Here is a 57,671-nt window from a genome sequence, read left to right as displayed (position 1 = left end):
CTTTCTAAAACACTAGAAGTTTCTACATTCAATATCGAATGGTTTGGAGATGAAGGAAATAGTCCTGCTGGAGCGCAAGCAGATGATGTTCAGAAAGATAGTGTTAAGGTAATTATCAAACAAAACAATGCTGATATATATACTTTGGTAGAAATTGTAGATATACCTTTAATACAGCAATTAGCTACTGAACTAACAGCAGAAACTTCTGATACTTGGGATGTATTATTCTCTGATTTTGTATCTAACCCACCTGCCAACTCAACTTCACAAAGGGTAGGTTTCTTGTATAAAACTAACGTAATTCAGCCTATATTTAGCTATGCAATGCTTCAAAGTATCCATCCTAGCTATAATGGTGGAGATGCTTCTGCCATTAGTGGATTCCCTGATGCTGATAAAAGTCGTCTTTGGGCAAGTGGACGTTTGCCATTTTGGATGCGTGCCAACGTTACCTTGAACGGTTCTAGTGAAGAAGTTGATTTCATTGTTATACACGGACGTGCAAACAACTCTAGCGATGCACAAGGAAGATACGATATGCGTCGTTATGATGTAACAGTACTTGAAGATTCTATTCGCAACAATAGCATGCTTGCTGGAAGAAAAATAGTATTGGCTGGAGACTATAATGATGATGTAGATGTAACAGTAGCTGATATTCCTTCTACTCTTACTTCTTTTGACGCCTATACTACTCGCCCTAGTGAATATACAATTCTTTCAGAGGCATTGAGTTTGGCTGGTCGTCGTTCTTATGCTTTCCGTGAAAATATGATTGACCACATTACAGTATCTAATGAATTGGCTGCTGGCTATATTCCTAACTCTGTAAACGTAGGTTATGAGTTTTATGATGGAGATTATACAAGTACAGTTTCAGACCACTTCTTAGTTTCTACTCGTTTGGAAATTGTACCTTTAGCATCTTGTACATTTACAGCGACTGCAAACAGTTCTACTCAAATTACACTTGACTGGGCAGATAATTCAAATATTGAAACTAGCTATGTGGTAGAAATGTCATTAGATGGAACAACAGGTTGGACTGCCATTACAGGTTCACCTTTTGCAGCAGGTAGTATCAATTCAGTAGTTACAGGGTTAAATCCAAGTACACAATATTTCTTCCGTGTTCGTGCAGAAGAGTCTGCTACTAATTTCTCTGAATGGGTTTATACAGATGCAACTACTTTACCACCACCTCCAACACCACCAACAGTAGTTACACTCTCTCCTGCTGATGATGCGACTAACGTAGCAACAACAACAAATCTTGTAGCTACTTTTGATAGAAATATACAAGCTGGAACAGGAAATATTACTGTTACTGATGGAACAACTCCAATCACTTTCCCTATTGCTGGAAATGCTGATGCAACAGTAACAATTACAAATGACGAATTGACGATAGACTTGACTGCTAACCTGTCTAATGCAACGGCTTACGATGTTCTTATCGATAATGGTGCAGTAGAAGAAGCTGGTACAGGTGCTGACTTTGCTGGTTTTGTGGCTGGTGAATGGAACTTTTCTACGGCTGCTGCTACTGGAGGAGGTGGAGGTTCTACTCCAATAGTTTCTACGCCAACTAACTTTAGAGCAGTTGCAGTTTCTACTTCTCAAATCAACCTAACTTGGACAGCCGTAAATGGTGCAACAGGTTATATTCTTTACAGAGGAAATACAGTTGTTGCAACTTTAGGAGCAGTTACTTCTTATGAAGATACTGGACTTAATGCAGATACATTCTATTCGTACAGATTGGTAGCTACAAACGGAGCTCGTCAGTCTGACCCTGCACAAACAAATGCAAGAACACTTCCTGCAGCTCCTTCTTTGGTTTCTGTAACAAATGCTTGTAGTGGTGCTAGTGGTACAATCAAAGTTGCTTCAACAGGAGTAATATACCGTCTGTATGCAGATTCTACTTCTACAACACCTTTATTAGAAACAGATAATGCAACCATTACAACGCCAACCATTACACAAGCAACAACATTCTATGTAAGTTTAGTAAGCAACGGAAATGAAAGTGAGCGTACAGCAATTACAGTAAATGTAAATCCAATACCGACAGCTAATATTTTAGAAGATAGTATTTTCTCTTGTGCTACTACAGGAATACTAACTGCTGAAGAAGTAACAGGAGCATCTTATACTTGGCTTATCAATGGTTTTGCTATTGCAACAACTGATGTTCCAACGTATGAAACTACAAACTCTGGAAAATATAGCGTACAAGTTACACTTAATGGCTGTTCTGCAACATCAGATATTACTTCTGTGAAGTTAAATTATAGCCCACTTGCAAGTATCAATGAAGGTGCTATTGTTCGTTCTTGTGAAACAGAAATTACAATTAGTGCTGCTGATGCAGGTACAGATGCTACTTATGAGTGGACAAGAGAAAATGTAGTACTTGGAAATGAAACTTCTCTTGCTGTTTCTCAGTCTGGAGTTTATACACTTACTGTAACTCAATTAGGTTGTACTTCAACAGATGAAATTACAGTTGAAATGAATGCCATCAATTCAGATGTATCTTTTACAGCTTCTCAAACAGTATTCTGTCCAGGAGAAGAAGTTACACTTACCGTAGAGAATCCAGAGCAAGGTATTACATATACTTGGATGAGAAATGGTAGAGTTCTTAGAAATAGAGTAGGAACTGAATATGTTACATCTACTGCTGGAGAATACAGAGTACAAGCATCACAAAATAACTGTGTTGTTCTTTCAGAACCAATCACAATCACTCGTACTCGTGTAGAGCCTGTATATTTACGTAATGTAGATGATGTCTTGAGTGTAGAATCGGTTACACCAATCAGTGATGTAGTTTGGGTTTTCAATGGTGAAGAAAATACTGCACTTGCAGGACAAACAAGTTTTACTCCTACTGAATCAGGAAGTTATTCTGCTCGTGTAACCTTTGACACAGGTTGTGAAGGAACTACTCGTACTATTTATTATTCAGTTCCTGTTGACCCTGTTACTGGAGAGGATGATATAATTGATGTAGAGACTATTGTTTATCCAAACCCAAGTGAAACAGGTATTTTTAGAATCCAACTTTCTAGTTCAATTACTTCTGATGTTACTTTTACTGTTACTGATAACATTGGTCGTATCTTGGAAAATAAAACCATTACAGCTAGTGAAGTTTCTACACTTCAAACGCTTGATTTGAGTGAGTATGCAGCAGGAATGTATGCACTTACTATCGAAACAGAACAAGGAACTGTAATTAAGAAAATTGTTATTGAATAATTTAGTTAGTCAACTAAATAATAATATGAAAAACCTTTACTTGTTGAGTAAAGGTTTTTTTGTGTATAAAATATTCTATATTTGTAGGATAAAAAATGAAATTTTAAAATAGTATCATTTCTCAATTCTTGATGAAAAACTTTTCTTTTGCTCGTCTTTTACCTCATTTGTTTGCCATCTTGGCTTTTTATTTTATCACGCTTACTTATTTCTACCCTGAATTTGTAGATGGCGAATCGCTTAGACAAAGCGATATGATGCAATATCAAGGAATGGTACAAGAAAATTCCAAATATTTGAGAGAAAATGGAGAGCCTTCTATGTGGAATGGACGTATGTTTTCTGGTATGCCAGCTTATATGACCTATCCTATTTTTCCGTATGGTGCGCTGCCTGTTTTTGAGGCTATTTTACGAGGAGGAATACCAGAGCAAATGGCTGCTCATCTTCTGTTTCTGACAATGTTTTGTACTTATATTATGTTGTTGTGTTTCAGAACCAAACCTCTTTGGAGTGCTGTTGGAGGAGTTGTTTTTGCTCTTACAACCTACAACCTTATCTTAATAGAGGTAGGACATATTACCAAACTTTGGGCGATTGCGTATGCTGCGCTTATTTTAGGAGGAATGAAGCTAACTTTTGATAGAAAATATTGGCTAGGATTTGCGCTCACAGCACTAGGGATGGCATTAGAAGTAAAGGCAAGTCATTATCAGATAACGTATTATTTAGGATTTATTTGTTTGATTTTTGGAATCAATGAACTGATTTTTTCCTCTAAAAACGGTAAAATACTAGAGTTTGTAAAGCAAGCAGGGTTTCTAATTGTTGCTTTTGGGTTAGGAGTCGCTGTAAATGCAGGAAAGATAATGACAACTATGGAATACAGCCCTTATTCTACTCGTGGAGGAACAGAATTAACAGTTGATAAAACTAACAAAGACCCAAATAGTCAATCGCAAAGTAACGAAGGACTAAGTAAAGATTATGCTTTTAGTTGGAGTCAAGGGATTGGAGAGACTTTTACACTGCTTGTTCCTTATTTGTATGGAGGCTCATCTTCTGAAATTTTGGATAAAGATTCTAAAACCTATAATGCTTTGCGAGGACAATATTCTGAAAAACAGTTGGAAGAATTGCCTTTGCCACTTTATCATGGAGACCAACCTTTTACGGCTGCGCCAATTTATGCAGGTGCTGTATTGTGCTTTTTGTTTGTATGGGGAATGGTAGTTTTAGATGGTCGTGAAAAATGGTGGATTTTAGGAGCTGCGCTTTTTATGGCAATGCTTGCTTGGGGAGACAATTTTGCTACACTGAATTATTTTCTATTTGACTATATTCCTGGGTTTAATAAATTTCGTTCTGTTTCGATGGCACTTGCACTGACTATTTTACTCATGACGACTTTAGCTTTTAGAGCAATAAGTGAACGATTGAGTAACTATTTCTTAGCAGGTAAAGAAGACAAAACTGTACTATCAAAAAATAATGATACTAAGGAAAATGTATTTTTAAAAAATCTTTTTATTGCTACTGGAATTACTGCAGGTTTGTGTGTCTTGATTTTGCTCTACTCTGGAAGTATGAATGTGAGTGCTGCAACTGATGCTCAACTCGGACAATTAGCCGATTTAGTTCGCCAAGACCGTATTTCAATGATTCGTTCTAGTGCTTTCCGTTCGCTGTTTTTGATAGTTTTGGTAGCAGGAGCAATTTATTTGTACATCAAAAAGACAATACCTGCTATGGCAGCTTTTGCTCTTATTACTCTTTTAGCAATTGGAGATGTATTTTTGATAGGAAAAGATTACTTGCCATCTTCTAAGTTTTCAGAAGGTAATGCACAAGCAAGTATGCAAGCTGCACCAGTTGATACAGAAATTTTTAAAGATAAAGATTTGGGATATAGAGTTGTATTTATTCAAAATATTCAACAGGAATCACGTACATCTTATTTCCACCGTTCTTTGGGAGGTTATTTTGCTGCTAAAATGCAACGTTATCAAGATTTGATGGAACGCCCTTTAGGGCAAGAACAGACATACGTTATGTCTTCTTTGCAAGCCCAAAGACGACCAGATTTTTCTAAAACTCCTGTGTTGAATATGCTCAACGCTCGTTATGTTACCTATGGAATGCAGAAAGAGCAAATGCTCTATAATACTAATGCTTTCGGAACAGCTTGGTTTGTCTCAAAAATAAAGCAAGTAAATAATCCAGATGAAGAAATGACTGCTCTTGTCAGTGCAACAACTAAACAAGAAATAGATTTGAGTGAAGTTGCTATTTTAGATAAATCTAAATTTGAAGTTTCTACCACCAATTTTGAAAAAGATAGTACAGCTACTATCAAAATGACAAAATATGATTCTAAAGTATTGGAATATGAGAGCAACAATCAGAACGATGGTTTTGCAGTATTTTCAGAAATTTATTATCCAAAAGGCTGGATAGCAACCATTGATGGAAAAGAAGCAAATATTGTATCTGTAAATTATGTATTGCGTGGATTAGAAATTCCAAAAGGAAAGCATAAAATTGTCTTTACATTTGAATCCGATTCTTATAGAATAGGTGCAACAATTACTCAAATTTCTTCTTGGCTTGTTTTGCTTGTTGTATTGGTAAGTTTTGGATTGGGAATAAAAAATAGCTTAACACCAAACAAGGAATAATTTTTAAGTGTTGTAACTCTAATTTTATTCTCAACGACGGTTTCCAATCTTGCTTATAATTGGCACAAAACAAGTTTGTACATGTTCAGAAAGTTTCGCAATTTAAAATCTTATATTTCTTATAAATCCTATTCATCGATAACTATGCGTAAAAAAATTGTAGTCTTGACAGGTGCTGGTGTGAGCGCAGAAAGTGGAATTGCTACCTTTAGAGCTTCTGATGGGCTTTGGGAAGGACACCGAGTAGAAGAAGTAGCTTCTCCAGAAGGGTGGAAAGCAAATCCAGAAAAAGTATTACAATTTTACAACGAACGCAGAAAAGGATTATTAGACGCACAGCCCAACGAAGCACATAAGATATTGGCACAACTTGAACGAAACTTTGATGTAACCATCATTACTCAAAATGTAGATGATTTGCACGAACGAGCAGGTTCTTCTCATGTCTTACACTTGCACGGAGAACTTATGAAAGCAAGAAGCTCCGTAGATGAATCTTATGTTGTTAAGATGAACGGATGGGAACAAAAAATGGGAGAAAAATGTCCGAAAGGACATCAAATGCGTCCTTATATTGTTTGGTTTGGAGAGCCAGTACCGATGATGGAAGAGGCTGTTATGGAAGCTATGGGAGCAGATATTTTTGTTGTGGTAGGAACTTCGCTCTTAGTCTATCCTGCTGCTGGCTTGATTGAGTATGCTCCTCGCCAAGCTCCAAAATACATCATAGACCCCAAAATTCCTGCTGTCAATCCTTTGCCTAATCTTCATTTTATCGAAGAAGTTGCCACTAAAGGAATGAAAAAATTAGAAGCTATGTTGATGAGAGATTATACATATTAGGAAGTTGTTTAAGAATGAAAAAATAACCGTCGTTGATGCTCAAAATGCAGCCGTCAATGAGGATAAACTTCTCAAAACGACAGCAAATATCTATGGATGTCCAGTACTTTAGGCAAAGATTATTTTCAATTAGTAAGTAACAAAAGTCAATCTTATTCTTACCTCCTATTTATACTCTTCAATCAAGTCCAATAAAGATTATTTTGATTTAGAATACTTTACCCCTGCTCTGTGACACACAGAGCAGTATTTTTACAATAAAGAACAGTATAAACTAAATATGTCCGAGTACTTATTTTAGGTATAATATAGCTGATGTTTCTTTATGAAAACACAAGTTACAGAGCAACGAAATATTGAATGTTTTGCAAGCAGGGAAATTTGTCGTACACCCCATTTCTTTTGTCTAGATATTTAAAAAATCTCTGATAGAGTAAACAAGAGACTTACTTACACGTCCAATCTTCTAGTGAATTACCTTCTTTTAAAGTTTATATAATACCAAAGTAAAAGCTGTTTTACCCTAATATTTTTGCTCTGTTCTACAAGGCTGACCTTATTTTCTACTTAGGGCAGTACCGACATAGTTTAATTTTGATATAATCAAGTAGCAAAATAAATCCTTTGTAAAGTTTTAACCCTGCATTACAATTCAAAATCTGCTACTGCTCTCTGTTTCTTTTTGCATCTACCAAAAGTCCTGCTAAATCAACTCTAAAAAGTTGTTGTATTATTTATTCTGCATGTATAGCCACATCACTCTAGGCAAAAATTTGATAAAAAAAATATACATCAAATAGCTTATACTCAACATTTTCACTTTAATCTAAAAAAAGAAGCTGTCAAATTAATATAGTTTTGTTTTGCGTGAATAAAATTATTTGCTAGTTTTGTGTTGTTATTTTTAATCAGTCTAAATAAAAACAAAACCATGAAAATTATTTTTACCTTTTTGTTCACAATTTTGCTAAACACATTACTGTTTGCACAAAGTTCTATAAACGGCGCTATCCAACTAAATGATGGAACACCTGCCGTAGCAGTCAATGTTTACTTAGAAGGCACAAGTATTGGAACAACTACTAATGCTGTCGGATTCTATGAAATTAAAAACGTAGAAGTTGGCAATCACACTTTAAAAATTGCAGGGATTACTATCAAACCTATTTCAAAAGCGATTTCAGTTGAAGCTAACCAAACAATCACTTTAAACTTTACTGTTGAAGAATCTACAGGCAATCTTGATGAAGTTTCAGTAACAGCATCTTCTGAAAAATCAAAGTCAAAAGTTTCTACTTCATTAAGATTACAAACAGAAATTGAAAAACTACCTCAAAATATTCAAGTCATACAAAGAAAAGATTTAGACAATCAAATTGTATTAAGTCTGAGTGATGGTTTGTTGCGTAATGTAAGTGGAACTATGCGTTTGGAGCATTGGGGCGATGTTTACGCTCGTGTCAATATGAGAGGGAGTCGTGCTTCTGCCTTTTTCAATGGTGTAAATATTACCTCAAGTTGGGGACCTTTGACAGAAGATATGAGCTATGTAGAACGAATAGAGTTTGTAAAAGGACCTGCTGGTTTTATGATGTCAAGTGGCGAACCAAGTGGTATTTATAATATTGTTACCAAAAAACCAACAGGAGATGATTTTAATGGTTCGGTGCGTTTTACAACAGGTAGTTATAATCTATTTCGTGCTGAAGCAGATGTAGATACAAAAATTACTAACAAATTATCTGCAAGGCTCAATGTAATGGGGCAAAATAAAAACTCATTTAGAGATTATGAATACAATGACAGATACATTGTTGCTCCTTCACTGCGTTATGATTTCAATTCAAAAACGAAACTTACTGCCGAATATATTTATCAGAAAGCAAAAATGTCTAACATTGGAGCATCTTATATTTTCAGTACAGAAGGCTACGCAACATATCCTGCCAAAACCACTTTAGGAGATTCTGGATTAGAGCCAAGTCTTGTTGATGACCAAACTTTCAATGTAAATTTTCAACACGAATTTAGAAAAGATTGGAAAATCACAGCACAAACTACCTATATAAATAGCTATCAAGTCGGACAAAGCATGTGGGCTGGAGCTGTACAAAAAGATTTAGTTCAGCGTAATGTGAGTTTATTTGAATCTAGCAATATCATGAAATTTGCACAAGTTTATGTTAATGGTAAAGTTATGACAGGTAGCGTAAGTCATAAATTAGTTGGTGCTTTAGATGTAGGAACAAAAGAGTATATGGCAGATTGGAATCAGTCGCATCAATTAGAAACAGGTGATAATTATTTCTCAATGACAGCAGAAGGCTACCAACCTGTAACAAATGGTTATCCTGATTTTGATTTATCACAACCATTAGAAATACGTTCGAATCCTTATGGAAGAATCAATTTACAATACTCAGGAATATATCTTCAAGATGAATTAGGATTTTTAGACGACAAAATCCGTCTTACTTTGGCTACTCGTTTTACAGATATTTCGCAGTCAAGTTATGGTGGTGCAGAACAAAAAGCTAGTCAGTGGACTCCAAGAATTGGTATTAGTGGTTCGGTTGATGAGCATACTTCAGTGTATGCTTTGTACGACCAAAGTTTTGTTCCTCAGTCTGGCATTTTGAGAAATGGAGATAAAATTAAGCCTATTACAGGAAATAATTTAGAGTTAGGAATAAAAAGAGATTGGTTTGATAAAAAATGGACAACTACATTATCACTCTATCAAATCACTAAGAAAAATGAGTTGATAAGCGACCCTAACAATGCTCCAACTGAACAGTATTCTATTATAAAAGGAGAATCAGAATCAAGAGGAATTGAGTTTGATTTGAGAGGAGAAATAATTAAAGGCTTGAATCTTACTTTAAATTATGCCCTAACTGAAAATCTAATTACAAAATCAAATGTAGAATCACTGAAAGAAGGAGACCTTGTTCCAGGATATGCAAAGCATACAGCAAATACATGGATTGCTTACACACAGCAAACAGGACTGTTGAAAGGCGCAGGATTGTCTTTAGGTGCAACGATACTTGCTGATAGAACTACATGGGGATGGGCTTCTGCTCCAAATCAACAATCTCTTGGTGATTATAAAAAAGTAGATGCAGGTATTTTTTGGGGAAATGATGATTTACAAGTTACACTCAATATATACAATGTACTTGATGAATATTTATATAGTGGTGCTCCTTATGGAACTTTCTATTATTATCAAGCTGAAGCTCCAAGAAATTGGCGTTTAGCTGTTGCCTACAAATTTTAATCTTATTATTCTATTCTTTCTAAACTATCTAAAGCAATGCCTTTAGATAGTTTAGTTGTTTTAATTTAACTCTAATTATGGCGTTACCAAATAGAAAGAAAATATTCAAAAAGTGGGTAAGGAAATTTCATCTATGGGCTGGCTTGGCTATTGGAAGTATCATTTTTATCATCTCTGTTACAGGTTGTTTGTATGTATTCAAAGATGAAATTCAAGACATTTTGCGAAAAGATGCTATGTTTCATAATGAAGCCAACATAGATAAAAAACAAGTATTACCTATTCATATACTAGAAAAAAAAGTAAATGAATATACACAAGAAAAATATCCTGTACACTGGGTAAATATTCCAATTGATAGAAATGAAAGCTATAGATTTTACTATTATGAAAAAAATCCTGAAACTACTTGGAATTATTTTGATGAATTTATTATCTATAAATCAGTGTATGTTAATCCTTATACAGGAGAAGTTTTAGGTATTTATGATGAAAAAAATGGCTTTTTTGGAATTGTGTTAGCTATCCATTTTTCATTATTACTAGCACGTCCTATTGGAAGTTGGGTGGTCGGAATTGCTACTTTACTATTCATTGGAATGCTGATTACAGGAATTATAATTTGGTGGCCCAAAAATAAAAAAGCGAGAAAACAGCGTTTTTGGTTTCCTAAAAAAAATCTAAAGAATTGGAAAAAGTTTAATTATGATTTGCATAATATTTTAGGGTTTTATGCTTCTTTTATCGGAATCATAATTGCGATTACAGGCTCATTTTATGCCTTTTTCTTTGTTAGAGCTTTGATATATCTTGTCTTTTCGGGTGGACTTACACAATATCCTGATTTTTCAGAATACAAAACAACATCTCCAAAAACAGAACGAACAGCAACCACTCCAGATAAAATAGCAACACAAGTCGAAAAATTGTATCCTAAAGCCTATGGATATAGTATTGATTTAGGACATGAGCATTTAGACGAGCATTCGCATCCAGCTTTTTCCATCTATATTCAACAAAAAAAAGGAGTTTATTATATCAACAATGAAGTTTTCTTTGATGAAAATTCAGGAGAAATGCTTTATAACCGTCCTCACAAGGAGAAGAATTTTGGAGAAAAAGTAATTGCAGCCAATTATGATATTCATGTCGGTGCAATTTTGGGATTAGGAGGAAAAATATTAGCTTTTTTCGTTTCTCTTATCTGTGCATCCTTGCCCGTTACAGGTTTTATGATTTGGTGGCAAAGACATAAGAAGAGAAAGGTCATGTTTGTGAAAAAAATGGAATAGTTTATTCTGATGTATTCACTGGAGTTACATAGAGTTGGGTTTGTAAATCCAACTTTATGGAGAAATGAACCTTACAAAACTGACTGATAAGGTGTACTACTTTTTGAAATAGTATCAACAAAAGGACAAAGTTGGCTTTGTCCTTTTGTTTTTATCTAACGTATTTGGTTTTGGATAGCTTCTACAAAATCCTGTTTTTTATCTACAAACAATGCCAAAGTTTTAGCTTCTTTATTCATTCCATAAACTCCTTTTATTTTGGCTTTTTTATTTAAACGAATAACCACATTATGAGCCTCAAGCTCACTCAAAGGAGATAATTTTTGATAGAGTTTCCTTTTTTCTTTATCGCCTGCTACTTCTGTTTCAATGAGTTCTTCTAGTGGTTTTTCAGAAGTTTCTATTGAAACAATATTTTCTATCTTAATTTCTGTTTCGCTCATTATTCCGTAACGCAAATATAAGGTGTCATTTTCTATCAAAATAGGTCTTTTTGAAAAAGATTTGGCAAATGCCATTATCTGAAAGCCTGTATAAATACTCAAAATAGTAAGTACCCACGCAACAACTAGATTCCATTCTGCTAAAAGCAAATGAAGAGCAATCGTTTCAACAGCAATAATAAAAACCAATGCTCCCAAAAGCCCAACTGTTCCACTATTTTTGTGGTAGGTAAACTCTTTAGCAGGATGTATTTCAGTTTTTTTCCAATTGATTATTGAATAATAAATGACAGCTACTTCGGTAGCCAATAAAGAAGCAGGTAGTTTGGGTAGAATTTCCTCACAGCTATTTTTCAAAACAGTAAAGAAATCGAATGAAGTTGTTTTTGAGCTTTCAGCAGCTATACTCTTATATTTTTTGATGGCAGTTCTTACCTTCCATATTACGATACTCAAAATTCCTAATTCTACAAAAGGAAAGAAATACTCTTTAAATCCTTGTAAATAAATTTGATTGTCTTGAGGTAAAACATAAAGCCCTAAAAATAGACCTATAATCATTAGGGTAATGGCTGTAAAGTTTGGGATTTTTGTCTTTCGTATCACTAAAAAATAGATGATAGGAATAGTAATTACAAAATCTACACTTATAGCCATAATGAAACTCTCAGATTGAGATAGGAAATAAGGAGAATGTATCAGATAAACAAGTCCTGCTAAGAGAAACAGAGGAATAGAAAGGAGTAAAAATTGCTTGTTTATTTTTAAACTTTGAAGAAAAGTAGTGTTCATAATTTTTAAATTCTGATGTTTCAAAAAAGAGAAGTATCTCTATTTTCTCTAACGTAAACTAAGAGCTTAGAGCTAAAAAAAACTCATTTGTATAAAAAAAGCGATTACCAACATCAAATTAGTAATCGCTTTATAGAAAAACTTACAAAATTATTTTCTTTAGTTTATTTATCTTCCCAGTTACCGACAGTAGAAACTTCGTTGAGAGAACCAAAACGTAAGAATTTTGTACGACGATTTGTATTTTCGTCTGAACGCTCAGGGTTTACTGGATAAGGGTCAATTACTTCAATATAATCTGCCAAAATATCTGTTTTTCCTGTTGGTTTTTTCTCTACAAACATTTTAAACTGTTTATCTCCTTTACCTGGAATATATTCCATGCTGTCTAGGTTGAAAGTAGGAACTCCATTTTCAAAAACGCTATTGATAGCTGGTGTAGTACCGAGCGTATCATAAACAACACGAATACTATCTCCTAAATAGTATGTTTCAAGAGTACGGATTTTGTCTTTAGGAATTACGATTTCTCTTTTGCTGACGTTGTAGATAACGCCTTCTTTCATAAATTGCTCTAAAGAATCCCATTCAGTAGCATATCTGCCATAGCGAAGTTGATAGGTTTTTTGTGCCTCACGAATAAGTTTGAGGCGTTCGATAACTCTTGCTTCAGATTCTACAATTTCTTGTTGTTGTTCTATCGTTGTCTTGATATTATCTACAAGAGCATAGCCAAGTGCAACAGCACAAATCCAAAATAAAAGAGTAAAAATGGTTCGTTTTTTCATGTTGAAAAGAAATAAATAAATTTTGAATACAGTATAATGCTGTAAATTTCGTTATTTTATTGATAAATCAAAATATTTTTTGGCTTCAGAAAGACTAGCTAACATAAGTTACATCTTTAATCGCCTCCACAGTACGTTTTACATTTGGTAGTACAGCCTCAATAAGCGTTGGAGCATAACTCAAAGGAACGTCCATAGAGTTTACTCTGCGAATTGGAGCATCCAAATAGTCAAAGGCGTGGCGTTGAACATTATAGGTAATGTCAGTAGCAATAGAACCTAGTGGCCAAGCCTCCTCTACAATTACCAAACGGTTGGTTTTCTTCACAGACTCAATGACTGTTTTGTAATCTATCGGACGAACAGACATTAAATCTACAATTTCTACCGAAATGCCTTCTTTTTCTAATTCTTCGGCAGCTTGCTGAGCTACTTTCAAGATTTTTCCAAAAGAAACCACTGTTACGTCTGTTCCTTCACGCTTAATATCAGCTTTTCCTAGTGGAATGAGATATTCTTCTTCTGGAACTTCGCCTTTATCGCCATACATCATCTCAGACTCCATAAAAATCACAGGGTCATTATCACGAATAGACGATTTGAGTAAGCCTTTTGCATCATACGGATTTGCTGGAACAACTACCTTCAAGCCTGGTGTGTTGGCATACCAATTCTCAAAGTTTTGGGAATGCTGTGCGCCTAACTGCCCTGCATTTCCTGTTGGACCACGAAAAACAATCGGTGCGCCATATTGCCCACCCGACATCGCTAATGTTTTGGCTGCTGAATTAATTACTTGGTCTATGGCAACTAATGAAAAGTTGAAGGTCATAAACTCTATAATCGGACGCAATCCGTTCATGGCTGCCCCAACTCCAATACCTGCAAAACCAAGTTCTGCGATAGGGGTATCAATAACACGTTTTGCTCCAAACTCGTCCAACATTCCTTGGCTGACTTTGTAAGCTCCATTGTATTCTGCTACTTCTTCTCCCATCAAAAAAACGCTTTTGTCTCTTCGCATTTCTTCGCTCATGGCTTCACGTAGGGCTTCTCTAAACTGAATTACTCGCATAAGTTCTGTAAATTTTTAGTATGAGCTATGTATTTTAAATATAGCTAGTGTGTTTGGGTCAATTTTATTTGTGATGGTAAATTTACAGAATATAGACCAATAAGAAAATAAATTTGTCTCTTTATTTAAAAATTGATTCTGTATGTTCTGTAATCCAACTTTTTAGGAAAAGTAACAAAATTCAGTAAATTTTTGAAATTGAAGTAATTATTAATAAGGTCAGTCTCATAGAGCAAACCGATAAATCGTTTTTTTAGCTAAAACTAGGGGGGATGACGAAAATCCCTTTTTGTTTTATATCAAAAAAATATCCTTTACATTTCGTTGCGCTGCAACTTTTTCTATGTTTTTTTATAAAAAATACGTTTTTATTAGCTTTTATGTAAAACACAAGTTGCAGCGCAACGAAATATTGAATGTTTTACGAGAAGGGAAATTTATCGTACACCCTAAAACAATTACTGTTTGCTAGATTTTGTAACTTTGTAAAATACGTTTTTAAATGGATACAGGGTAAAATAACAGAGGCATTTTTAAAAATATGAACTTAGAAAAAGATTTCACTTCTCAAATCATAGATTTGGCAGACGACTACGAAGGAAAAGTAGTGGCAACGCTTGTTTCTTGTAACCATAATACAGGCAATCGAAAAAGCGTGATTTATATTCATGGCTATATCGATTATTTTTTTCATCCTCATGTGGCTGAGAAATTTATAGAGAACGGATTTGATTTTTATGCTCTAGACCTCCGAAAATATGGACGCTCATGGCTTTCACATCAGAGAGAAAACTACTGCAAATCCATAACAGAATATTTTGAAGAAATATCTTTGGCAGTCAATCAAGTTTATGAAACAAATTCATCTGATATTTATCTTTTCGGACACTCAACAGGAGGGCTTGTTGCTGCCAACTACGCCAATTTTGGAGAAGAAAAAGCTAAAATAACTGGACTAATTCTTAATTCGCCTTTCTTAGATTTTTATGAAGGTGAGTTTATGAAAAATATTATTTTGGCAGCTTCCAATACGCTAAATTTATTTTCAGATTATGCTTATATAAGAAATACGCTGTCGCCTGTTTATGTACAAAGTATTCACAAAAAATACAAAGGAGAATGGAATTTTAATTTAGATTGGAAATATACACAAGGGTTTCCCACGTATTTCAAATGGCTATTAGCTATCTATGAAGGACACGAAAGACTACGCAAATATTCTAATCTTCAAATTCCTGTATTGGTAATGCACTCGTCTTCTTCTAAAAAAATGTCTCGTTTTTCAGAAAAAGCGTATCAAAACGATATTGTATTAGATGTAGAAGATATAAAAAGTAGAGGAAGTAATTTGGGAAGCAAAGTGAGGTTGTTGGAGGTAAAAGATGCGATGCACGATATTTTTTTATCTCCTACACCTGTGAGAGAAAAAGCCTTTGAAGGAATGTTTGAGTGGTTGAAAGAAATTGCGTAGGGAAAAATACAGCTTCATTCAGTATTATTTTCCTGTTCCAACCTTTAAGACACCTCTAAAATGCTCCAAATTAATGTATCACGGGTTTTCTAGCCCATCTTGTGCTTACTTTTTCGTCAGTATATGCTGACAAAAAAATGCATCCAAGCATAATGCTTGAACGAGAAACAATAAGATAAACCCATTCTATGCCTAATTAAAGGTACTTTTTTCTTAAATAACTTCTTAATATGATGCTTTGTAAACATCAATAGTAGCAATTTGAACTAATTTTTATCTATTCAAAAGTAGAAAAAGAATTTTGACAAGTTTTTGGATAGCTTGAAAAAAATAATCTCGTTCTTCCGACACTTACAAATCAAAGGATAATATTTTTGTAATTAACGTGAACTCGGGATTACATTTATTGATTATCAATATAATCTTCGGTACTGCCCTTTTGGCTGACCTTGATTAAAAGTAGGTCAGTCTCGTTAGAGCAGACCGAAAATAGTTTCTGTAGTGTATAGAGAAGCACTTAAGATTGGTTTTTAATCCCGAGTTCACGTTAGACTACCAATGCAATCATCTCTAACGAGGTCAAAAATAGCTCTATAAGGGCGTTCTATTGGTAGCCATAGAAATGCAACAAAGGATGGTAATCTCCATAGGAACGAACCATTATAAACCAAAAGAATAAGGAATATCTCACTAGAGCAGACCGAGTTTCTGTTAATAAAGATGGTCTATATCGTTGTCGTCAATAATTTGATAAGACTCTTTATAAAAATTCTCTTGACTAATATCTATCAAATTATAAGCAATTTTTTTGGTAATCAAAGAACCATTACGAACATTCAAATAGTCTCTGAAAGAACTAAATTCCCATTCCTCCATTTTCAAACACAGATTTGCTTGTATTGGATTTTGATGAATATAGTGAAAACAAGTAAACGGATAATTTCCTTTTTTACTTAGTTCTAAGTCCTTACCTTTTGTCTTCTGGCGAAATAAAGACCCTGTTCGTTTGTATTTGTTGTTGAAATATATAGTGTATTGATTGGTAAGTAATCTAAAACCGTTACTCAGTTTTGTAAGGCGAAGGTTTCCTAACTTTACTTCCTCAACAGAATTCTGATTTGTATTCACTAAAAAATGAAAATGATTTGGCATCAAGCAGTAGTTTACAATCTCACAAAAAGGTAAAACTCTTTCCCTTACTTTACGAAGAAAGAAAATATAATCTTCTCTCTCCAAAAATGTTGATTCTCTGTTATTCCCTTGATTATAAATGTGATAAAGTGTATCTGACTCTATGTGCATAGTATTTTTATTTTGAGTTAGTTTTTTTGTTAGGTCAGTCTCGCAGAGCAGACCGTTACAAACTATCGGTGCTGCCCTTTCGGGCTGACCTTATTTTATCTGTAAGGTCAGTCTCGTAGAAGACCGTTACAGAAAACTATCGGTGCTGCCCTTTCGGGCTGACCTTATTTTATCTGTAAGGTCAGTCTCACAGAGTAGACCGTTACAGAAAACTATCGATACTGCCCTTTTGTGCTGACCTTATTGTATCTGTAAGGTCAGTCTCACAGAGCAGACCGTTACAAACTATCGGTACTGCCCTTTCGGGCTGAACTTATTTTGAGTTATACTCCTGCTCACTCCATCCAAAATCAGTATCAATCAGCAACACTTCTTCATAGCTCAAATCATACAGCTTGTACACCAAAATATCAATTTCATTTTCTAACTCGCTCGTGTCGGTTGATGGATTGGATTGTTTAAGCGATAATATTTGAGTTACTTTTTCTTCTATTTGGGTTTGGGTTTCTTTGTTTGGAGTTTTTGGAATAGGTAAAGATTGAATTTCTGTTGTACTGACATTATTATTACTAGATGTGGCTTTAAATCGCCATTGAAATACTTTTGAGTTTAATAATCCTAATACAAATTCTAATTTGAAAAAAGATTGCTTTTCTATGTGTATGGAGTTAGTAGAATCAGCTAGGTAAGATTTAAGAGGAGCTATTGTAGCCACTAATCTTAACTTTTCATCTGTACCAGTAATTCTTTGGGTACTTATGCGTCTTACATTGATTAAAGGATTATTTTTGCCATCTTTGAAAAATTGCTCCTCATTTAAATACTCTTTCTTTCCTTGACTTAGTTTTAAATTGATTTTATACTGAGAGATTTCCACTCCCTTGATTAAATTAGCATTAGACTCACTTTTTTTATCTGTAATATATTCTCTGTAAACTGTTTGATTTATTTCACCTCTTCTGACTATGATACTTTCATTTTCCCTTATTGGTGGATGTTGATGTAGTTTTGTAAGCAAATTCCATTGTGTCTGATTTAATAGAGGAATGCAAACTTTAAAGCTGTCAAATTCAATTATTTTTTCAACAGAAGTTAAGTAGCTTTTTGGTTTATCTGAAAAAGAATTATGAGGATAGGTATTTACTAAGATACTAGAATCATTTACCCTCTTTTTTATTTTCTTGCTAAGAAGAATTAAAGTTGAAACCTTTGCATCTTCAAAAACTCGTAAAGAAGCATTATCTTTTTGAGGAAAACAATCTAAGTTCAAATACTCACAACTATCAAAGATAAATCTTCTTGTTGATTCCAAACTATTATCTCCAACTAAACTAAGAGGTATAATCATGCTTAAATAAGAGTTTGTTTTTGAAATATCATGTGATAGTTTGATAAATAGACGATATAAATTTAATTTTCCCCCTAAGACTTCTTCATATCTGTTAGTAAGTTTAGAGTATTCTAATATATTTTTATAGGGTTCTAATGTTGTGTTACGAGTTCTCTCTACAACAGTATAAGGAGGATTCCCAATCACAACGTCAAAGCCTACAAACTTTCCATTTTTATCTAATACTTCTGGAAACTCAAAACGCCATTCGAAAGCATTTTGATAGATGATGTTGTTGAGAATAGATTCTTTTTCGTCTTGTACTTTTTGTAGCGTGAGTTTGGCTTTTTTGAGTTCGGTTTTTAGTTTTTTGCTTGGTTTTTCTCCAAAGGCTTCTAGGTTCTGTACTTCGGTTTGTTTTTGCTCTAGCTTTCCCCTTGCTGTGGCTATTTTTTTCTTAAACTTACTATCTAGCGTTCCTGTAAAGGCAGATTTGATAGTATCAATTATCTTTACAATTTCTCTTTTTCGGTCTTTGTTTTTGGTGTTTTTGTATTCCTCTACGGCATTTTTGTAATCTTCTAGGCTATACGGATTTTCTTTGCTCTTGAAGGCATTTTTCAAATCTTCGTCTAGCTCAAAACGGCTTATCAAAGAGTTTCCAGTCTTGATATTGATGTCAATATTGGGCAGCGTTTGAAGCTGATTTTCTTCGGTGTAATAGGCATTTTTTAAAAGTTCTATCCAAAGCCTAAGCCTACATATTTTGACAGAATTGGGGTTGATGTCCACACCAAACAAGCAGTTTTCTATCAGCGTTTGTTTCTCGTGAAAGAGTGTTTCTTGTAGCCTTTGGCTATTTTTATTTTTGGGTTGGTAAGCAAAAATGGTTTCGTTTTCGTCTTCCACCACTAGCTCGTCGTTATCAATCTCAATATAAGCGTTTAGGCGTTTGCCGTCTTTATCAATCAAAACACCAAGCTCACTTTTTATGGCGATAAGCTCATTCAAAACACTGACTAAAAAGTGCCCAGAACCCACAGCAGGGTCGCATATTTTGAGTGAATTAATGATTTGATTGGCTTCTTTTCGTATGGCTTCTCTGTCTCCATTTCGAATATAGTCTTTCAAATCTTCTTGCAGAGCTTCAAAATCGTTGCATTTCCAAGCGTAATGTGTATTAAATTTTTCCACGACGGCTCTACGAAGCGTTTGTTTTGCCATATACATCGTAATATAGGCAGGTGTATAGAAAGAGCCATCTTTATACCCATTTATTTTTTCAAAAATAAGCCCCAAAACCGAAGCCGAAATAAGCGTTTTATTTTGGTTGCTCTCATCTACTTTTTCGCCTGTTTCTCCACTAAAATCGTAGGCTTCCAAAAACTTGAAAATATATTCCAAGACAGGCAAAGTTCCTGTAAGGCGTTTTAAATTGTCTTTTAGAACGGTTTTTTCGTAGAGTTCTAGCTCCAGTTCTTTCAAATTTGAAATCTGTAACGCCGAATCTTCTAACGTATTGGGTTCGAAAAGCGAACTATTCAGATAGGGAATATGATTGTATTTTTCTTTGATACGCTCGTTTCGGTCTTCTATTTTCTTTGCCAACGCCGAAAAAAAGAGTTCTTCCAAGTCATCAAAATCTTTGACAAAATCTGTATGCAGAAACTTATATTTCTCATCTTGGTTGTAGGTTACGAGCTGTGCTTCCAAGAGTTTGAGAAACAAAATTCGGTTTATCCACGTCAGAGAAAGCTCTAAAGCGACATTAAAAAGCTGTTCTTCTTTATCTTTTCCGTAGTTTTTAAGTTGGTTTACTTTCCTTAGATAATCTCTATCTTCTAAAATATAAATGGTCGTCTCTAGGAGTGAGCCATCGTTTCTATCTGCTTTTTGCTTGCGCTGAATTACTTTTTTGCCTTTTTCTTTGACTTCTTCCAAACCGATAAGGTGTAGAAGTTCGTAGTAAAACTGTTTGTTGAGTTGGTTACTGTCGTTTCCATAGGCTTGCGCTAGAAGATGAATCGGAGAAAAAACTTTGTAGAGCGAAACGAGCTTATCATCGTCTGTATTTTGAATATCTAAAAGCTCTTGAAAATCCTTTCGAATATCGATGTAAAGAAAAGGCAGTTCTTCTTTTACTTCTTCAATGTATTTTTTAGCAATTTCGTTGTAGAAAAGGTCGTTTTTGCTAGAATCTTTTTGTCCTGACAAGAACTGATTATATTCTTTGAGTAGTTTTTTATTTTTATAAAACGTATTGTAAAAATCTTCTCCTTTGAAAAAATACCATTCGTAGCCGTTGGTGGCAATAAGGTGTTTAATTTGGTTATTTTCTAAAGTTACTCGCTCTCTAAGGTAGTAGAGCAAAAGTTCTTGTAAGGCTTTTCTATTGAGGTTGTCTTTTTTCAAAAACTCGCTTTTGTTGCTTGGTCTTTTGGCTTCTATCAGCACACTAACATTACTCGTTGCATCTTTCCCTGCATAAATCGCCAAGTCAATTTTATCTTTTGTATTGATGAGATATTCCTCATAAAATACTTCTTTCAAAAAGGGTTTTATATACCCTTTGATATTTTCTTCACTTTCGTTCTTCTCATCACTTATTCGGATGTGTTCCAAACACGTATTGAGCGAGGTTTTAAATGAATTTATTTCATTTCTTGTAACACTTATTTTTCGGTAGGCAGGATGAAGGGCTTTGCTTGGCTTTTCGGTAATTTTCATTATAAACTATTTCAAGAACAAAAGTTTTGATTTCATTTTGAAATAAATCTATAAAAAAAGTAATTACTTTGCAATGAAGTAATTACTTTTTTTGTTGGCTATTATATAGTCGGTACTGACCTTAATTGATTTAGGTCAGTCTCGTTAGAGCAGACCAAAAATTATGACAAAGTTGGTTTAGAAATATTTATTCTCTGTTGTATGACTTCATAACTCCAATTCAACTGGTTCATATAGTATTTTGGATTATCCTTTATAATTTCCTGCCATTCTTTACTTGGACTCAAAATTATATTTTCTATGACATCAGAAAAAGATTTCAATACTCTTTTGGAGTTCATCCAAATGGTTACTTTTTCAACTAGCTCTTTCGATGAAAAAAGGTTATGAAACTCTTGGTAAACTATAATTTCAGAAAAATGAAATGCACTTGTTTCAGAAATATTTTTTAGCCAATTTTCTAATAAGACTGATACGTCAAGTTTTGCAGTATCAAACATTACTAAAATAGAATCTACCTTTTCAGCATCTTTTAAAGGATAAACCGACAAATAGTAGTCAAAAAAAGTAGTCATATAATTATTGAGTAGTTCCCATTCTTCCTTTGTCCAGTTTTCTTTTGAAAAACGTCCAACACGAGTTAGAGAAAGCTCTGCTGAATGGGTTGGGTATTTAAAGTTTGCTATCAGTTCTAAATAACGAGGGAGGAAATATTTGGTTTCTTCTAGCTTTCCACCTTCCAGTTCTCCTCTTCCTGCATCTTGATAGGATGTTAAAGCATCTATATTAATTTCTCTTACAGGTGTTTCTAATAAGTGTTTTTCTTCTTCTTCATACACACAACAAATCGTACAGGCATCAATAGGTTTTGAAACTGTATAGTTTTCAAAAACAGAATAAGCTCTTTCAATTATTTCTTTTAGTTCATTCATATTGCATTTGAATAATTGTTTTTGTACTAAAAAAGCCCATCCAATCATAAAAATTGAATAGGCTTATTCTTTATTTCTGCTGTTGTTGGTGTCTCCATCAACGACAAAATCATAATTTACTCATCTTCCAAAATGGCACTTACAGCTTTGTCTGCTTGAATAAAGTTACCAGCCTTGTCGCCAGCTTCTAATTCTTTTCCTGTACTGTTCAAGATTTCATAGGCTGCTTTTGTGTCAAGTTCTGGATTTAATGACTTCATTACGCCCAAAAGACCTGCTACATAAGGTGTTGCCATTGAAGTTCCGTTCAAGAATTTGTATGTTCCTTTAGGATAGGTAGAAAAAATCTTTACCCCCGGTGCTGCAATTCCCATTTTCATATCCTGTACGTGATTAGAAAACGGTGCAATACTCAAATCTGGAGCAATCGCTGAAACTGTAATCACACCTTCTGCATTGGCTGGAGAAAAATCTTTTGCATTTTTGTTAGAATTTCCTGCTGCTACTACTACGATAGCACCTGCTTTATTGGCATATTTTACAGCCTCTGAATACGCTTTCTGATGAGCGTCGTTTGAAGGACCTCCCAAAGAAAGTGAAATTACATCCGCTCCTTGGTCTGCTGCTTTGATGATTCCACCAATAACAGATTCTTGCGAACCAAAACCAGCATCATTCAATACTTTAATACTAGAAACACTTACAAACTCTGAATTAGGAGAGAAAGAAGCAATACCTTTTCCATTGTTAGTAACGGCTGCTGCAATTCCTGCACAGTGTGTTCCGTGTCCTAATTTGTCGTAATCACTTTTCTTTTCAATAGAAAGGTAATTATCTGTAATATCTTCGTGGTCTGCCTCTACGCCTGTGTCAAGAATAACAATTTTAGCTTTTTTCTTAGGTTTTTGTTCTTTTAAAGTAGCGTACATCTGTGCAACACCCATTTTTTCAAACCCCCAAAGGTCTTTTACGCTAGGGTCGTTGATTCCAAAAGAAGGCTTGTTTGGAGTTACATCAAAAGCAGTTGTTGGGTTATTTGGAAGCTCTAAAATTTCGTTGTTTTCTAAATAATCTACTGCGCCAGAACCTTTTAGGTCGCCAATAATAGCATCCATATTTTTGAGTTGGAAAGTAGGAATATCAACTACATAATATTCTTCTAACTCTGAATACTCATCGTGCTGTAACTCTGGAAATGCTCTACGAATAGAAAGATTATATTTTTCCAAAACTGGAACAATAGCATCTTTATCTGCCATATTTAAGTCTAAAAGAAGTTCTCCGTTTTGGCTAAGATTTGAAGGAATAACAGCTTCTTCTTTCTCGCCTATGATTACCTTCTCAATAATTACTTCATTTGATTCTACTTGTGTGTCCTCACTTGTAAAGTAATTTACCACTGCTTCTCTACTAGCATCAAAGAAAAATAATTTCAAGCCAGCAATTACAGCAAAAATAGAGAAATAAAGAATCTTAGGACGAGGCGCAAGACGGTTGAAGATAAGGATAACAACAGTCAGAATAGCTAAATCTGGTGTCAGAACGCCTAAAAGGTCGTACATAATTCCTCCATCATTGAAAAACAATGAAAGAAAATACAAAAGACCAGAAACAAAGAAACTGTTTCTAGCAAAACCTGCTGCGTGTTGGCGTTCTTTCAAGAAGAAATAAACGGCTGCTGAGAGCAGAAGTCCACCATACGCTAAGGGATATAAGAAATTTTCCATAGATATAGAGTTGATTTATTTTTAAAATAAGAATTGATTACAAACTGAATTTTGTAGCTAATAGCAGTTTTTTTGAATTAAATATGTATCAAAATACACTTTTTCTAAGCAACTACCAAATACTATGCTTTCTTTAACGTAAATTAGACACACAAAGTTTGATTGTGCATTGTTAATCGTAATTTAATCTACCAATACGCTTTTTGTTTATAATTAAGGTTTTTAGAAAAAAAGGCTTTTCTTACCTTTGCGTATGCAAGAAAAAATTATCATCCTAGATTTTGGTTCGCAATATACACAGCTTATCGCTCGTCGTGTTCGTGAACTTAACGTATTCTGTGAGATACACCCTTTTAATAATATTCCTCAAATTGATGAGAAAGAAGTAAAGGGAATTATTCTCTCAGGAAGTCCGTATTCGGTGCATCAAGAAGATTCGCCTAGAGTACCACAGATTTCAGAATGGCGCAAAAAATTTCCAATTTTGGCAGTTTGTTATGGAGCGCAACTTTTAGCTCATACCAACGAGGGCGAAGTAAAACGCTCTCAAACTCGTGAGTATGGCAGAGCAAAGCTCATCCCAGTAGTAGAAAATCCACTTTTGGAAGGTATAGCAGATTCTCAAATTTGGATGTCGCACGGAGACAGTATTTATTCTCTTCCAGACACTATCGAAGTCATTGCCAAAACGGCAAGCATTCCAGTAGCAGCCTATCATTTTAAAGGCGAACCTACTTATGGCTTACAATTTCACCCAGAGGTAACACATTCTACTGATGGCAAAAAAATCTTAGAAAATTTCTTAGTCAGCATTTGTAAATGCTCACAAGATTGGACTCCAGCAGCTTTTGTAGAGGAAACCATCCAATCTTTAAAAGAACAATTAGGAAACGACAAAGTAGTTTTGGCTCTTTCGGGGGGAGTAGATTCGACAGTAGCAGCTGTACTTTTACACAAAGCGATTGGCGAAAACCTGCATGGCATTTTTGTAGATAACGGACTTTTAAGAAAAGGAGAGTTTGAGCAAGTTTTGGAAACCTACCACAAAATGGGCTTAAATGTCAAAGGTGTAGATTCAAAGGAGCGTTTTTACCATAAACTTAAAGATAAAACTGACCCAGAAGACAAACGAAAAGCTATTGGTTTTACATTTATTGAAGTTTTTGATGAAGAAGCAAAACGTATTCAAGATGTAAAATGGCTTGGACAAGGAACAATTTATCCAGACGTGATTGAATCTGTTTCTGTGAAAGGACCTTCAGCAACTATCAAATCGCATCACAACGTTGGAGGTTTGCCAGAAAAAATGAATCTGAAAATTGTAGAGCCTTTACGTGATTTGTTTAAAGATGAAGTAAGAAGAGTAGGAAGAGAATTAGGTATTGATGATTTGATTTTGAAACGCCATCCTTTCCCTGGTCCGGGACTTGCTATCCGTATTTTGGGAGCAGTTTCTGCTGATAGAGTTGATATTTTGCAAGAAGTAGATGCTATTTTTATAAATGGTTTGAAAGAAACAGGTTTGTACGATGAGGTTTGGCAGGCAGGTTCTATTTTGTTACCTGTAAATTCTGTGGGCGTAATGGGCGATGAGCGCACTTATGAAAATGTAGTTGCGCTGCGTGCTGTTACAAGTTTGGATGGAATGACTGCTGATTGGTGTCATTTGCCTTACGATTTTTTGGCTGATATTTCAAACAAAATCATCAATAATGTAAGAGGAGTAAATCGTGTGGTGTATGATATTAGTTCAAAACCACCTGCTACAATTGAGTGGGAGTAGTTTTTGTTTATTTTAAATTATATTTTATAATATAAGCTGATATATTTGACTTCCAGTTGTGTTTTTTATGATATACAAAATATGAAATACAGGGCTGGGAGTCTAATAAACCTTATCACGATTAATTCTGTAAAGTTCATTTCTTCATAGAAGTTGTTTAAGACCTGAAAGTCGGCGAAGCCAATGGAAAAAAGTAGCTTGAATGAAGTATAGAGTAAATTTTATTTATTATTTCTCGTTCAAGCATTCTGCTTGGACGCACTTTTTAGACTACGCCGACTTTCAGTTCGTCAGCATATGCTGACGAAACGGTAAGCACAAGATGGAATCTTGCGCTAGAAAACCATTCTTAAACAAGTTCAGTGTTAGGTTTTGCAACACTATGAAGAAATAAAAACGATTTGATTTTTAGTAAATCGTTAATAATCAAAAAACGTGATGACCTTTAATAATTACAAGAAAAAAATATTGAATCTAAAACTCAAGCAGTTCCTTACTTTGAATAATTTGATGTTTTTTATCTGTTCTAACATAATTAAGGTCAGATTGATAGGTCAGTATCGAAATAGTTACTGATAATCAATTAATTATAATACATTGGATTAGAGCCTAAAACAACGAAAATTTGCTTTCTTCTCCATCTTTATAGCGTTTTCGCTCTTTTAATTTGCCTTTTTGGTCATAAAAACGCCACTTTCCATCTCGTTTGTCATTTTTATAATAGCCTTCAATGATAAGTTTACCAGCTTTGTATTCACGATAGATTCCATTTTTGATGGTTCCTTCCACTTCGTATTCATAGCGAGTATCATCTTTGGTTTGAACTATCAAGCGTCGTTTTCTCGTATTTTCGTCTAGTTGTATAAGTTCGGACTCTGGAATGGTTTGAAGCTGCTCAAAAAGGTCTATTTTTTCTTCTGACCCAAACATTTTTTCTAAAATATTTTTGCTATTGAGTTGTTTTAATAATTCACTACGTTTTTCTTGTGCTAGTTGGTAGTTTTTCCGTACCGTTTCGGGTGTTTCATAGACTGTTACTAAGCGAGTATCATAAAAAAGCGTTTCATCTCGGCGAAGCTGAAAGCCCCAATGAGGCTGAGAAATAATATAATCTTCATTTTGTTGTAGAGTTGTCCAAGTTTCTTTGTCCAACGAACGTTTTAATAGTGGACGAGCAGCCATCATATTTACATAAGCAAAAAAGTTGGAATTATCTTCCTCAAATTCTTTGAAAAATTTTTGAAAAGAAGCTGATTTAGCAAGTGTAAGTCCCATTTCATAATCATCAATCAAATTTTTTAGCGTTTTAGGACTGTTGCTAAAAATAACATAGTCTTCAATAAAAGTAAAATAAGGCTTTTCTATCTTATCAAAATATTTCCCCATTACGAGTTTGAAAAACCCTTTAACGGCAAGCATACTTATTTTATGTCCTCGGTGTTCAGAAACCACTACTTTTACAGGCGTTCTTTTACGGATTTTTTCTCCAATAAATTCTAGCTGTGCTGTAGCTTCTGATATAGATTTTGTCTTCAAAACAAGTGCATACTCATCTTTTTTATCTACATTTTGTGTGGCTTCTGTCTGAATAAGAGCCATTTCTGAACCAATCCAAGAAAAGAAATTCTCTCTTACATCAATATCTAAAATTCTTTCAACCGTACGTATCTGATTTTGATACTCTTGATATTCTTCAGGGTTTTGCTGCAAAACTTCCGTAAACTTGTCATAATAACTCAAAAAATCATCAAAATTTACACTAAAGTAAAATGCCGAACGCTGTGGAACTACCCTTGCTGCCGTAATATCGCTACTACCTGAGCGCAAGAGCGCACTCACATGTGAAGGAACCGAATCATTGATAACAGTTGAACCAACCATTTTTACCAAAGTAGAAGCATTCGGGTCATCAGCTTCGCCTATTTGTTCTAAATCCAAATTTAGCCCAGAGAAAAACAGAGCTTCTGATATATCATTCAAATAGGGGTTGGATTCTTCTGTATAAAGCCCTAAGAACTCATCCATCAAATCATAATTGATATACAAATTTCCTATATTTTGAGAGGATGTTTTTGATACGACTTTCTTAAAACGACGATTATTTTCAAAATTATTAGGGTCTTCTCTTGCATCTAAAGCAGCTTCTACCAAAGCTGGTGTTTGTGAACAAAGAAGTAAATGTTTTCTTACCGAAATTGCCCATTGCGAATTATCTACTGTATTTTTTATGAGATAGATTTGGTTTTCTTTGTATTCATAATTAGATGAATCTTCCACACTCAGCATTACTTTTCCTATAATTTTTTGAGCTACTGAATTTATTTCTCGTTTTAAATCAACAATAAATAAAAAATCGTAATCTCCTTGTTTATGAATGTGAGAGGATACCAAAACTTGTCTTTTTCCTAATAAATCTACAATTTCTCTATTTTGGTGAATGAGCGTATCTAAGGAAATAGCATCTTTTGTAAGTTCAGCAAAATAGGGTTGTTTTTGAAGATGTTTCCAAAGATGAGAACTGCTTATATCTTCCCAACTCTCAATAGGTTCGTCTGTTTCTAAAATGTACATTGCACTGGATGGAACATAATTGAAAGGGTCAAGAGACACAATAGGAATCCCTTTGAAAAGCCAAAAAATTATGACACCCAAAAAAATGACAGCAAAAAAGCCAAGTACATATAAAAAACGGCGAAAAAATAGTTTGAAAGTATCCATTAGTCAATTACGAATTATTTAATTACGACCTATTGAAGCAGCTAAGCTAATTACAAATTGGAAAATCAGCTTAGCTAATTTTTTATCCTTAACGACGCTTATAGGCTCGTTGAAGGTTCAGAATTATGTCTTTATAAAAGTACAAAATTTCAATTTGTTTTCTAATTTTACAGAAAAAACCTTTAAGATAAAGTCTTGTTTAAAAATAAAGAAATACTATGATTTTAGCTAAAATTTTTGTATATTAGATAGTAATATTAGCAATATGTAGGTTAGGCTTCTAGCTTGACGACAAGGTTTAGAGTAGTTCCATTATTCTATTTTGGAAGAATGGCGTACGAAACTGAATTTTACAACATTTATCAATCTTCTTAAATTATGGATAATCAAAATATCACGGTACTCAAATCGGCTTTTGAAAATGCTGCACTCAAAGACGGCAATGGAAATGAAGTTTGGTCTGCCCGAACGCTTCAAAAGTTATTGAAATATTCGAAGTGGGAAAACTTCGAACGTGCTATTGCCAAAGCACAAACAGCTTGTATAAATAGTGAACAAGATGTAGATTTTCATTTTTTGAGAAAAGATAAAAAAGTAAAGACAGGAGTAAGTAGCCGTATGAAAATGGACTATTTGCTTTCTCGTTATGCTTGTTATCTAATTGCTCAAAATGGAGATGCTCGCAAACAAGAAGTAGCTTTTGCTCAAACTTATTTTGCCTTACAAACTAGAAAAGCCGAGCTTTTGGAGGAAGAAATCCAAAACAGAGAGCGTTTGCGCCAACGCCGAATTTTGGCAAAAAATGAGTACGAACTCTATCAGCTTGCCGATGAAAGAGGTGTAAGCAAAGCTGGCTTTCAACGCATCAGAAATGAAGGCGACAAAACACTTTTTGGAGGGACTTCGCCCAAAGAACTCAAAGAACAAAACGAAATTCCTCAAGAAAGGAATGTTTCTGATTTTATGCCAGCCGTAACCATTGGTTCTAAAAACTTAGCTACTCTATTTACAAAATTTAAGGTGGGAACAGACCCCAAAATTAGAGGAGAAGAATCTATCAAAGAAACTCATAAAAATTCGAATCAGACCATTAGGGAAGCCTTTGAAAAAGAAACAGGCATAAAACCAGAAGACTTGCCGATGGAAGAAGACCTCAAAAAAGTTAGAGACAAGCTGAAAGACGAAGAAACAACACTTTTCGGTTTTAAAATAACACTTGGTAAGAAGAAAAAGCAATAGGGAAATAATAGCAGAAATTTATTTTATCTAAACTATTCTTGATTTTGTCTAATATTTTGACCTCAAGAATAGTTTTTTTATGGGAAAATTTGTATTTTCATTTAGAGATGCCTAGCTTAAACAGTTAAGAAAGTTAATTTTATCTAAATTAGTAACTTCATAAAGCATCTGATAAACTCATATTTTTGCTTCATATTATTTTCTTACTATGCGTTTTTTGTTTGTCGTAGTATTCCTATTGGTGTGCAGTTCTGTTGCTTTTGCACAAGAAAGCACAGCTTCTCCTGTGCGCCCATCTGTTTTGTTTACACAATACTCCACCGACAACGGACTTTCAAATAATAGCGTAAAATGTATTTTGCAAGATTCAAATGGGTTTATGTGGTTTGGAACAAGAGACGGATTAAGCCGTTTTGATGCTTATTCTTTCCAAAGTTACAAAAGTGCGCCTACCCTAGAAGGTGGAATCTCAAAAGGGCTTTCAGATACATACATTTTAGCAATGGCACAAAGTATCAACCCAAATAAAGAGACAGAAAAGATATGGCTTGGAACAAATAATGGAGGTTTAAACTATTTTGATTATCAAAGTAAAGTGTTTCATCATTATCCTGTTGCTATTAATAGAAAGATACAACGAAAGGATAATACCCTTTCAGATGTTACAGTTCAAGCACTTGCAGTGGAACAAGATAAAGGGCAGGAATTCGTTTGGATAGGAACAAAGCGTGGAGGTTTACAAGTATTAGATGTAGAGAAAGGAGAGTTTGATACATTTTTAAATGATGAAAAAGATAGTACATCGCTTTATAGCAATGAAGTTTCTGCTATCAAAATAGACCCTCAGAATAAAGTTTGGGTGGCTACTACTATCTTACAACTTTTTGATAGAGAAAAAAAATCTTTCAAAAATTTTTACTTTTCTAATGACGACGGAAAGGCAAGTATTTCAAAGTTGTTTTTAGACAAAAAAAATAGACTTTGGATTCTGACGTGGGACGAAGGAATTTATATTTTTGATACAGAAAAGGAGCAGTTTGTAAAGAAAATCTATACACCACCTATCACAGCAGCAGCACAAGACACAGAGGGAAATATTTGGTGTTCTACCTTCGGAGCTGGAGTTTTCAAATACGACAAAGAAGGTAATTTCATTACAAAATATGGAGTAGAAGATTTTGAGTTTGGTTTGAAGGAAGCCTTAGCTTGGGATATCTACGCTGATGCTATGGGAGGAATATGGCTTGGACTTTATTCGGAGGGAATAGAGTATTTTTCTCCTCAAAATCAACAATTTAGACTTTGGAAAGGAAACACAGAAGTTTTTAAAGGTTCAGAGGTTTGGGATATTGAATATGAAAATGACTCTGTGCTTTGGTTTGCTACGGAAAAAGGACTAGAAAAAATAAAATTTGAAAATGAGTATCAAAAAATCACTTCAATAGATTATTTGGTAGGCAAAAAAATACCTCCAGTTTTGGATGGACTTATCACGACATTATTGAGAGCGAAAGATAATACACTTTGGGTCGGAACGTGGCAAGGGTTAGCCAAGCTAGAAACAAATACAAAAACTCAAAAAAGTAATGTAACCGTTTTTGAAACGGACAGAAACCGTCCTGAAGCATTAAAAGGAAATAAAATAACAGCATTAGGAGAAGACAAGGAAGGGAATATTTGGGTAGGAATGCTCTACGGACTGGCAAAATATGATAAAGAAACACAAGATTTTGAGCATTTTTTTCCACAATCTAATGATTCTACTTCATTGAATGATGGCTACGTTACGGCAGTTTTGCAAGATTCTAAAAATAGACTTTGGGTAGGAACAAGAAATGGACTACACCTCTATGATAAAGAAAAAAACAATTTTAAAAGGATATTGAACGAAGTTGAGAAATCAAATTCGATTAGCCACAATCAAATCAATGCAATTTTTGAAGATAAAAACAATACACTTTGGATAGGAACAAATGGAGGTTTGAATTGGCTCAATAATGAAGATAACAATAGTTTTAGTTTCGAACATCTAACAGAAAAAAATGGACTTCCTTCTGATGTAATTCAAGCCATTGAAGAAGATACAAATGGTAATCTATGGCTGACTACCAATAAGGGTCTTTCTTTTTTTAACAAAACACAGAAAAACAAAAGACAATCACAATTTACTAACTATAACAAACTAGACGGACTTCAGTCTAATGACTTCAAACGTGGTGCGCTTACTCGCCTGCCCAATGGCGTAATTTTTATGGGAGGAAAGGAAGGGTTCAATGCTTTTCATCCCAATTATTTAAAGAGAAACAGCATTGCTCCAAAAATGGCATTTACAGGCTTCAAACTTTTCGGTAAAAGTGTTGTAGTTAGAGATTCGCTTCATAAAGATTCTCCATTAGAAAAATCTATCAATCAAGTAAAAGAAATTATTTTATCACATCAAGATAGGGTTATAGAGTTTGATTTTACAGCACTTAATTATTTTCTTCCTCAAAAAACTCATTTTGCCTACAAAATGGAAGAATATGATGAAAATTGGCACTATACAGATGCTGATAGAAAATTTGCTACTTATACAAGTTTGCCAGCAGGAAAATATACATTCAAAATAAAAGCAACCAATGCAGACGGAGTTTGGAGTGAGGAGAAATCTATTTTTATAAAAGTAACACCTCCTTTCTACAAGACATGGTGGTTTTTGATAGTTGCGCCTTTGATTGTTTTGACTGTAGGATATTTATTATATAAAAATAGAATAGCACAAATAGAAAAACGTAATCTAAAATTAGAGCAAACTGTAAAGGAACGTACAGCAGAAATAAAAGTAAAAAATGAGGAGTTAGTGTCTATAAATGATGATTTACACGGAAAAAATCAAGAAATTTTGGTGAAAAATGAAGAACTAGAGCAACAACAAGAAGAAATTTTGGCACAACGTGATGAGATTGAAAAACAAAATAACTCTTTAAAACAACTCAATGATAATTTAGAAACGTCTTATCAAAATCTGAATATACTTACCACTATCGGTCAAGAGATTACTTCTGTGTTAGAACTCAAAGAAGTGATAAGACAAATATATGAACGTATTCAAAGTATTATGCCAGTAGAGGGTTTTGGAATTGGACTCTATAGAAAAGAAAAAAACGAACTTTATTATACAGGCTATATCGAAAAAGGTAAAATTTTACCAGACCATAGTGAGAAAATAGATGTAGAAGGAATTGGAAACTGGGCTTTGAAAAAACAAGAAGTTGTTTTTATCAATGATTTAGAAAAAGAATATGGTAAATATATTTCTGAATTGGGAGAGCTTATAGAAGGCGAAGAACCACAGTCTATTTTATATGTTCCACTTTCTATTTTAGATAAAGGAGAAATAAGAAAAATAGGAGTACTGACCGTTCAGAGTTTTGAAAAAAATGCCTATACGAACAGACATGTTACTATTTTAAAGTCGCTGGCTACTTATATTTCTATTGCATTGAAAAATGCAGAAACATATACTCAACTAGATATAGCTAATGCACAAACACACAGTATAAATGAAAAACTAACTGACAGCATTCGCTATGCTCAAACTATCCAGCAATCTGTTTTGTCTGTACACAATACAATGTATCACAATTTTTCAGAGTGTGAAGTTATTTATCGCCCTGCAAGTGGTGTGTCTGGAGATTTTTACTGGTTTTCTAAGATAGAACTAACAAAAAAACAATTAGAAAATACAACATTTTTTAATGAAAGTTTGAAAGACAAAGTAACAGCTAGAATTTTGGCAGTTTCAGACTGTACAGGACACGGCGTTCCAGGAGCTTTTATGTCCTTGATTGGAAATGGACTTCTCAATGAAATTGTAAATCAAAGACAGATAATAGAGCCTAAATTTATTTTGAAAGAACTTCATGAAGGAATAAGAACACTTTTAAGACAGGACAAACTAGACGAAAACGTAATGGTAAATCAAGATGGAATGGATATTTCGGTTTGTTTGGTTATAGAAAACAAAGATGGAACTTTCAAAATTGTGTATTCAGGAGCAAAACGCCCTATGTATTACACGCAAAAAGGAATGCTGAAAATCATTAGGGGAACACGAAAATCGGTAGGAGGCAGGCAGAAAGAAAATGTCAGGACTTTCGAACAAGAAATAATTGAGATAGAGAAAAATGAACTCATCTATCTTTTTACAGATGGCATAGCTGACCAAAATAACTCAACTATGGAACGTATTGGTAGCCAAAATGTATTTGGGTTTATAGATAAGGTAAAACATCAAGATTTAGCGACTCAAAAGCAAAACATAGAATCTTTTATAGATAGCCATCAAGGAAATGAAACTCAACGAGATGATATTACTTTTCTGATGGCTAGGGTTTGATTTTTAAACTCTTCCTCCAATCACAAGTACATCATCAATTTGTTTGTGTTCTTTGCCTATCCAATCTTTGAAAGTTTGTGAAAGAATTTGTTTTTGTTCTGGAAAGTCTTTTGAATGAATCTCTAAAAGCAAGTTTCTGAAATTCTTAACCATAAATTTACGTCCTTGCGCTCCTCCAAATTGGTCTTGAAAACCATCAGAAAAAATATAGAATGTGGTAGGAGTAGAAATATCAATTACATGTTCTGTAAAGTCGCTTTTATGTTCTTTATCTGAACCTCCAATAGGCATTTTGTCGCCTTTTATCACATTCATAGCATCGTTTTGAATATAAAAAATAGGATTCTTTGCTCCTGCAAAAGTGAGTGTGTTTGCTTTTTTATCTATGGTAACAAGGGCTAAATCCATTCCATCATGGATATTCGTCTCGTCTTTGTGTAGAGCTGTGGTAATACCTTTATTCAAACGATTGAGAATTTCGGCTGGGGAAGTAATATTATTTTCGGCTACAACCCTACTCAAAATCTCATTTCCTATCATAGACATAAAAGCCCCCGGAACGCCATGTCCTGTACAATCTACGGCTGCAAGAATAGTTTTTTGTTCTTCTTTAAAGTGATGGAAAAAATAAAAATCTCCACTTACAATATCACGAGGACGGAAAAAAACAAAGGATTTAGGCAAGGCATTCTGAATATGCACTACATTGGGAAGAATAGCCTTTTGTATGCGTTGGGCATACGTGATACTTGAGGTAATCTGTTCATTTTTATGCTCAATCTCATTAACAGCAATGGCTAATTCATGATTTTGTTCTAAAATTTGAGCTTGTTGGAAGCTAATCTCGTCGTTTTTTTCTTGTAAGATAAGATTTGCCTTTTTCTTTTCTTGTTGGCTTCTATAAATAAAACCAATTCCAACTAAAGCAAGCAGTAAAATACCTGCAATTCCTCCAATATAAAGCCTTTGAGTGGCAATTTTTTGTTCGTTTTCAGCTTGTTCTTGTGCAAATTTGGCATCTTTTAAGTCTGTCTCTTGTTGCAATACTTTAAAGGCAAGTTCTTGTTTGGTAAAGTTGGATTCTAGTTTGTCTAGTGCTTTATTTTTGGTTTCAATACTTTTTTCCTGCTCTTTGAGTTTGGAATTTTTGAGAGCAATTTCTAAATCTGCTCTTTGCTTTTCTGCTTCGGCTAGAGCAGCTTGTAGGCGTGCTTTATCGGCTTCTGCACTCACAACAGCCATTTTGCGCTGTTGCGACATTTCGTGAAAATTTCTATACAAATTAAAATATTCCATTTGCTTGGCTTGATTTCCTTCTTTTTCATACGTTTCGGCAAGCATTCCATAAATACTACGCATTTGTTCTAAATCCAAACTTTCTTTTGCTATTTCCAATCCATCTAAAAGATGTTGAGCAGCTTCTTGGTGTCTTTTCAAATTGTTTAAGATAACAGCCGTATTGATTTGTGCAGAAATGATAGGCTCTTTTGCACCTTGTTTTTTTCTGCCTTCTAATGTTTTTTCAAAGAAAATAAGAGCAGAGTCAAATTTTTCTAAGTCGGCATAAATAGTAGCAAGATTGCTATAAATACCATACATTCCACTCTGATTGTTTACCTTTCTATTAAAGCCTAAAGACTGTTGAAAATAGGTAATGGCTGGTTGAAGTTCTTTGTTATCCCAGTGAATGAGGGCAGCTTTATTGAGAAAGTCGCTTGCTCCTCTGTAATCTCCTTGATTTTCACGTTCTTTCGATTTTTCTACACACATTTCAACAGTAAGTTTCTGACCGTCGTTTGTTACAAATTGTGCTTTAAGAGAAAATATACAAGAAAACAATAAGAGGACAAGTAGATAATAATTACGCATTATTGCAGCTGGGTAGATATTGAAGTTTGGGATATTCTATTCAAATATAACTTTTTTGTCTGAAAAATATAAAGCTATTCTTAAAAATTATATTCGCTGCAATTTATTTTATCTTTAACTTTGGCAGAAGTAAGTTGTTACAAAACAATCACTTCACTACAAAGTTTTTCAGATAACAAGGTTTTATATAATTGTTTAGTCTATATATTTATGTATAAAGTAACAGAAACAGATTCATTTTTAAAGGTAAAAAGCAAAATGGCTATTGGTTTAGTTTGGACTGGATTTTTCATAATAGCTTTGTTAGTTAGTTTTTATATGGGGTTTGAATATATCTCTCTAAAATGTGAAAGAAATTTACAAGCAAAATCGGGTAAGAGAAGTAAACTAACACCCAAAAATCGCTGCTATATTGTTCATTTTGATTTCAAAAATGGTTTTACTACTGATTCGTTGCTTCTCTCTGATATTATTAGAATGGACAAAGGTTATTTTTCATCACTTGAAGATAACTCTGATATGACAGTGCATTACAACCCTACTTTTGTAACTTCACAACAAACACGCTATCCCTTACGCAAAATTTCTAGTGTTGCCTTTACACCCGAATTGCTCAGTAAAAACTTTAATAATTTTATCACAAATAATCATCCATCGCTTAGTACTTGGGATTGGTATATGGGCTACTGGGGAGTTGTATCAGGATTTTCATTTTTAGCTCTTCTGTTTTTAGCTGTCAGTGGGCGTTATCAAATAGTAACTTTCGATAAAAAAAATCAAACATTTCAAATTAAAAATTATGGAATGTTTGGAGTAGAAGAAGAAGAGGGGAAGTGGAAAAATATTAAAAGAATCATTTATCAAAATAAAGAAACTCGCCACAAAAAAGGAATTTTCTTCTTGATGAAAGAAAAGAAAAATCCTTTAAGTAAAAAATATAGAATAAAAAAAGTGTATTTTACACGTCATACAGATAAGGCTTCTAAAAAAGTAGCACAAAGAATAGCTGATTTAGTCCGACCAATAGCACGCCCCAACTCTCCAAAAAATAAAGAAATTGTTAAAGAGTAATCTTTTTTATACCATGAGATGGGAAGTAAAAATAGTCTTTCTATTTGTATATCTAAAAAGACTGACCTACGCTAATTATGTTTGAATAGCTATTTTTCATTTTCTAGCATTTTCAAGAGCTTAGCAATACGTTTGTGTAAAAATTTTGAATCTATGTGTTCTTTTGCAACACAAACAAAGGCAAAACTATCTATATGAGATAAGTCAAAATTTGCTTTTTGCAAGCGATAACCTTCCCGAATTTGTCTTTTGATACGGTTTCTATCTACTGCTTTTTTGAAATTTCGTTTAGGAACAGAAATGAGCAAACGAGCAGGCTGAAGTTTTTTATCTTCATCTAGTGTTTTTTTAATAAAAATCAATTTGAGAGGAAAGACAAACAATGAATTCCCTTTTTTGAAAAGCATTTCTATATCTTTAATAGAAGATAGACGCTCTTTTTTTGAAAAAGTTTGCAAATTAAATTTTAGGTTTTTGTTTTGCTCTAAACACAATAAATTAAATCAAGACACAGTCTTGCACCATTAACCATTAAGCATTAACCATTAATCCTCCTCTTCTTCTTTTTTATTTACTTCTGCCATTGAAAAAGGATAGCGCAAACGAGTAAAATAGAATACCTTACGACGAGCAGGGCTATACATTTCATTTCTAACTGTTTGATAGCCAGAAACTAGATACGTATCATCGTACCAGTGCATCAAAATTTCATCTGAACGGTCAATAACTCTATCTAAGCTATCTCTTCTCGGTACTTCATATTCTGAAATAAGAGATTGTTCTTTACTTTTTACACTTTGTTTGTAAAACAGTTCTTCTTCATCTAATCTGAAAAGAGCTACTGTATCGTTTCGCACACTATAAGAGAAAAAAGGAAATATTTTATTGGTTTCAAAGTCGTCAAAATCAAACTGGTTGTCCCAAAGAAGTTTACCTTCCTTATCAAAACTGCATACCATGCCTTGCTCATATTTATAGTTAACTATTACATTAGAGCTATTGGTATTTTGCCACATATTACGATTTCCTATTCTGTTATTATATACACGAGAACCTCTTCCAAAATAAGGGTTTCCTGCCATCATGCCATTAGGAATAGCATTATTATTTTGATAAACAGGATTGTAACCTTCTAAAGATAGATAAATACGGTCTTCTTCTACTTTTAAGGGACTAATAAAATAATCGTTAGCATAGCGTATAGGAGATTTTTTCTTTCTTGCTCTTCTTACTTTTTCCTTCATTTTCTTTTGCCTTTTCTCACTTAGGTTATTGAAAAAATTATTCAAGTACGAAAAATCATAGAAGCGAAACCCATTTTCTTTTTTATTTTCTATTTTGAGGCTATAAATTCCCTGTGAGCGTTTCCATTTTGGAGTAGAGTATGTTCCAAAAACTAGCACTTCATCTTTTCCTGTTATTAAGGGGCGATAAGTTTGTAAGTTGTAATCTTTATTATCTGGAAGGGTTACATTGTAGCGTAGTTTTGCATCAAGGCTATAAAAATAAAAGAAAGAATACTTATAAGAACTATATTTTCCTGCTACAATCGCCAAAATAACATCATTTTTCGTATCTATTTCTAAACCAGCCAAATATGTGTTTTTATGTACTAATGAGGGTAACAATTGCTGTTTCCCTGTTTCTATATCTAAATGAAGTACCACTGGGTTGTTTTCTGCTTCGCCTCCTAAAAGAATAACATTTTTAGAAGCACATATTTCTGAATAGGTTGCTTTGAGTATTTTTTCATAAGTGATAATTTTCATTGTTCCATCATCAGTATTTATTCTCAATATTTCGTACTCATAACGTTGCTTATCTATTAAATAATAAATGAAATTATCTGAGATGGTATAATGGGCAATTTTGTCCTCTCCTTTCAAAGTATGTTTTTGCTCCCATATATTTTGAAACGCAGTATCGTACTTAGCAATCAGAATTTCTTTCTTAAACTTAACAAAATGGGTAAGTGATACCAATAGTCCATCTTTGCCAAGAGTTATGGCTGTATAATCAGAAAAATCAGAACCTTGTTCTGATTTGGTTGTAATTTCAGTATGGTCAATAACTTGTATTTGAGCATTAGCAGAAAAATAAAAGAGCAAAATAAAAAATAAGGATAGAAATGCCCTTAATTTAGTTAGAGTAGTATATGACATTGTTTTTTGTTTTAGTATTTTCAAAGATGAGCTGTTTTTTTACTCTAATATAACTTGAGATACAATCAAAATCAAATATTCTTTTAAAAAGCAACCTAAACACTGATTCTCTCATCTAGTTCTTAAATAGTAATTTTAATTACTTTTTTTAATTGTTGGAAAAGAAAAAAGCAACTTTTTTTAGAAGTTGCTTTTTTTATGAACATAGCCAAAACTAGATATTCATTTATAGGGTTTGAATATTTACTTAAAGTAGCCAAATATTCATGTAGTTTGAAGAAAAAATAAGGTTTTGAGATATTTGAAATGTCATCAAACTTAAAAATAGTATGAAATACATTTCAAAACATCTTTTTTCACTTGCTTTATTTTTATTCTCTATGAATCACCTACAAGCACAAGACCAAGGCATGACTTCCGAGACGCATTCAAAATATGTTGGAAAAATTGTCTTTGCCTCTGACCCAACAGCACTTAATTTCAAAAATGAAAATCCATCAAAATTCAAAACTTCATTTAGTGCAGATGAGCCAATTTATTCAAAAATATATCTTGCCAAATCACTTGCCAATACGCCTTATCAAAATGGAGATACAGAGTATGCTCTGATGGTAAATGGCTACAAAATGACTATCGATGGAAAGCCAGTAGAGTTTAAACGTACTTTTGGAGATATGCAACCCAAAATGAATGGACGTGATATATACTACTACACCGAACTAGATTTACAAAATATGGCTTCCTTCAAAGAATGGACGACGTGGAGACACTTTTTGTTGCCGAAAGAAAATGATGAAGAGTTAAAGTATGGAAATCGTAACATTTCGGCAAGAGCATTTACATTAGCGTTACTAGATTTGGAAGAGGGTACACATAATGTAAAAATAGAACTCTACGGACACAGCATGACAGAAGACAAACATACTGAGCCTGTCGCTACTGGAGAATTCGAAATTACCCTTACAGCAGAAGATAAGAAAAATCTCGCCTTCAAATACGCTGCACCACTTCCAAAAGACAAATGGCAAGGAGGTAATAAAGAACAGATTTTGAAAGAACTCGCTGTTGCTTTCGAAAACGAATTTAAAGAAAAACCTCTTTATATTGGAATCTTAGATGCAGACTGGAAAGAAGGAACGTATTCTCTAAATGGACAAAAATACCGTAAAATATCAGCGTATGCTGTTTGGGCAGATAAAGATGGAGATGGAATGAACTCTTTGACTGGCTATAACTGGATTTCAGACTATTCTAGTGGAAGCTGGACAAAACTACGTTTTGATAGTCATTGTAATACTTGTCCGAGATACAAAGTAGAATATGTAGCTATAAAAGCTCTAGCCGAAGGCTGAACTTCTGAAAAGTCTGGACAGAAAGATACAGATGTAGATAACCCTAATTCAGAAAGTGGAGGAATACCCACTTGGGCGTATGTTGTGGTGTTATCACTGATTGTAGGAGCTTTTGGATGGTTCAAGTTTGGGAAGCGTTTTGTATCTTGACTTATCTTCACACACTAAAGTGTGTGCTACATAATTAATCATCAAATTTATCTCTTTTGAAAATTCTATTTTCTAAAAAAATAATCTGGGTTTGTGTTTTGGTTTTTCTGTTCGGAAATGCTAAGGCACAGCCTTTTTTATTGCCCAAAGAAATCGAAAAAATTTATCTCATCTTAGATGAATCTCCAAAACAGGCACTCACTACCTGTGATTCTATTCTAGCCTCTCCCTCTCATCTTTCTGAAACTGATAAGGCACATTTGCATATTATCCGTAGCGACGCTTATTATTATTTAGAGGACATTTATAAGAGTAGCGAAGCAATGCAGCAGGCAATCCAACTAATGCCTTTTGATTTTCCAATATTGAAAAAAATAGAAGCCTACAATAGTTTTGGTCAAAATTTAGCTTCTTTGGGTAATCCAGATTCAGCGATAATGATTTATAAAGAGGGAATGGAATATGCTAAAAAAGCGAAAGACAGTATTCAGATTAGTAACCTTTATTTTAATATTGGTATAGAATACAAAACTAAATCTAAATTTGACAAAGCCTTAACTTATTTAGATAGCTCGTATCAGATTACACTTCTTACAAAGGATTCAGTTTCAATTTCTCATTCTCTTCGTGCAATAGGTTATCTCAATGAGTTTTATTACGATTTTCAGGCTGCTCAAAAAGCATATAGAAAAGCCCTTTCCTATACCAATATAAAAGACCCTCCGATGCGATGCGTTACTCTAACGAGCCTTGGAAATTTATTTTACCATCAAGATAAGTTAGATTCTTGTTATTTTTATATTCAAGAAGCCGAAAACTGTTACAGAACTTTATCTGACCAAAATACAATCGTTTATCTCTATAAGTTAAAATCTAAGTATTTTATCGCCACAAAAGATACAGTACAAGCAATCCAGATGTTGGATAGCGTAATTACCAAATCTGTACAAGTGGGCGACTATGAAGAATATTTAGGAGGAACATTTTTACGAGTTTCTATTGATTCAAATTATTCTAAAAAAATAAATCTTGAAAAACTTATTAGAGAAGCCGAAAAGCGAAAGATGCAAGAGCAACTAAGTTTGGGGTACAAGTTTTATGTTCAAGAACTCAAAAGGCAAGGAAGATATAAAAAGGCACTTTTCTATCAAGAAAAAGCAATGGAACTCAAATATGATTTGATGAAGGCTAGAAATCAGAAACTCGTCAAATCACAGCTTGTTAGGTTTGAAGTGAAGGAAAAGGAAAATCAGATTAAGGTTTTGAAACTTAGTAATGAACTACAAGAACAAGAAAATGAAGCAAAACTAGCTCGTTGGGTATCTATCTTTTCTGTGGTTTTGGCATTGCTTGTGGGTGGATTTTTATTTTTTCTTTACCAGAGTAAAAAAACGAGATTAGCAGCCAAGGAAAAACAACTTCGGCAGCTTTCTGAGGCTCAATCAGCAGCATTTAGAGCGCAAATGAACCCACATTTTATCTTTAATTCCCTAAATAGTATCAAAGGACTAATTATCAAAGAAGAAAATAGGAAAGCAGCCATTTATATTTCCAAATTTTCAAAGCTGGTTCGTTTAGTTTTGGAAAATAGTCAAAGAAAAGTAGTGTCACTCAAAGAAGAACTGGAAACTTTAGAACTTTATATTTTACTGGAAAAACTGCGTTTTAGAGATGAGTTTGAACATTCTATTTTTATAGAAGGAGGATTAAAAACTGAAAACATTATTATTCCACCGATTCTGATTCAGCCTTTTGTAGAAAATTCAATTTGGCACGGCTTCCGAAATAACCCTAGAAAAAATGAGCTTACCATTCAAATCACAGAGAAAAATCAAAACTTGCTAGTTTCCATTGAGGATAATGGTGTGGGAAGGCAATCAAATCAAGACAAAGAGCTTACTAAAAATCATACTTCTTATGGAATAGAAATTACTAGAAAGCGTATCGAATTTTTTTCTAAAAATAAATGTGATTTTGAACCTTTGAAATTTATAGATTTGAAAGACGAAGAGCAAAATCCTATCGGAACAAGAGTAGAACTTAAATTACCTTTAAAAAATAAGGGAGAGTAAAAATGATACAATCCATTTTAATAGATGACGAAAAATTAGCTTTGCAGACTTTGAAGTGGCAGCTAGAAGAGTTTTGCGAAGGAATAGAAGTCATTGAAGTTTTTGATAATCCAATTAAGGCAACAGAATTTCTAAGAAAAAACGAAATAGATTTATGTTTTTTAGATATTGAAATGCCAGAAATGAGTGGTTTTGAGTTTTTAAAACAGTGGGAAAATATTCCTTTTGATCTTATTTTCACAACAGCGTATAATCAATTTGCCATTCAAGCCTTTCGTGCTAGTGCCTGTGATTACCTCCTAAAGCCGATTGATGAAGATGATTTGGTAGATGCATTAGAAAAATATAAAAAACGATTTTATGATAAAGGAAAAAATCAAAATAACCATCTAAACCAACAATTGCAAGCCTTATCAGAGCAGCTTCAAAATCCTATTTCAAAAGAAAAAATCCCACTTCCCACAGCCGAAGGCGTACATATTGTAGCTCAAAAAGATATTATTCGCCTAGAAGCTGATAAAAATTATACGCATATTTTTTGCAAAGATGGAAAACAGGTTTTGGTTTCCAAGACGATTAAGGACTTAGAGAGCAGCCTTAATCCTTCACTTTTTATCAGAATCCACCAAAGTCATATTATCAATTTAGATTGTGTTAGTCTTTACAAGAAAGGAAAAAGTGGAGGGAGTATAACTTTAGAAGACAATACTTTACTGCCTGTTTCGAAATCTAAAAAAGAAGATTTGATGGAAAAACTAGGACTTTTATGAAATGGTAAGTGATAGGTGCTAAGTTGTAAGTGATTTATTCAATAATTGTTGCTCAACATATCTTAACGAGTTTTTACGTATAATTCATGAGCTTTTATTCTAATGAATAGCGATTTTTTAGTTAAATTGATGTTGGAGCTTAGTTATTAAAATTCATAAAAGAGAACAAAATGAGAAAAGGAATTGTACTAATTATATTTGTTTTTACAGCATTGGGCTGCGAACGTCGCATTGAGGAGAGTGTTGAGACAGAAAGTAAAATTTTAGAGAATGGAAAACACCTGAAAGTAGAAAAAACAAATAGAGAAACCACCAGTATTAGGCTTATCACAAAACACAATTACGGAACTACTCACAGTTTTAAGTATAAACTTTATCTGACAGATGATGAAATTGAATGGAAAGGGACAAAAAGCCAAGAGCCTAAAAAGATTGCTTATTGTAACAAAACAATTTATCTACGTGGCATAGAAAAAAACTATAAACAAATTCAAACGATTGATTCTGTTACAAATGACACACTCTATAATTCATATTATGAAATGGAGGAGTTTTTTTTGGAGAGTATAGACAAACGTTACTTCTTTAAGAATTTTGGAACACAAAAGTGGGTAAATATCTCTGATTCAGCATATAAATCTGTTATAAAAGATTGTAAGGAGTATGAAATTCCGAATGATAATGAACTGAAACTTTGAGTGATAAGTTGTAAGTGGTAAGTTATGTATTCCTCTTCAAGTTCTTTTTTTGTGTTTTTGATGATAGTGGTAACAATACTCATTATTGATTTTGCATCCTTATGAATACTCTCAAACTGTTCAGTAGAAAGGTAATCTGTTTCACTTAGTAACTCTAACCAGTACAAGGTTTCATTGCTTTCTTTTTGAGCGATTGCCATTTTATGTATAAAATCTTTTTTTGTTTCTGCGTGCTCGGCTTCTCTTATCATCGCTCCGATACTCGTACCACTTCGTAATAGCTGTTTCGACAAAACATACTCTTTTTTCTCATCTTTCAAGAACTTATATAGCTTGATAATACGAACAGCAAATTTTGAAACTTCTATCTTTTATCGGATTATTCATTTGTAAAAGTTGTAGGTGGATAAAGTACAATATACAATCAAATGACATTATTTCCTATCACTTACCACCTACAACTTATCACTTTGCGTTTACGCTGAAACTAAACCTGCTCCTTCTTTAATTTCATCTACTACCGATGGGTCAAGAAGTGTAGAAGTATCTCCTAAGTTAGAAATATCTCCTTCGGCTACTTTACGAAGAATACGTCTCATAATTTTTCCAGAACGAGTTTTTGGAAGCCCTGAAACAATCTGTATTTTTTCTGGCTTGGCAATCGCTCCAATGTGTTGAGAAACAGTTTTTAAAATTTCAGCTTTCAGCTCTTCTTCCGATTTGGATGTGTTTTCATCACAAATAACAAAAGCATAAATGCCTTGTCCTTTTATTTCGTGTGGATAGCCTACTACTGCCGATTCGATGACATCTTCGTGCTGATTGATAGCATCTTCTACTTCTGCTGTTCCCATTCGGTGTCCAGAGACATTAATCACGTCATCTACACGTCCTAATATTCTGTACATTCCATCGTGGTCTCTTTTACAGCCATCACCTGTAAAGTAGTAGCCTTTATACGTAGAAAAGTAGGTTTGTTTGCAACGCTCATGGTCGCCATACGTAGTTCGTAATATACTTGGCCAAGGATGCTTGATACATAGGTTTCCTTCTACATTATTTCCTTTGATTTCGTTTCCATCTGCATCCAAAAGTACTGGCTGAATACCAGGAAGAGGAAGAGTAGCGCAAGTAGGTTTATTTGGTGTAACCCCAGCCATGTTTGAAATCATCATTCCTCCTGTTTCGGTCTGCCACCACGTATCTACAATCGGACAATTTCCTTTTCCAATATGCTGATGATACCAATGCCATGCTTCTTCATTGATAGGTTCGCCTACCGTTCCCAATACTCTCAAAGAAGATAAGTTGTATTTTTCTACGTATTCTAAACCTTTTGCTTGTAGCGCACGAATTGCTGTAGGAGCAGTATAAAAAATAGAAACCTTGTATTTATCTACAATTTCCCAAAAACGACCTGCATCTGGAAATGTAGGTACTCCTTCAAACATCATAGTTGTTGTTCCAGCCAAAAGTGGTGCATAGACAATATAAGAATGCCCTGTAATCCAACCAATATCAGCCGTACACCAATAAACATCATTATCTTGAAGTTGAAAAACATTCTCAAAACTATATTTAGTATAAACCATATATCCACCAGCGTGATGAACAACACCTTTTGGTTTTCCAGTAGAACCCGAAGTATAAAGAATAAATAATGGGTCTTCAGCATCTATAATTGTTGCAGGGCAAAATGAGTCAGCTTTTTCTAATTCTTCGTGCCACCAAATATCTCTACCTTCTTTCATGGTAATTTCCGATTCAGTACGCTTCAAAACAATTTGTTTTTCAATAGAAGGACAAGTTTCTAAGGCTTCATCTACTACATTTTTAACATCAAAAGTTCTTTTTCCTCTAAAATTTCCATCCGAACTCAAAACTACTTTTGCTTGTGCGTCGTTGATTCTGTCTGCCAAAGCCGAAGACGAAAATCCTGCAAAAACTACTGAATGAATTGCTCCAATTCTAGCACACGCCAAAACACCTATCGCCAATTCGGGAACCATAGGCATATACAAAACAACTCTATCTCCTTTTTCTACTCCGTTATTTTTTAAAACATTGGCAAACTGACATACTTTTTCATGTAATTGTTTATACGTAAATTCTATTTCGTCTTCATCTGGACTGTTGGGTTCCCATATCAAAGCTACTTTATCTCCTTTTGTAAGCAAATGACGGTCTAGGCAGTTTTCTGTGATGTTGAACTTTGCACCTTCAAACCATTTTACAGAATAATCTTCAAAATTATAATCCAATACATTGTCCCATTTCTTATGCCAAGCAAAAGTTTCTGCTATTTCTTCCCAAAAACGTGTTGGGTTTTCTACACTTTTTCTATAAGCTGTAGTGTAATCTTCTAAGGTTCTGATTCTCATGATTGTGTGTATTTTTATTAGGTGTGTAATTAAAGAATCAAAAGCAGGTAACTGAGTCTAACCCTGCTTTTTCATATCTCAATCTACTAAAAATAAAAACAGATTACCTAAATAAATATATTATTTTAGCGATGTATAGTTATGCTTTATCAAAAATAAATTCTAAAAATATGACATATTGCAGTATAAAGTATTGATTTTTACATAGAACGCCTTTTATTGTTTATAATTAGCTTCGCTGAATAAATACTTTACAATTAATCATTTATCGTTCAAAGAATATGGCAAATAACAAACTTTTAGTAGATGAACGCCAAGCCGACCTTGGTAATTTTATGGTGGGTAGGTTACTCCCCTTTCGCCAAAAAAGACAGGTTGGTGCTTTTACATTTATAGACCACATGGGACCTGCAAAATTTGGGAATGGAACGTACTTAGATGTAAACCAACATCCACATATTGGACTTAGCACCCTTACCTATCTCTTTGAAGGAGAAATAGAACATAGAGACAGCACAGGGAGCGTTCAAGTCATAAAGGCAGGCGATGTCGGTTTTATGACAGCAGGAAAAGGTGTTACGCACACGGAAAGAACTCCACAAAACCAACGAACAAGAGAAATTTTTTCTATGCATGGGTATCAGATTTGGGTTGCTTTGCCAAAAGACAAAGAAGAAATAGAACCTCGTTTTGATTTTTTTGAAAGTTCCCAAATTCCCACTTGGAAGGAAAATAATGTTACTTTCAAACTGCCTGCTGGAAATGCTTTTGGAAAATCTGCACCACTTCAAGGATATTCTTCTCTTTTTATGGTTGATATTTATGCACATAAAGAAACTACCATTGACTTAAGAAACCAACTAAAAGGAGAAGTTGCCTTTGTTATCGTAAGAGGTTCTATCACAAGTGAAGGGCAGAAAGTAGAGGCAGGACAAATGCTAATTAGCAAAACAGACGAAGAATGCGAAATCTGTTTAGATAAAGACACTCAGCTTTTACTCTTTGGTGGAGAACCTCTGCCAGAAGAACGTTATCTGTCTTGGAATTTTGTTTCTCATAGTAAGGAACGTTTGAAAAAAGCAAAAGAAGACTGGCAAAACAAAAAATTTCCAAAAGTAGAAAATGATGATACTTATATTCCTTTTCCAACAATGAAAAAACTCAGAGAATAAAGCAAAAATAATTTACTGCTAAATTAATATAGGTATGCTAATTATAGATAGCTATGCAATGTAACTTTTGTATAGCTACTTTTTTTTTGTATTTTCAGAAAATAATACACACAAATACTTTTAAAAATGAATCCTTACCAACTTCCCGATTGTCCACGCTGCCAAAGTAATGGGGTTATAAAGAGTGGAAAAATACGAAGCAAACAACGTTTCCTTTGCAAGACCTGCAACTACTATTTTACTGTTCAAAAAGAGGGAAAACGAATAGATAGTTATTATGTTATAAAAGCTCTACAACTCTATTTAGAAGGACTTTCTTACCGAGAGATTGAACGCATTATCGGAGTTAGTCATGTTTCAGTTATGAACTGGGTTAGGGAATACAAAATCGTACGTCCCAAAATGAGAGAATATCGTCCTACTTATAAAATTCTCAAACATAGTGAGATGTTAGATTTTTTAGCGCAAAGAGATGCGCTTTCAAACTCTAGTATGCTCATTACACCCTTAGGAGATAAATTTATGGTAATTAAGTGGGAACGGTTTTAATGAAATGATGAATTGTGAGTGATGAATGAAATGCACTTAAATTAAAAGTAAAGTCTTGTATTTTTATTTATCACTAACCATTTTTAATTTATTATTTTTTTTAAGTATCTCTTTTTAACAAAAAACTATCTATAGTTTGGGAAGTAGATAGGCTTGTGCGTATCATTGAGGAAGCAAACAACACAAAATAAAATTTCTTAATACACACAAACCTATTATAAAATGAAACTATTAAAACTCAAAATGCTTGTGTTTTGTTTGGTTTTATTGAGCTTTAACCAAATTACATTTGCGCAAGAAGAAACTGAAAAAAAAGAGATTGACCATTCCTACAAGCCTCTTACACTTAAATTAGATGATAGTGGAAACAAATATATACGTTTCCTAACTTGGCATCAGTTCTGGGTGCGCTCTACACAAAACAACCCAAACAGTTTAGATATTACAGGACAACCTTCCGATAATTCTTTTGATATTGGTCTTCGTCGTTCCCGTGTGCTGATGTTTGCACAGATTTCTCCTCGTTTTCTGATTCTTACTCATTTTGGACTCAATAATCAGACGTTTAGAAATGGAGGAATTAATGGTGCAACAGGAAAAAAACCACAAATCTTTATGCACGACGCTTGGACAGAGTTTAAAGTTGCTGATGAACTATATTTGGGCAGTGGACTTCATTACTGGAATGGTATTTCAAGAATGACAAATGCCAGTACTCTTAATTTTTTGGCTGTTGATGCTCCTATTTTCAACTGGGCAACAATTGAACTTACAGACCAGTTTGCTCGTCAGTTTGGAGTCTATGCCAAAGGAAAAATCGGAGGTTTTGATTACCGAATAGCTCTAAATAAACCTTTTGCAGCAGGAGGGCTGTCTGAAGAACTAGCTGATGATGGCGTAGCAAGAAATGTTTTGAACGATAATTTAGCTGTACAAGGTTATTTCAACTACCAATTTTTTGATAAAGAATCAAATAAACTACCTTATTTTGTTGGAACATATATGGGGGCAAAGAAAATCTTTAATATTGGAGCAGGTTTTCATTATCACCCAGAAGCAACTGGTGTAAAACAAGCAGGAGAAGCAGAAGCAGAACTACAAAATATTTCACTTTTTGCTGTAGATGCTTTCCTAGACATGCCTTTAGGAAGTGGAGGAGTTACAGCCTATTCTGCTTTTTATAATTACAATTTTGGAGACAATTATCTTCGTAATGTAGGAATTATGAATATTTCTACTGGAGGCAATGCCCAACCTACTATCGGAACAGGTTCAATTTTCTATACACAGGCAGGTTATGCTTTCAAAAAATTCCAAAATGGAACACAGTTTCAGCCCTTCGCAGCCTACACTTACAAAAATTTTGAAGCTCTCAACGACCCTTCTTCACAATTTGATATTGGAGCAAATTATTTTATAAATGGACATCATGCCAAAATAACACTTCAATATTCGCAGCGTCCTGTTTATGCAGCAGGAAACCTAGATGGTTCAAGAGGAGAGATTATCCTTCAAACGCACATTTGGCTTTAGTCAGTTAGCAGTAAAAAGTTATCACTAACCAGTTAAATACAGAGGAGGTAATTTTTTACAAGCTAACATAAGAACTATTTTACATTACAACTTAACTCTATTTTTACTCTAATTCTACACTTTAACTAAAGCAGTTGAGGTAAGCATAAGAAAAAACTGCTAACTGTTTACTCACAACTGGTAACTGAAATAACTATGAAAGATAACAATCAAAAAAAACTCATGGATGCGTATTGGAAAAAAAACCTTTCCTATTTGGCTATCCTTCTCACTATTTGGTTTTTAGTTTCCTATGGCGCCGGAATTTTGTTTGCCGATGTGCTCAATACTATCAGAATAGGAGGTTTTAAACTTGGTTTTTGGTTTGCCCAGCAGGGTTCTATTTATATTTTCGTCGTCTTGATTTTTGTTTATGTTTGGCTAATGAACAAATTAGATAAAGAATTTGATGTAGATGAGAAATAAATGGTAAATGAAATACAAATTCAGACTACTATCAAAATAGGGCTTATGATTTTTCTCCCCTCTTGTCAGAGGGACTAGCCGTTGTTGGTGAGAACACCAATGACAGAATATTATAACACACATCACAAAAAAAACATTAATTATTATGAGTATTCAAGTTTGGACATATATATTGGTAGGCTTGACTTTTGCCCTTTACATTGGGATTGCAATATGGTCAAGAGCTGGTTCTACAAAAGAATTTTATGTAGCTGGAGGAGGCGTTTCGCCACTCGCTAACGGAATGGCAACAGCAGCAGACTGGATGTCAGCAGCTTCGTTTATCTCTATGGCAGGGATTATTTCATTTAGTGGATACGATGGTTCGGTTTACTTAATGGGTTGGACAGGAGGTTATGTACTTTTAGCACTCGTCTTGGCTCCTTATCTCAGAAAGTTTGGAAAATTTACTGTACCAGATTTTGTAGGAGATAGATATTATTCAGATACAGCACGTTTGGTAGCTGTTGTTTGTGCGCTTTTTGTTTCGTTTACGTATGTGGCTGGTCAGATGCGTGGTGTAGGAGTTGTATTTGCTCGTTTCTTAGAAGTTTCTGTTGAATGGGGCGTAGTGATTGGAATGTGTATCGTATTTTTCTATGCTGTTTTGGGAGGAATGAAAGGAATCACTTATACACAAGTAGCACAATACTGTGTTTTGATGTTTGCCTTTTTAGTACCTGTAATTTTTATTTCTATACAAGTAACAGGAAATCCGATTCCACAATTAGGTTTTGGAGGAACAGTAGCTGGAAGTGATGTATATTTATTAGATAAATTAGATGGTCTGAATCAAGAATTAGGTTTTACAGCTTATACCGACGGCAAGAAAAGTACAATAGATGTATTTTTCATTACAGCAGCTCTAATGGTAGGAACGGCTGGACTTCCACACGTAATTGTACGTTTCTTCACAGTTCCTCGTGTAAAAGACGCTCGTATTTCGGGTGGTTATGCACTTATTTTTATTGCATTACTTTATACTACTGCACCTGCTCTTGCTGCTTTTGCTCGTACAAATCTTATTGAAACGGTTAGTAACAAAGAATATGCTGCAATGCCAGCTTGGATAAGCAACTGGGAAAAAACAGGGCTTTTGGGTTGGGTAGATAAAAACGACGATGGAAAAATTCAGTATGTAGCAGGAAATGCTGTAACAGGAAAACCAGAATTCGTAGAAGGACAAAAAGGAAAACACGGACAGCTAGTAATTGCTAATCCAGACCCTTCTTCAAAAAATGAGCTTTACATTGATAGAGATATTATGGTACTTGCCAATCCAGAAATTGCAGGTCTTCCTAATTGGGTGGTGGCACTTATTGGAGCAGGTGGATTAGCAGCAGCACTTTCTACAGCAGCAGGACTTCTTTTGGTAATCTCTTCTTCTGTTTCGCACGACCTTTTGAAAAAAGTAGTGATGCCAAATATTTCTGAAAAAGGTGAACTTATAGCAGCCCGTGTTGCAGCAGCCGTAGCTGTAACAATTGCAGGACTTTTTGGAATCTATCCTCCTGGATTTGTAGCACAAGTAGTAGCCTTTGCCTTCGGACTGGCAGCAGCGTCTTTCTTCCCTGCGATTGTGATGGGAATTTTTTATAAACGAATGAACAAAGAAGGTGCGATTGCTGGAATGGTGGTTGGTCTTGCCTTTACAATCGCCTATATTGTTTATTTCAAATTTATTTCTCCAGAACTGAATGTTGCAGAAAATTGGCTCTTCGGAATTTCTCCTGAAGGAATAGGAACATTAGGAATGGTCTTGAATGTTATTGTTTCGGTTGCGATTGCACAATTTACTCCTGCACCTCCTCAAGAGGTACAAGATATTGTGGAAGATATTCGTCTGCCTCGTGGGGCTGGAGCTGCCATAGACCATTAAAATTTTTCAGTTACCAGTTTACAGTTATCAGCTAATACCATTTACTTGGAATAATATAAAAAAACAGTAAGAAGAGTTTACTTTATCAAAAAACTGTATTTAACTGGTTACTCATTACTGGTAACTGCTAATTGAATTATGAAATTCTCACGAAATTTATTGATACTGACTACACTAATGATTGTTCTTTTCAATCAGCCCATACTGGGAATGTTCAATAAGATAAAATGGGTAGAGAGTGTTCCGACTGCTTTTTTCTATCTATTTGGTGTGTGGTTTGTTTCAGTTATTCTTTTAATCATTTTGATTTATCAATGGAAACGCTGAAACGATGTGAAGGTCGGAAACCATTGAAGAGCCATCTTTTTAAGATGGTTTTTCTTTTTTCTTAAATTAAAGACTCTACCTCCTTTACAATATCCTTCGTAGAAAACGGTTTTGTAATATAGGAATCTGCCATTGTTAAACCTTTTGCAATGTCGGCAGGCTGGGTTTTGGCTGTTAAGAAAATAACTTTTATATGTTTTAGGTCTTCGTCTTTTCGGATAAACTGGCAGACTTCATAACCATCCATTTCTGGCATCATAATATCTAAAATTACAGCCTGTGGTTTTTTATCTTGAATAATATCAACGGCTTCTTTTCCATCTCGTGCTATAAAAACTTCATATCCATTTTTTCGCATCAAAAAATCAAGGGAAAGTAAAATATTGGGCTCATCATCGGCTATTAAAATTCTTTTCATTGTTTTTGTCTTTTAGTTTTTGGGAAGTTGTGTATTTATGGAACACGGATAATACGGATTAAACTGATAAGACACAGATTTTATTGCAGTATCTCACATTTAACATTATCTTTCGAATAACGTCGTTTGTATAAAACTGTTTTTCTTATTTTGCTAATATTAATCTCTAAAATAGTTATGTAGAGTTAGTCAAAGGCAAGCCTTTTGAGCTACACTTATCATTTATCACTAACAATTTATCATTCCAATTTCGTGTATTCCGAACTTTTATTATTTCTTATTTCTATTATTTATTTAGCCATTCTGTTCGGTATAGCTTTTCGTACAGAATATAGTAGTTTGTTATTTTGGAAAAATAAATATCAAGATAAAAAGCAAAAAGTCCAAAAGTCAAAAACAACTTACTTAAAACCCTTTATATATGCGCTTTCAATGGGGGTATATTGCACTGCTTGGACATTTTATGGAAGTGTAGGACAGGCTGCTACTTCTGGTTTGGGTTTTCTGACAACTTATATCGGTGTTTTACTAACCATTCCCCTTTGGTGGTTTGTTTTGAGGAAAATAATCAGGATTAGTAAGGCAAAAGGAATTACAACTCTTGCTGATTTTATTTCAGCACGTTATGGAAAAAGTGTAGCATTAGGAAGGTTAATAACCGTTTTGTGTGTGCTAGGAATTGTACCTTATATTTCAGTACAGATAAAAGCAATTTCATTAAGTATTGAGGTTCTGACAGGAACAGAGGCAGGAACATTTTTTCCTAATCTTTGGATAACTGATACAGCATTTTATGCAACACTATTACTCGGTTTTTTTACGATACTTTTTACTACTCGCAACTTGCAAAGCGACAATAAAAACAGAGGAATGATAGCTGCCATTGCCTTCGAATCGGTAGTAAAACTTGTAGCTTTTCTTATCGTAGGACTTTTTATTGTTTATGGAATGTTTGATGGGGTGATTTCTATTTTTGAAAAAGTTGCGACCGACCCAAAATTAGAACAACTTACCATCATTCAGCATGAGAAAAGCAGTAGCGAATGGTTTTGGTATTTGCTTTTGTCTGCATTAGCCATTTTTCTTTTGCCTCGCCAGTTTCAAGTTTCGGTAGTAGAGAATGAAGACGAAAAACATATTCTTTCTGCCAAATGGGTTTTTGCTTTGTACCTTTTTCTTATCAATTTTTTAGTCTTGCCGATTGCATTAGGAGGAAAAATATGGTTCGAAAATTCGATGGCTGCTATGAATCCAGATATGTTTATGCTTAGTTTGCCTTTGGCATCTGATATTCCTGCAATGGCTTTATTTTCGTATTTGGGAGGTTTTTCTGCTGCTACAAGTATGATTATTGTCTCAACGGCAGCCCTTAGCACAATGATTTCAAACAATTTGATGCTTCCCAACTGGGTTTCTGATTTTGATTGGAAAAACCCAAATTACAAGGCTATCAATACAATAAAGTGGTTTCGTAGAATTGGTATTTTACTGATTCTATTTTTAGCATATCTTTATTTTAGAGTGATAGGAGAAGTCTCTTCTTTGGTTTCGGTCGGAATGGTTTCATTTGCTGCCATTGCACAACTTGCGCCTGCCTTTTTTGGTGGTATTTTTTGGAAAAGGGGAACAAAAAAAGGTGCTTTTGCAGGAATTGTTATTGGTTTTCTGATTTGGGGATATACGCTTATTGTGCCTTCCTTTGTCCAAAGTGGTTTTATTTTAAATTTTTGGGAGTCGGATAATATAATTTTACAATTATTAAATCCGAATGCACTTTTTGGACTAGATAGTTTAGATTCCATTTCTCAAAGTGTATTTTGGTCACTTTTACTCAATAGCTTTTTCTATGTTTTGATTTCTATAAATAACAAGCAGTCGGCTACTGAACGCAATGAAGCTGAAATTTTTGTAGATATTTTTAAATATTCTAACCGTTTTGAAAGTGCTGTTTTGTGGAAAGGTAAAGCCTATTTTTCAGAAGTAAAAGAGCTTTTAAATAGTTTTTTAGGTAAAAAACGAGCGGCTTTTTTATTAGACCATTATCACAAAACCAACTCAAAAGAAGAGGAAAGTTACCCTTCAAGATTGCAAGAACAAAACAGTTTAGCAGATTCTCGTTTGCTGACATTTGCCGAACGAATGCTTGCTAGTGTAGTGGGGGCTGCTTCTGCTCGGATATTGGTTTCTTCACTCCTACACGAACAAGAAACAGTAGCGATGGAAGAAGTTATCACTATTTTAAAAGAATCTCAAGATGTGCTTTCCATCAACCGAGAGCTGCGTCAAAAATCTATGGAACTCCAACGGCTCACAAGAGAGTTGGAAGCCTCAAATAAAAAACTTAAAGAACAAGATAGAATAAAAGATGATTTTGTTTCAACAGTTACCCACGAACTTCGAACACCTATTACAGCGATTAGAGCATTGTCTGAAATTGTTTATCAAAACCCAGATTTGGAAGAGGAAGAAAGGCAAAGTTTTTTAGCAAATGTGGTAAGTGAGTGTGAAAGATTGAGTCTATTGATAAATGAAATTTTGGACATTGAAAGTTTTGACAATGACGAAAAAAATGAAGGTTTTATATTAGAGATGAAAGAGTTTGATTTGAGAAAACTGATAGGACAAGTCTTTAAAATTATGAAACCTTTAGCAGATGAAAAAAATATAAAGTTAGAAACAGAGTTTCTGCTTGAAAATCAAGTAGAAAAAGAAATTATTGTAATAGCAGATGAAAAGCGCATTGAGCAGGCTCTTATCAATCTAGTTTCGAATGCTATCCATCACATGAGATTTGATAAAAATGAAATTCCGAAGGAAAGAACAGATTTAATAGCAAATACAGATTTTCCCAATTATAAAATCAAGATAAAAACAGAAGTGGAAAAAGAATTTTGGCAAGTTTCTATTTCAGATAATGGAAAAGGTATTACAGATGAAAACCAAAATTCTATTTTTGAAAAATTTCATCAAATCAGAGATAAAAACAATAGAAAACCAAAAGGAACAGGCTTAGGACTTAGCATTACTAAAAGAATTGTGGAGGCTCACTTTATAGAAGTTATGAGTAAAAATGGAACGGTGCAGAAACAAATGGGAAAAATATGGATAGAGAGCAAAATCAATGAAGGAACTGTTTTTTATATGAAATTATTTAGATAGAATAACGTAAATTAAAGTACTGGACATCCATAGATATTTGCTCTTATGTGAGGCACAGAACAGGGAAATATACCATTTGTTGGTATTTTAACGTGAACTCGGAATTATGTTTGATGATTATCAATGAGTTATGGTATTCTTTTAATCTTCAGTACTGTCCTTTGGGCTGACCTTGATTAAAAGTAGGTCAGTCTCGTTAGAGCAGACCTAAAATAGTTTTTGTAGTGTATAGAGAAGCATTTAAGATTGGTTTTTAATCCCAAGTTTACGTTATTTTAGCAAAGCGACACCAACAACTTTTTATATTCATGTTCAGTACTCTAAAGGTAAATTTATATTTTATAATCTAGTTCATTTTTTTTATTTTTGAAATATTATTTTTATCAAAATCTACTCACAAGCTAAAAATTATTAATTATGAAAATAGGAGTTTTATTATCTGGTTCTGGCGTTTACGACGGTGCAGAAATTCAAGAATCTGTATTAGTCTTACTCGCACTTTCGCAAGCAGGAGTAGAATATTTTTGTATTGCTCCCAATATTGAGCAGCATCATGTTATCAATCATCTCAATGGTGAGGAAATGAACGAGAAGCGAAACGTTTTGACAGAAGCTGCACGTATCGCACGAGGAAATATAAAAGATTTGGCAGAAATAACAGCCAATGATATGGATGGTTTAGTGATGCCAGGAGGTTTTGGGGTGGCAAAAAACTTTACCAAATGGGCTTTTGAAGGAGCAAACGGAGAAATAAATGCAGATGTGAAAAGATTGGTAAATGAAATGGTAAAGCAACATAAACCGATTGCAGCCGTGTGTATGTCACCTACAACAGTAGCTAAGGCTTTAGAAGGAACGGGTATAGAAGCTAATTTAACAGTAGGAACAACACAGGAAGCCTCGCCTTATCAGATTGCAGATATCAATGGAGAGATGGAAAAAGTAGGAGCAAAACCAGAGATGTGTTCGGTTACTGAAGTAATTTCAGACGATGCCAATAATATTGTTTCTTCGCCTTGTTATATGATGGAAGCAAGCATTAGTGAAGTCAATGAAGGAATTCAAAAAACGATTGCCAAACTGGTAGAAATGGTAGCTCTGCAAACAGAAAGTTAAACCAATTTAGAAGGTGGAGTGAAGCAAGATAGAAGTATAACTACAATTTGAGATTTTGCTTTACCGAATGAATCTGGCTTTTAACCGATGAGTGCTTTGTTTATATCGAAGAAAGAAATCTTGTATCAATTCTTGACGTATATTAGCATAACGATTAAGACAAAGAAACAGAAATTTGATTTAATGTCTTTGACTTAATTATAAAAACTTTGAGGAAATTCTAAGAAAGAGTAGAACAAAAGCCAAGAAGAGGGCAAATAGAAAAGCACCTTTTCAGAAATGAGTTTTGATTTCAAAATTTCTTAAAAAAGATGCTTAGTTTTTAGGATAGGATTGATTGAAATAAGTCAGTAAGTTTATTACTGACTTATTTTTTTGCGTTTATTTTTGCAAACATTTGTAAGATACTATTTTA

At 34.0% G+C, this 57,671-nt stretch carries 36 protein-coding genes and 1 pseudogene (1 of these 37 running past the window's edge); 22 read left to right on the top strand and 15 right to left on the bottom strand.

Annotation, left to right across the window (positions count from 1 at the left end; genetic code table 11):
- From QZ659_RS06810 to QZ659_RS06790, 5 genes are all read left to right on the top strand, one after another.
- Positions 1-3,273: the 3' portion of a lamin tail domain-containing protein gene (locus tag QZ659_RS06810; protein ID WP_291723907.1), read on the top strand. 2,133 nt of this gene lie to the left of the window's left edge; 3,273 of the gene's 5,406 nt are visible here — the last part of the coding sequence; its start codon lies off the left edge, out of view; it ends in the stop codon at positions 3,271-3,273.
- 131 nt (positions 3,274-3,404) lie between these two features.
- The gene (locus tag QZ659_RS06805; protein WP_291723904.1) at positions 3,405-5,951 is read left to right on the top strand and encodes a YfhO family protein; all 2,547 of its coding nucleotides are present in this window, start codon (positions 3,405-3,407) and stop codon (positions 5,949-5,951) included.
- Between the two features lie 144 nt (positions 5,952-6,095).
- Entirely contained in the window at positions 6,096-6,794 is a 699-nt protein-coding gene (locus QZ659_RS06800; protein WP_291723901.1) for an SIR2 family NAD-dependent protein deacylase, read from the top strand.
- 964 nt (positions 6,795-7,758) lie between these two features.
- Positions 7,759-10,077, top strand: coding sequence for a TonB-dependent receptor (locus QZ659_RS06795; protein ID WP_291723898.1), 2,319 nt, complete (start codon positions 7,759-7,761; stop codon positions 10,075-10,077).
- A 77-nt stretch (positions 10,078-10,154) separates the two neighbouring features.
- Positions 10,155-11,369: a PepSY-associated TM helix domain-containing protein gene (locus tag QZ659_RS06790; protein ID WP_291723895.1), complete on the top strand. Its 1,215-nt coding sequence runs from the start codon at positions 10,155-10,157 to the stop codon at positions 11,367-11,369.
- A gap of 155 nt (positions 11,370-11,524) precedes the next feature.
- Here QZ659_RS06790 and QZ659_RS06785 read toward each other — a convergent pair whose 3' ends face one another.
- From QZ659_RS06785 to QZ659_RS06775, 3 genes are all read right to left on the bottom strand, one after another.
- Positions 11,525-12,604 (bottom strand): hypothetical protein, encoded by a 1,080-nt coding sequence (locus tag QZ659_RS06785; protein ID WP_291723892.1) that lies wholly within the window; start codon positions 12,602-12,604, stop codon positions 11,525-11,527.
- A gap of 164 nt (positions 12,605-12,768) precedes the next feature.
- Positions 12,769-13,392: a hypothetical protein gene (locus QZ659_RS06780; RefSeq protein WP_291723889.1), complete on the bottom strand. Its 624-nt coding sequence runs from the start codon at positions 13,390-13,392 to the stop codon at positions 12,769-12,771.
- 94 nt (positions 13,393-13,486) lie between these two features.
- On the bottom strand, positions 13,487-14,467 hold the full coding sequence (locus tag QZ659_RS06775; protein WP_291723886.1) for a pyruvate dehydrogenase complex E1 component subunit beta: 981 nt from the start codon (positions 14,465-14,467) through the stop codon (positions 13,487-13,489).
- Between the two features lie 541 nt (positions 14,468-15,008).
- Between QZ659_RS06775 and QZ659_RS06770 the strand changes: the two genes are divergently transcribed.
- Positions 15,009-15,938 carry an alpha/beta hydrolase gene (locus tag QZ659_RS06770; protein WP_291723884.1) on the top strand — a complete coding sequence of 310 codons (930 nt, stop codon included), beginning with the start codon at positions 15,009-15,011 and terminating at the stop codon, positions 15,936-15,938.
- A 711-nt stretch (positions 15,939-16,649) separates the two neighbouring features.
- Here the strand turns inward: QZ659_RS06770 and QZ659_RS06765 are convergent.
- The 4 genes from QZ659_RS06765 to QZ659_RS06750 all read right to left on the bottom strand — a co-directional run bounded on the left by QZ659_RS06765 (position 16,650) and on the right by QZ659_RS06750 (position 23,956).
- Positions 16,650-17,240, bottom strand: coding sequence for a transposase (locus QZ659_RS06765; RefSeq protein ID WP_291723883.1), 591 nt, complete (start codon positions 17,238-17,240; stop codon positions 16,650-16,652).
- 313 nt (positions 17,241-17,553) lie between these two features.
- Complete coding sequence (locus QZ659_RS06760) at positions 17,554-21,297, bottom strand: Eco57I restriction-modification methylase domain-containing protein (protein WP_291723880.1); 3,744 nt, start codon at positions 21,295-21,297, stop codon at positions 17,554-17,556.
- 161 nt (positions 21,298-21,458) lie between these two features.
- Positions 21,459-22,229: a hypothetical protein gene (locus QZ659_RS06755; protein ID WP_291723876.1), complete on the bottom strand. Its 771-nt coding sequence runs from the start codon at positions 22,227-22,229 to the stop codon at positions 21,459-21,461.
- A 116-nt stretch (positions 22,230-22,345) separates the two neighbouring features.
- The gene (locus QZ659_RS06750; protein WP_291723871.1) at positions 22,346-23,956 is read right to left on the bottom strand and encodes a S8 family peptidase; all 1,611 of its coding nucleotides are present in this window, start codon (positions 23,954-23,956) and stop codon (positions 22,346-22,348) included.
- 253 nt (positions 23,957-24,209) lie between these two features.
- Between QZ659_RS06750 and guaA the strand changes: the two genes are divergently transcribed.
- Positions 24,210-25,739 (top strand): glutamine-hydrolyzing GMP synthase, encoded by a 1,530-nt coding sequence (guaA, locus tag QZ659_RS06745; protein ID WP_291723868.1) that lies wholly within the window; start codon positions 24,210-24,212, stop codon positions 25,737-25,739.
- 609 nt (positions 25,740-26,348) lie between these two features.
- Here guaA and QZ659_RS06740 read toward each other — a convergent pair.
- Entirely contained in the window at positions 26,349-28,457 is a 2,109-nt protein-coding gene (locus QZ659_RS06740) for a DUF3352 domain-containing protein (protein WP_291723866.1), read from the bottom strand.
- Between the two features lie 378 nt (positions 28,458-28,835).
- On the opposite strand from QZ659_RS06740, the gene dinD reads away from it, so the two are divergent.
- Together dinD and QZ659_RS06730 are read left to right on the top strand one after the other, a co-directional pair.
- Positions 28,836-29,696 (top strand): DNA damage-inducible protein D, encoded by an 861-nt coding sequence (gene dinD, locus QZ659_RS06735; protein WP_291723864.1) that lies wholly within the window; start codon positions 28,836-28,838, stop codon positions 29,694-29,696.
- Between the two features lie 208 nt (positions 29,697-29,904).
- Complete coding sequence (locus QZ659_RS06730; protein WP_291723861.1) at positions 29,905-34,074, top strand: two-component regulator propeller domain-containing protein; 4,170 nt, start codon at positions 29,905-29,907, stop codon at positions 34,072-34,074.
- A gap of 3 nt (positions 34,075-34,077) precedes the next feature.
- On the opposite strand, the gene QZ659_RS06725 is transcribed toward QZ659_RS06730, so the two are convergent.
- Positions 34,078-35,943 carry a SpoIIE family protein phosphatase gene (locus tag QZ659_RS06725; RefSeq protein ID WP_291723858.1) on the bottom strand — a complete coding sequence of 622 codons (1,866 nt, stop codon included), beginning with the start codon at positions 35,941-35,943 and terminating at the stop codon, positions 34,078-34,080.
- A gap of 210 nt (positions 35,944-36,153) precedes the next feature.
- On the opposite strand from QZ659_RS06725, the gene QZ659_RS06720 reads away from it, so the two are divergent.
- Positions 36,154-37,014, top strand: coding sequence for a hypothetical protein (locus QZ659_RS06720; protein ID WP_291723855.1), 861 nt, complete (start codon positions 36,154-36,156; stop codon positions 37,012-37,014).
- Positions 37,015-37,103: 89 nt separating this feature from the next.
- On the opposite strand, the gene rnpA is transcribed toward QZ659_RS06720, so the two are convergent.
- Positions 37,104-37,472: a ribonuclease P protein component gene (gene rnpA, locus QZ659_RS06715; RefSeq protein ID WP_291723852.1), complete on the bottom strand. Its 369-nt coding sequence runs from the start codon at positions 37,470-37,472 to the stop codon at positions 37,104-37,106.
- 87 nt (positions 37,473-37,559) lie between these two features.
- Positions 37,560-39,176 carry a hypothetical protein gene (locus tag QZ659_RS06710; RefSeq protein ID WP_291723849.1) on the bottom strand — a complete coding sequence of 539 codons (1,617 nt, stop codon included), beginning with the start codon at positions 39,174-39,176 and terminating at the stop codon, positions 37,560-37,562.
- Positions 39,177-39,505: 329 nt separating this feature from the next.
- Here QZ659_RS06710 and QZ659_RS06705 point away from each other — a divergent pair, with 329 nt between their 5' ends.
- Positions 39,506-40,528: a hypothetical protein gene (locus tag QZ659_RS06705; RefSeq protein ID WP_291723847.1), complete on the top strand. Its 1,023-nt coding sequence runs from the start codon at positions 39,506-39,508 to the stop codon at positions 40,526-40,528.
- Here the strand turns inward: QZ659_RS06705 and QZ659_RS06700 are convergent.
- Positions 40,462-40,689: a hypothetical protein gene (locus tag QZ659_RS06700; protein ID WP_291723844.1), complete on the bottom strand. Its 228-nt coding sequence runs from the start codon at positions 40,687-40,689 to the stop codon at positions 40,462-40,464. The genes QZ659_RS06705 and QZ659_RS06700 overlap by 67 nt on opposite strands.
- Before the next feature lie 45 nt (positions 40,690-40,734).
- Here QZ659_RS06700 and QZ659_RS06695 point away from each other — a divergent pair, with 45 nt between their 5' ends.
- The 3 genes from QZ659_RS06695 to QZ659_RS06685 all read left to right on the top strand — a co-directional run bounded on the left by QZ659_RS06695 (position 40,735) and on the right by QZ659_RS06685 (position 44,218).
- Positions 40,735-42,750, top strand: a complete 2,016-nt coding sequence (locus QZ659_RS06695) for a histidine kinase (RefSeq protein WP_291723842.1) — start codon at positions 40,735-40,737, stop codon at positions 42,748-42,750.
- Between the two features lie 2 nt (positions 42,751-42,752).
- Positions 42,753-43,520: a LytR/AlgR family response regulator transcription factor gene (locus QZ659_RS06690; protein WP_291723840.1), complete on the top strand. Its 768-nt coding sequence runs from the start codon at positions 42,753-42,755 to the stop codon at positions 43,518-43,520.
- 170 nt (positions 43,521-43,690) lie between these two features.
- Positions 43,691-44,218: a hypothetical protein gene (locus QZ659_RS06685; protein ID WP_291723838.1), complete on the top strand. Its 528-nt coding sequence runs from the start codon at positions 43,691-43,693 to the stop codon at positions 44,216-44,218.
- A gap of 107 nt (positions 44,219-44,325) precedes the next feature.
- Here QZ659_RS06685 and QZ659_RS20520 read toward each other — a convergent pair.
- Positions 44,326-44,538, bottom strand: a pseudogene (locus QZ659_RS20520) (four helix bundle protein); the annotation flags it as partial.
- A gap of 156 nt (positions 44,539-44,694) precedes the next feature.
- Positions 44,695-46,599: an acetate--CoA ligase gene (acs, locus tag QZ659_RS06675; RefSeq protein ID WP_291723836.1), complete on the bottom strand. Its 1,905-nt coding sequence runs from the start codon at positions 46,597-46,599 to the stop codon at positions 44,695-44,697.
- A gap of 281 nt (positions 46,600-46,880) precedes the next feature.
- Between acs and QZ659_RS06670 the strand changes: the two genes are divergently transcribed.
- The 6 genes from QZ659_RS06670 to QZ659_RS06645 all read left to right on the top strand — a co-directional run bounded on the left by QZ659_RS06670 (position 46,881) and on the right by QZ659_RS06645 (position 52,563).
- A complete protein-coding gene (locus tag QZ659_RS06670) occupies positions 46,881-47,771 on the top strand; it encodes a pirin family protein (RefSeq protein ID WP_291723834.1) in 891 nt (296 codons plus the stop codon).
- Between the two features lie 126 nt (positions 47,772-47,897).
- Positions 47,898-48,320, top strand: coding sequence for a terminase gpP N-terminus-related DNA-binding protein (locus QZ659_RS06665; RefSeq protein WP_291723832.1), 423 nt, complete (start codon positions 47,898-47,900; stop codon positions 48,318-48,320).
- A gap of 222 nt (positions 48,321-48,542) precedes the next feature.
- A complete protein-coding gene (locus tag QZ659_RS06660) occupies positions 48,543-49,853 on the top strand; it encodes a porin (protein WP_291723830.1) in 1,311 nt (436 codons plus the stop codon).
- 195 nt (positions 49,854-50,048) lie between these two features.
- A complete protein-coding gene (locus QZ659_RS06655; RefSeq protein WP_291723828.1) occupies positions 50,049-50,318 on the top strand; it encodes a DUF4212 domain-containing protein in 270 nt (89 codons plus the stop codon).
- 145 nt (positions 50,319-50,463) lie between these two features.
- Entirely contained in the window at positions 50,464-52,236 is a 1,773-nt protein-coding gene (locus QZ659_RS06650) for a sodium:solute symporter family protein (protein ID WP_291723826.1), read from the top strand.
- 138 nt (positions 52,237-52,374) lie between these two features.
- Positions 52,375-52,563, top strand: a complete 189-nt coding sequence (locus QZ659_RS06645) for a hypothetical protein (RefSeq protein WP_291723824.1) — start codon at positions 52,375-52,377, stop codon at positions 52,561-52,563.
- A 61-nt stretch (positions 52,564-52,624) separates the two neighbouring features.
- Here QZ659_RS06645 and QZ659_RS06640 read toward each other — a convergent pair whose 3' ends face one another.
- Positions 52,625-52,981 (bottom strand): response regulator transcription factor, encoded by a 357-nt coding sequence (locus tag QZ659_RS06640; protein ID WP_291723822.1) that lies wholly within the window; start codon positions 52,979-52,981, stop codon positions 52,625-52,627.
- A gap of 204 nt (positions 52,982-53,185) precedes the next feature.
- Between QZ659_RS06640 and QZ659_RS06635 the strand changes: the two genes are divergently transcribed.
- Together QZ659_RS06635 and elbB are read left to right on the top strand one after the other, a co-directional pair.
- Positions 53,186-56,140 (top strand): sensor histidine kinase, encoded by a 2,955-nt coding sequence (locus tag QZ659_RS06635; protein ID WP_291723820.1) that lies wholly within the window; start codon positions 53,186-53,188, stop codon positions 56,138-56,140.
- Positions 56,141-56,557: 417 nt separating this feature from the next.
- Positions 56,558-57,256 (top strand): isoprenoid biosynthesis glyoxalase ElbB, encoded by a 699-nt coding sequence (elbB, locus tag QZ659_RS06630; RefSeq protein WP_291723818.1) that lies wholly within the window; start codon positions 56,558-56,560, stop codon positions 57,254-57,256.
- Positions 57,257-57,671 lie beyond the last annotated feature (415 nt).

The sequence above is a fragment of the Bernardetia sp. genome, from assembly GCF_020630935.1.
Lineage (GTDB): Bacteria > Bacteroidota > Bacteroidia > Cytophagales > Bernardetiaceae > Bernardetia.
Note: the sequence above shows the minus strand (reverse complement) of the source record. Positions and strands in the feature narration are given on the sequence as shown.

Excerpts from the sequence above, each read along its gene's own strand:
- QZ659_RS06805 (WP_291723904.1), top strand. The coding sequence starts at position 3,405 with ATGAAAAACTTTTCTTTTGCTCGTCTTTTACCTCATTTGTTTGCCATC.
- QZ659_RS06800 (WP_291723901.1), top strand. The coding sequence starts at position 6,096 with ATGCGTAAAAAAATTGTAGTCTTGACAGGTGCTGGTGTGAGCGCAGAA.
- QZ659_RS06790 (WP_291723895.1), top strand. The coding sequence starts at position 10,155 with ATGGCGTTACCAAATAGAAAGAAAATATTCAAAAAGTGGGTAAGGAAA.
- QZ659_RS06785 (WP_291723892.1), bottom strand. The coding sequence starts at position 12,604 with ATGAACACTACTTTTCTTCAAAGTTTAAAAATAAACAAGCAATTTTTA.
- QZ659_RS06780 (WP_291723889.1), bottom strand. The coding sequence starts at position 13,392 with ATGAAAAAACGAACCATTTTTACTCTTTTATTTTGGATTTGTGCTGTT.
- QZ659_RS06775 (WP_291723886.1), bottom strand. The coding sequence starts at position 14,467 with ATGCGAGTAATTCAGTTTAGAGAAGCCCTACGTGAAGCCATGAGCGAA.
- QZ659_RS06770 (WP_291723884.1), top strand. The coding sequence starts at position 15,009 with ATGAACTTAGAAAAAGATTTCACTTCTCAAATCATAGATTTGGCAGAC.
- QZ659_RS06765 (WP_291723883.1), bottom strand. The coding sequence starts at position 17,240 with ATGCACATAGAGTCAGATACACTTTATCACATTTATAATCAAGGGAAT.
- QZ659_RS06760 (WP_291723880.1), bottom strand. The coding sequence starts at position 21,297 with ATGAAAATTACCGAAAAGCCAAGCAAAGCCCTTCATCCTGCCTACCGA.
- QZ659_RS06755 (WP_291723876.1), bottom strand. The coding sequence starts at position 22,229 with ATGAATGAACTAAAAGAAATAATTGAAAGAGCTTATTCTGTTTTTGAA.
- QZ659_RS06750 (WP_291723871.1), bottom strand. The coding sequence starts at position 23,956 with ATGGAAAATTTCTTATATCCCTTAGCGTATGGTGGACTTCTGCTCTCA.
- guaA (WP_291723868.1), top strand. The coding sequence starts at position 24,210 with ATGCAAGAAAAAATTATCATCCTAGATTTTGGTTCGCAATATACACAG.
- QZ659_RS06740 (WP_291723866.1), bottom strand. The coding sequence starts at position 28,457 with ATGGATACTTTCAAACTATTTTTTCGCCGTTTTTTATATGTACTTGGC.
- dinD (WP_291723864.1), top strand. The coding sequence starts at position 28,836 with ATGGATAATCAAAATATCACGGTACTCAAATCGGCTTTTGAAAATGCT.
- QZ659_RS06730 (WP_291723861.1), top strand. The coding sequence starts at position 29,905 with ATGCGTTTTTTGTTTGTCGTAGTATTCCTATTGGTGTGCAGTTCTGTT.
- QZ659_RS06725 (WP_291723858.1), bottom strand. The coding sequence starts at position 35,943 with ATGCGTAATTATTATCTACTTGTCCTCTTATTGTTTTCTTGTATATTT.
- QZ659_RS06720 (WP_291723855.1), top strand. The coding sequence starts at position 36,154 with ATGTATAAAGTAACAGAAACAGATTCATTTTTAAAGGTAAAAAGCAAA.
- QZ659_RS06710 (WP_291723849.1), bottom strand. The coding sequence starts at position 39,176 with ATGTCATATACTACTCTAACTAAATTAAGGGCATTTCTATCCTTATTT.
- QZ659_RS06705 (WP_291723847.1), top strand. The coding sequence starts at position 39,506 with ATGAAATACATTTCAAAACATCTTTTTTCACTTGCTTTATTTTTATTC.
- QZ659_RS06690 (WP_291723840.1), top strand. The coding sequence starts at position 42,753 with ATGATACAATCCATTTTAATAGATGACGAAAAATTAGCTTTGCAGACT.
- QZ659_RS06685 (WP_291723838.1), top strand. The coding sequence starts at position 43,691 with ATGAGAAAAGGAATTGTACTAATTATATTTGTTTTTACAGCATTGGGC.
- acs (WP_291723836.1), bottom strand. The coding sequence starts at position 46,599 with ATGAGAATCAGAACCTTAGAAGATTACACTACAGCTTATAGAAAAAGT.
- QZ659_RS06670 (WP_291723834.1), top strand. The coding sequence starts at position 46,881 with ATGGCAAATAACAAACTTTTAGTAGATGAACGCCAAGCCGACCTTGGT.
- QZ659_RS06665 (WP_291723832.1), top strand. The coding sequence starts at position 47,898 with ATGAATCCTTACCAACTTCCCGATTGTCCACGCTGCCAAAGTAATGGG.
- QZ659_RS06660 (WP_291723830.1), top strand. The coding sequence starts at position 48,543 with ATGAAACTATTAAAACTCAAAATGCTTGTGTTTTGTTTGGTTTTATTG.
- QZ659_RS06655 (WP_291723828.1), top strand. The coding sequence starts at position 50,049 with ATGAAAGATAACAATCAAAAAAAACTCATGGATGCGTATTGGAAAAAA.
- QZ659_RS06650 (WP_291723826.1), top strand. The coding sequence starts at position 50,464 with ATGAGTATTCAAGTTTGGACATATATATTGGTAGGCTTGACTTTTGCC.
- QZ659_RS06645 (WP_291723824.1), top strand. The coding sequence starts at position 52,375 with ATGAAATTCTCACGAAATTTATTGATACTGACTACACTAATGATTGTT.
- QZ659_RS06640 (WP_291723822.1), bottom strand. The coding sequence starts at position 52,981 with ATGAAAAGAATTTTAATAGCCGATGATGAGCCCAATATTTTACTTTCC.
- elbB (WP_291723818.1), top strand. The coding sequence starts at position 56,558 with ATGAAAATAGGAGTTTTATTATCTGGTTCTGGCGTTTACGACGGTGCA.